46 protein-coding genes, 1 rRNA gene and 2 riboswitches (1 of these 49 running past the window's edge) are annotated in these 48,925 nt (G+C 38.1%); of the genes, 2 read left to right on the top strand and 45 right to left on the bottom strand.

The annotated features are described in order from the left end of the window. The 3 genes from AC4G3O_RS16955 to AC4G3O_RS16945 form a co-directional block, all read right to left on the bottom strand. Positions 1-328: ribosomal RNA gene (locus tag AC4G3O_RS16955) — 16S ribosomal RNA — on the bottom strand; the annotation flags it as partial. A 1,005-nt stretch (positions 329-1,333) separates the two neighbouring features. Continuing rightward, the gene (ptsG, locus tag AC4G3O_RS16950) at positions 1,334-3,400 is read right to left on the bottom strand and encodes a glucose-specific PTS transporter subunit IIBC (RefSeq protein ID WP_066109793.1); all 2,067 of its coding nucleotides are present in this window, start codon (positions 3,398-3,400) and stop codon (positions 1,334-1,336) included. 223 nt (positions 3,401-3,623) lie between these two features. Beyond that, on the bottom strand, positions 3,624-4,961 hold the full coding sequence (locus tag AC4G3O_RS16945; RefSeq protein WP_066109795.1) for an NCS2 family permease: 1,338 nt from the start codon (positions 4,959-4,961) through the stop codon (positions 3,624-3,626). A gap of 111 nt (positions 4,962-5,072) precedes the next feature. Then, positions 5,073-5,174: riboswitch (purine riboswitch) on the bottom strand. A 476-nt stretch (positions 5,175-5,650) separates the two neighbouring features. Between AC4G3O_RS16945 and AC4G3O_RS16940 the strand changes: the two genes are divergently transcribed. Next, complete coding sequence (locus AC4G3O_RS16940) at positions 5,651-5,944, top strand: hypothetical protein (RefSeq protein WP_066109798.1); 294 nt, start codon at positions 5,651-5,653, stop codon at positions 5,942-5,944. Between the two features lie 177 nt (positions 5,945-6,121). On the opposite strand, the gene AC4G3O_RS16935 is transcribed toward AC4G3O_RS16940, so the two are convergent. The 34 genes from AC4G3O_RS16935 to AC4G3O_RS16770 form a co-directional block, all read right to left on the bottom strand. Continuing rightward, positions 6,122-6,691 (bottom strand): DUF2812 domain-containing protein, encoded by a 570-nt coding sequence (locus AC4G3O_RS16935; protein ID WP_066109802.1) that lies wholly within the window; start codon positions 6,689-6,691, stop codon positions 6,122-6,124. After that, the gene (locus AC4G3O_RS16930) at positions 6,681-7,007 is read right to left on the bottom strand and encodes a PadR family transcriptional regulator (RefSeq protein ID WP_066109805.1); all 327 of its coding nucleotides are present in this window, start codon (positions 7,005-7,007) and stop codon (positions 6,681-6,683) included. Before AC4G3O_RS16930 ends, AC4G3O_RS16935 begins: the two co-directional genes overlap by 11 nt. A gap of 325 nt (positions 7,008-7,332) precedes the next feature. Then, positions 7,333-8,217 (bottom strand): proline iminopeptidase, encoded by an 885-nt coding sequence (pepI, locus tag AC4G3O_RS16925; RefSeq protein WP_066109808.1) that lies wholly within the window; start codon positions 8,215-8,217, stop codon positions 7,333-7,335. Between the two features lie 64 nt (positions 8,218-8,281). Then, positions 8,282-8,953: a methyltransferase family protein gene (locus tag AC4G3O_RS16920; protein ID WP_140462281.1), complete on the bottom strand. Its 672-nt coding sequence runs from the start codon at positions 8,951-8,953 to the stop codon at positions 8,282-8,284. 505 nt (positions 8,954-9,458) lie between these two features. After that, positions 9,459-11,012 carry a glutamine-hydrolyzing GMP synthase gene (gene guaA / locus AC4G3O_RS16915; RefSeq protein ID WP_066109814.1) on the bottom strand — a complete coding sequence of 518 codons (1,554 nt, stop codon included), beginning with the start codon at positions 11,010-11,012 and terminating at the stop codon, positions 9,459-9,461. Between the two features lie 209 nt (positions 11,013-11,221). After that, a riboswitch (purine riboswitch) is annotated at positions 11,222-11,324 on the bottom strand. Between the two features lie 35 nt (positions 11,325-11,359). Next, on the bottom strand, positions 11,360-13,591 hold the full coding sequence (locus tag AC4G3O_RS16910) for a transglutaminase domain-containing protein (protein ID WP_077248198.1): 2,232 nt from the start codon (positions 13,589-13,591) through the stop codon (positions 11,360-11,362). Then, entirely contained in the window at positions 13,588-14,826 is a 1,239-nt protein-coding gene (locus tag AC4G3O_RS16905) for a DUF58 domain-containing protein (protein WP_066109816.1), read from the bottom strand. Before AC4G3O_RS16905 ends, AC4G3O_RS16910 begins: the two co-directional genes overlap by 4 nt. Positions 14,827-14,828: 2 nt before the next feature. Further along, positions 14,829-15,761 carry an AAA family ATPase gene (locus AC4G3O_RS16900; RefSeq protein WP_066110019.1) on the bottom strand — a complete coding sequence of 311 codons (933 nt, stop codon included), beginning with the start codon at positions 15,759-15,761 and terminating at the stop codon, positions 14,829-14,831. 301 nt (positions 15,762-16,062) lie between these two features. After that, on the bottom strand, positions 16,063-16,233 hold the full coding sequence (locus tag AC4G3O_RS16895; RefSeq protein ID WP_175354328.1) for a hypothetical protein: 171 nt from the start codon (positions 16,231-16,233) through the stop codon (positions 16,063-16,065). A 184-nt stretch (positions 16,234-16,417) separates the two neighbouring features. Beyond that, on the bottom strand, positions 16,418-17,494 hold the full coding sequence (locus AC4G3O_RS16890; RefSeq protein WP_491136489.1) for a hypothetical protein: 1,077 nt from the start codon (positions 17,492-17,494) through the stop codon (positions 16,418-16,420). Between the two features lie 135 nt (positions 17,495-17,629). Next, the gene (locus tag AC4G3O_RS16885; RefSeq protein ID WP_066109823.1) at positions 17,630-17,824 is read right to left on the bottom strand and encodes a hypothetical protein; all 195 of its coding nucleotides are present in this window, start codon (positions 17,822-17,824) and stop codon (positions 17,630-17,632) included. Positions 17,825-17,901: 77 nt separating this feature from the next. After that, positions 17,902-18,729, bottom strand: coding sequence for a hypothetical protein (locus AC4G3O_RS16880; RefSeq protein ID WP_066109826.1), 828 nt, complete (start codon positions 18,727-18,729; stop codon positions 17,902-17,904). Positions 18,730-18,784: 55 nt separating this feature from the next. Further along, positions 18,785-20,170 carry a hypothetical protein gene (locus AC4G3O_RS16875; RefSeq protein WP_066109827.1) on the bottom strand — a complete coding sequence of 462 codons (1,386 nt, stop codon included), beginning with the start codon at positions 20,168-20,170 and terminating at the stop codon, positions 18,785-18,787. A gap of 181 nt (positions 20,171-20,351) precedes the next feature. Continuing rightward, on the bottom strand, positions 20,352-21,089 hold the full coding sequence (locus AC4G3O_RS16870; RefSeq protein ID WP_066109828.1) for a Tad domain-containing protein: 738 nt from the start codon (positions 21,087-21,089) through the stop codon (positions 20,352-20,354). Then, entirely contained in the window at positions 21,086-21,484 is a 399-nt protein-coding gene (locus AC4G3O_RS16865; RefSeq protein WP_066109831.1) for a TadE family protein, read from the bottom strand. The genes AC4G3O_RS16870 and AC4G3O_RS16865 overlap by 4 nt, the downstream gene beginning before the upstream one ends. Further along, positions 21,484-22,206, bottom strand: coding sequence for a hypothetical protein (locus AC4G3O_RS16860; RefSeq protein ID WP_066109834.1), 723 nt, complete (start codon positions 22,204-22,206; stop codon positions 21,484-21,486). The genes AC4G3O_RS16865 and AC4G3O_RS16860 overlap by 1 nt, the downstream gene beginning before the upstream one ends. Before the next feature lie 76 nt (positions 22,207-22,282). Then, positions 22,283-23,107 carry a hypothetical protein gene (locus AC4G3O_RS16855; protein ID WP_491136488.1) on the bottom strand — a complete coding sequence of 275 codons (825 nt, stop codon included), beginning with the start codon at positions 23,105-23,107 and terminating at the stop codon, positions 22,283-22,285. Positions 23,108-23,197: 90 nt separating this feature from the next. Further along, positions 23,198-24,463 carry a hypothetical protein gene (locus AC4G3O_RS16850; RefSeq protein WP_491136487.1) on the bottom strand — a complete coding sequence of 422 codons (1,266 nt, stop codon included), beginning with the start codon at positions 24,461-24,463 and terminating at the stop codon, positions 23,198-23,200. Next, the gene (locus AC4G3O_RS16845; protein WP_491136486.1) at positions 24,408-24,632 is read right to left on the bottom strand and encodes a hypothetical protein; all 225 of its coding nucleotides are present in this window, start codon (positions 24,630-24,632) and stop codon (positions 24,408-24,410) included. The genes AC4G3O_RS16850 and AC4G3O_RS16845 overlap by 56 nt, the downstream gene beginning before the upstream one ends. A gap of 59 nt (positions 24,633-24,691) precedes the next feature. Further along, positions 24,692-26,095, bottom strand: coding sequence for a VWA domain-containing protein (locus AC4G3O_RS16840; RefSeq protein ID WP_491136485.1), 1,404 nt, complete (start codon positions 26,093-26,095; stop codon positions 24,692-24,694). Positions 26,096-26,129: 34 nt separating this feature from the next. Then, positions 26,130-26,345, bottom strand: coding sequence for a hypothetical protein (locus AC4G3O_RS16835; protein ID WP_066109846.1), 216 nt, complete (start codon positions 26,343-26,345; stop codon positions 26,130-26,132). Between the two features lie 59 nt (positions 26,346-26,404). Beyond that, positions 26,405-27,340: a type II secretion system F family protein gene (locus tag AC4G3O_RS16830; protein ID WP_066109849.1), complete on the bottom strand. Its 936-nt coding sequence runs from the start codon at positions 27,338-27,340 to the stop codon at positions 26,405-26,407. Positions 27,341-27,343: 3 nt separating this feature from the next. After that, positions 27,344-28,279, bottom strand: a complete 936-nt coding sequence (locus AC4G3O_RS16825) for a type II secretion system F family protein (protein WP_077248199.1) — start codon at positions 28,277-28,279, stop codon at positions 27,344-27,346. Beyond that, a complete protein-coding gene (locus AC4G3O_RS16820; protein ID WP_066109852.1) occupies positions 28,272-29,624 on the bottom strand; it encodes a TadA family conjugal transfer-associated ATPase in 1,353 nt (450 codons plus the stop codon). The genes AC4G3O_RS16825 and AC4G3O_RS16820 overlap by 8 nt, the downstream gene beginning before the upstream one ends. Positions 29,625-29,654: 30 nt before the next feature. Then, entirely contained in the window at positions 29,655-30,812 is a 1,158-nt protein-coding gene (locus AC4G3O_RS16815; RefSeq protein ID WP_066109856.1) for a CpaE/TadZ family protein, read from the bottom strand. Positions 30,813-30,862: 50 nt separating this feature from the next. Next, on the bottom strand, positions 30,863-31,651 hold the full coding sequence (gene cpaB / locus AC4G3O_RS16810) for a Flp pilus assembly protein CpaB (RefSeq protein WP_066109859.1): 789 nt from the start codon (positions 31,649-31,651) through the stop codon (positions 30,863-30,865). 523 nt (positions 31,652-32,174) lie between these two features. Then, positions 32,175-33,053 (bottom strand): ROK family protein, encoded by an 879-nt coding sequence (locus AC4G3O_RS16805; RefSeq protein WP_140462275.1) that lies wholly within the window; start codon positions 33,051-33,053, stop codon positions 32,175-32,177. 17 nt (positions 33,054-33,070) lie between these two features. After that, a complete protein-coding gene (locus AC4G3O_RS16800) occupies positions 33,071-33,781 on the bottom strand; it encodes a GntR family transcriptional regulator (RefSeq protein ID WP_066109866.1) in 711 nt (236 codons plus the stop codon). A gap of 100 nt (positions 33,782-33,881) precedes the next feature. Then, a complete protein-coding gene (locus AC4G3O_RS16795; RefSeq protein WP_139063889.1) occupies positions 33,882-35,267 on the bottom strand; it encodes a glycoside hydrolase family 1 protein in 1,386 nt (461 codons plus the stop codon). A gap of 134 nt (positions 35,268-35,401) precedes the next feature. Continuing rightward, on the bottom strand, positions 35,402-36,712 hold the full coding sequence (gene celB / locus AC4G3O_RS16790) for a PTS cellobiose transporter subunit IIC (RefSeq protein WP_066109871.1): 1,311 nt from the start codon (positions 36,710-36,712) through the stop codon (positions 35,402-35,404). Positions 36,713-36,759: 47 nt separating this feature from the next. Beyond that, positions 36,760-37,089, bottom strand: a complete 330-nt coding sequence (locus AC4G3O_RS16785) for a PTS sugar transporter subunit IIA (RefSeq protein ID WP_066109874.1) — start codon at positions 37,087-37,089, stop codon at positions 36,760-36,762. Continuing rightward, the gene (locus tag AC4G3O_RS16780) at positions 37,089-37,400 is read right to left on the bottom strand and encodes a PTS sugar transporter subunit IIB (RefSeq protein ID WP_066109877.1); all 312 of its coding nucleotides are present in this window, start codon (positions 37,398-37,400) and stop codon (positions 37,089-37,091) included. Before AC4G3O_RS16780 ends, AC4G3O_RS16785 begins: the two co-directional genes overlap by 1 nt. Positions 37,401-37,733: 333 nt before the next feature. Next, positions 37,734-38,225 carry a pyridoxamine 5'-phosphate oxidase family protein gene (locus AC4G3O_RS16775; protein WP_140462274.1) on the bottom strand — a complete coding sequence of 164 codons (492 nt, stop codon included), beginning with the start codon at positions 38,223-38,225 and terminating at the stop codon, positions 37,734-37,736. 218 nt (positions 38,226-38,443) lie between these two features. Further along, positions 38,444-39,277 carry an MBL fold metallo-hydrolase gene (locus AC4G3O_RS16770; RefSeq protein ID WP_140462273.1) on the bottom strand — a complete coding sequence of 278 codons (834 nt, stop codon included), beginning with the start codon at positions 39,275-39,277 and terminating at the stop codon, positions 38,444-38,446. Between the two features lie 283 nt (positions 39,278-39,560). On the opposite strand from AC4G3O_RS16770, the gene AC4G3O_RS16765 reads away from it, so the two are divergent. Next, positions 39,561-40,598 (top strand): NAD(P)/FAD-dependent oxidoreductase, encoded by a 1,038-nt coding sequence (locus AC4G3O_RS16765; protein WP_140462272.1) that lies wholly within the window; start codon positions 39,561-39,563, stop codon positions 40,596-40,598. 515 nt (positions 40,599-41,113) lie between these two features. Here AC4G3O_RS16765 and AC4G3O_RS16760 read toward each other — a convergent pair. The 8 genes from AC4G3O_RS16760 to kdpB all read right to left on the bottom strand — a co-directional run. Next, positions 41,114-42,121: a FecCD family ABC transporter permease gene (locus AC4G3O_RS16760; RefSeq protein ID WP_491136484.1), complete on the bottom strand. Its 1,008-nt coding sequence runs from the start codon at positions 42,119-42,121 to the stop codon at positions 41,114-41,116. Beyond that, complete coding sequence (locus tag AC4G3O_RS16755; RefSeq protein WP_140462271.1) at positions 42,118-43,128, bottom strand: FecCD family ABC transporter permease; 1,011 nt, start codon at positions 43,126-43,128, stop codon at positions 42,118-42,120. Before AC4G3O_RS16755 ends, AC4G3O_RS16760 begins: the two co-directional genes overlap by 4 nt. 70 nt (positions 43,129-43,198) lie before the next feature. Then, positions 43,199-44,122, bottom strand: a complete 924-nt coding sequence (locus AC4G3O_RS16750) for an iron-hydroxamate ABC transporter substrate-binding protein (protein ID WP_066109895.1) — start codon at positions 44,120-44,122, stop codon at positions 43,199-43,201. Next, positions 44,073-44,918: an ABC transporter ATP-binding protein gene (locus tag AC4G3O_RS16745; protein WP_066109900.1), complete on the bottom strand. Its 846-nt coding sequence runs from the start codon at positions 44,916-44,918 to the stop codon at positions 44,073-44,075. The genes AC4G3O_RS16750 and AC4G3O_RS16745 overlap by 50 nt, the downstream gene beginning before the upstream one ends. Positions 44,919-45,361: 443 nt before the next feature. After that, the gene (locus AC4G3O_RS16740) at positions 45,362-45,775 is read right to left on the bottom strand and encodes a CBS domain-containing protein (RefSeq protein ID WP_066109903.1); all 414 of its coding nucleotides are present in this window, start codon (positions 45,773-45,775) and stop codon (positions 45,362-45,364) included. Between the two features lie 93 nt (positions 45,776-45,868). Next, positions 45,869-48,205 carry a universal stress protein gene (locus AC4G3O_RS16735; RefSeq protein ID WP_490553682.1) on the bottom strand — a complete coding sequence of 779 codons (2,337 nt, stop codon included), beginning with the start codon at positions 48,203-48,205 and terminating at the stop codon, positions 45,869-45,871. 73 nt (positions 48,206-48,278) lie between these two features. Then, positions 48,279-48,836 carry a potassium-transporting ATPase subunit KdpC gene (gene kdpC / locus AC4G3O_RS16730; protein WP_491136483.1) on the bottom strand — a complete coding sequence of 186 codons (558 nt, stop codon included), beginning with the start codon at positions 48,834-48,836 and terminating at the stop codon, positions 48,279-48,281. Positions 48,837-48,867: 31 nt separating this feature from the next. Next, on the bottom strand, positions 48,868-48,925 hold the 3' end of the coding sequence (gene kdpB, locus AC4G3O_RS16725) for a potassium-transporting ATPase subunit KdpB (RefSeq protein WP_490553679.1). It continues 1,982 nt past the right edge of the window; 58 of the gene's 2,040 nt are visible here — the last part of the coding sequence; the start codon falls outside the window, past its right edge; its stop codon occupies positions 48,868-48,870.

The raw sequence follows: 48,925 nt of genomic DNA, 5'->3' as shown, positions 1-48,925 counted from the left end.
GTCCCAGTGTGGCCGATCACCCTCTCAGGTCGGCTACGCATCGTTGCCTTGGTGAGCCGTTACCTCACCAACTAGCTAATGCGCCGCGGGCCCATCCCTAAGTGTTAGCCGAAGCCAACTTTCCTTCCAACACCATGAGGTGTTGGAAACTATTCGGTATTAGCACCGGTTTCCCGGAGTTATCCCAATCTTAGGGGCAGGTTGCCCACGTGTTACTCACCCGTCCGCCGCTAATCGTTGGGAGCAAGCTCCCTCAGATTCGCTCGACTTGCATGTATTAGGCACGCCGCCAGCGTTCGTCCTGAGCCAGGATCAAACTCTCCGAAAGATGTTTGATCTAGCTAAATTTTAAAGCAAATTGACGAGATTTTAAAAATCTCTTTTTTAGACTTGCTTGGCGTTTCGTTTTGTTTAGTTTTCAAAGAACAATCTGTCGTGTTAGCGACTCTTACATTATATCAAGATAACTTGTTGTTGTCAAGCGTTTCTTTTAATGTATTTAACTAACAATCTTTCATTTGGTTCGCGTTGCAAAAGCAACTTTATTATCATAGCACCTACATTTTCGAAAGTCAACATTTTTTTGATATTGTTTCGTTCCTGTCTGGTGCTTACTTATAGTAGCACGCTATTAAAGCATACGTCAACCATTAAATTAAAATAAAAATACTCAGACATTCAATTTCATTGTGCTAGATTAACAACAAGACGATTTTGTTATTAATTTTTATAGTATATTAATACTATTATCGAATACCATCAGTTCTCATCTATATTCAAAGATGACTCCTTCATATACGCTTTTCCTTCTATATAATAACTTCTAACCTTGATCGCTAAGTTTCAACTTAACGCTCCCTACGTGAATCAAGATTTATCCCATTGTCTAACAGCATACAATCGGGAATACCTTAATTATTTGCCATTCAACAGCGAAGCAAATACTTAATCTATAGAAGCTATTGCAAAAATAGGCTCCCGTTGTTCTTCCAGAGAAAGCTTGATCTGGTACGCAATAATTGAAACAAGTCACCCATATCGTCGTTTAACAATACCGTTTTCTTAATTCCTAAGGACTAATTCTCCAATTTGCTGCTGATTCTTTGCACCAATAACTACCGTCTTCGCCAAACCTAGAATATATTCATTTCAGGTTGAACGTTCTCATAATAAGCGTCGGAGATTGTTGAATTTCGTTACCAACTCCAAGATACTATGAGAAAATATTAAGAGTCCTCAAAAGAACATCTCTTATTAAACATTCTTTTCTTTCATATATATTAATGAAAAGCTCGCAACCCTTTCCAGTATAGATAGAGTTGCGAGTTATTATTTACATGATATCAACTATGTGTACTTCTCCTAATTTTACTTTGCCTTGTTTAACCAACTTAATTCCTTCTCCTGCCAGCAGGTTTGTAAAAACAATCGGTGTAATAATGGATGTCGCATTTGACTTAATGAAATTTAAATCAAATTCCATTAATATCTGGCCCTGCGTAATCTTATCGCCATCTTTAACCTTTGTTTCAAATCCTTTACCATTCAACTTTACCGTATCAATGCCAACATGAATTAATAGTTCATGACCACTGTCAGATTTTATAGCAAGAGCATGTTTAGTCGGGAAAATACTTATAATCTCTCCATCAACCGGAGAAGCAACGATTCCTTCACTTGGGATCATCGCAAATCCATCACCCATCATTTTCTCAGCGAACACTTGGTCAGGAACCTCCGAAATCGGAATCAGCTGACCCTCAAGTGGTGCAGCGAATTCTCCCTTTGAGAAATCTGTTTTTAACGCATCCGGATTTACCTCTTCTATTTGTTGTTGTATCTCAGCTTCAACATTATCTGAGGCTGCTTTGGTAGGACGCGGCTTATTCCCTGCCATTATATCCTTCATCTGAGATTTAATCGTTTCGGAACGCGGGCCAAAGATTGCCTGAATATTGTTCCCCACCTCTAGCACACCAGCAGCTCCGAGTGCTTTCAGTTTATCTTTATCAACTTTCGCAATATCGTTAACCTCAACACGCAAACGGGTAATACAAGCATCTAAATGTGCTATATTTTCTTTTTTCCCCATTGCCTCAAGAATATCATACGGAAGCTCATCGACTGAACCACCCTTACCCTGAGCACTTTCATCATCTTCATCTTCCCTTCCCGGCGTTCGAAGATTCCAAGTACGGATTGCAAATCTGAAACCGAAATAATAAATGACTGCGATTACCAAGCCGACCGGAATAACAAGCCACCAGGCTGTTCGATTTGGTACTATCCCAAATAAAATAAAATCTATAACTCCACCGGAAAAGGTCATCCCTATTTTGACGTTCAACAGTTGCATAGTCATAAAGGAGAGACCTGCAAAAATAGCATGGATTCCAAAAAGAACAGGCGCAACGAACAAAAACGAAAATTCCATTGGTTCTGTAATACCTGTTAAGAAGGAAGTTAGGGCTGCTGATCCCATGATCCCGGCTACCAATGTTTTTTTCTCAGGCTTCGCTTCGTGATAAATGGCCAAAGCAGCTGCAGGTAATCCAAACATCATAAACGGATATTTCCCTGTCATAAAAGTACCTGCTGTCAATTTAACCCCATCTTTAATCTGCGCAAAAAAGATTGCCTGATCACCACGAACAATTTCTCCAGCTTTATTTGTGTACTGTCCAAATTCATACCAAAATGGTGAATAGAATATGTGATGAAGACCAAATGGAATAAGCGATCGTTCAATCACTCCAAATATAAATGCCGCTAATGTTAAGTTTGTATCTATCATATTTTGAGATAATGTATTTAATCCGTGTTGAATTGGCGGCCATATCAGTGTCATTAATAGACCTAGAATCAATGCGGAAGCAGCTGTAATAATAGGGACAAATCGCTTACCCGCGAAAAAGCCTAAATAGGAGGGTAACTCAATTCGGAAAAACCGATTATACATATAAGCTGCCAGCAGTCCAACAATAATCCCCCCAAATACTCCGGTTTGCAAAGTGTTAATGCCTAAAACATTAGCATAGGATGGATCATTGGCAGCCATGTCAGCCGTCACATTCAAAACAACCCCCATGGTCACATTCATAATTAGATAACCAATGATAGCAGCCAGGCCGGCGACCCCTTCCCCTCCAGCAAGTCCAACTGCTACACCTACCGCAAATAATAATGAAAGATTGCTAAAGACAATTTGACCAGAATCCTCCATCACAGTTGCAACCTTTTGAATCCACCCAGCATCTAAAAATGGCATTAGGTCCAACAGATTCGGATTATGAATGGCATTTCCAAGAGCTAAAAGAATCCCAGCCGCAGGTAATATAGCGACGGGAAGCATTAAAGCTTTCCCAATTTTCTGCAGGACACCGAATACTTTCTTGAACATAGTACGTCCTCCTTAGACTTATTAACAAAATAAAAGCGACTGATTATTTTCTGCTATCCATAACCAATCTGAATAATTACTTGTTAATATGCCCAAAAGGCACTCAAATACCAAGAAAACATGAATATTATGGAGGCCCTATCCAAAGATGGGATTGCAAACATGTTTCCTATCCATAAAAAAATAGCTGCCGAACTCAGCCGGCAGCCTTTAGAGAACATATTTATGAAAGGAAAATAAAGTAACAAACAAATATAACAAACATTCCATACATGATTGGGTGGATCTCTTTAATACGTCCAGCCACAATCATCGTAATTGGATAGAAGATAAATCCACAGGCAATCCCAGCCGCAATGCTTCCGGATAATGGCATCATGATGATTGTAAGAAATGCAGGCACTGCAATTTCTAATTTTGACCAATTGATATCACCGAGTGAGGAGCACATTAACACCCCGACAATAATCAAGGCCGGTGCTGTAACCGGTGATGTAATAACAGATAAAAGCGGATATAAGAATAGTGATAATAGGAACAACAGTCCAGTTACAACTGCTGCGAATCCAGTTCTAGCCCCTGCTGCGACACCTGCTGTTGATTCAATGTATGATGTCGTTGTAGATGTCCCAAACAATGCCCCTGTCATCGTTGCCAGGGAGTCTGCAAATAAAGCCTTGCCTGCTCTTGGCAATTTATTATCTTTGGTTAATCCTGCCTGGTTGGCAACCGCCATTAGTGTACCGGCTGTATCGAAAAAATCGATAAATAAGAATGTCAGTACAACAACCAGAAATTGGATAGTGAATAAATCTGATTGAATTGGATTGAAATACGGTTCAATCGCAACACCAAAAGTAGGAGCCACACTTGGAATTGCACCGAATATACTGTCAGGAATCTCAATAAGGTTTGCTAACATCCCAATGATGGCAGTAATAATCATTCCATAGAAAATGCCACCTTTAACGCCTTTAACTAAAAAGATAACTGTAATTAATAAGCCTACGATTGCCAATAATGTATTTCCATCCGTGAAATCACCGATTCCAATAAGAGTAGCATCATTATTGACGATAATTCCTGCATTTTTCATACCAACAAAGGTAATAAACAACCCAATACCTGCACCAACAGCATATTTTAATTCTGCAGGAATCGCATTAATAATGGTCTCTCTTAATCCAGTCAACGTTAATATAGCAAAAATAAAACCGGAAGCTAAAACGCCTGCTAAAGCTGTTTGCCAAGGAATACCAAACGTTAGAATTACTGTATAAGCGAAGAAAGCATTCAGCCCCATACCCGGAGCAAGCGCAATCGGATACTTTGCAATTAGCCCCATAAAAATTGAACCAACTGCAGCAGCAAGTGCAGTAGCAACGAATACAGCACCATGATCCATTCTCATTGAATCCGGAAGGTCTGGTACATCTGCCAAAGATAATTGCAATGGATTAACAACTAAAATATACGCCATTGCCAGAAAAGTTGTAATCCCGCCAATAATCTCTCGTTTGTAATTGGTGCCAAGTTCGTCAAACTGAAAGTACTTTTTCAACCTACTTCCTCTCCTTCTTTTCATACGCTTTCGTATAAGTTCCGGATAACCAAAAAACCTCGAACGAATCCGTTCGAGGCTGACTCAAATACAAAGAATAACCTATAAATAGGCAGTATCATTCATATCCGTAGTCAAGCTATTAACGGTAGCTCGGTAGAAACTTATGGGCCATATTCCCATGATTATACGAATTTATATATTTATTAAATTATTAGGTCTTTTGTATTGTATCAAGAGAATGATACTTGGTCAATAATAAAGCGAACATTATCTAGAGGTTGAGAAGGATTTGTTCGCATTTACTCCTGATGCTAGATTGGTGTAGTCAGTCCTAGAAACATTACCATACCTTTCAGGATTTATACTCATTTCCATTCATGATCTACACAAATAACATCCTTTCCATTTTATAGATTATGTTGTAAGTAACCATTAAAGCCTACACATTTGGTATATATTACAACCAGAAGCCTAAATATTGTTGTTGAATTCAGCAGATATTAAAGTATAATCATAATGGTATTTGAATATTCAGATTAGCACATTCACCAAGCTAGCCTTTCAACTCTATGATATTAATGCAGAAATACTGGTTTTATACTTTACTAAATGTGAATTAAGAAATGGACGCACTTTGAATACACTGACATATTCACCAAAGATTTTGATAAACTGAGGAAATAACTATGGATACCCAAAATTTTATAAATGTGAAAATAGATAAAGAACAATTAGAGTATGCAAAGAATCTACAAAATTTATTATGTAAAAGATTAGATACCAAACAGCCTGTAGAATATGAAATCCCTGATATTATTGCTGAACAGGCGTTGTTTCTGTATATAGATACAATGGAACGATATTATCGTTTAGAGGGTAAAGATTGGGAGGATTTTTACAACAACTTTAGCGGTGTCACAAACGTACCAAGAAAAATAGAAGATTTCAGAGAACAAAATATCAAACCATACAAAAAATAAGGGGATAACCAGTTGGCTATCCTCTTATTTTGGATTTATAACCTACTTCATAATGGAATAAGGACTTTTCGACCTTGGAAGAATTAACAAAAAGCCCTATATGCTCGGTCAATCAAAACAAGGACTTATACAAAATAGGAAAAATAAAGATAGGTCGCCTTCCACCTATACTACAGGCTACTCTACCCTATGTGAGTAATTCTTTCTCAGTTTATAAAATCCTCTTCCGCAATACACAAAAATCACCAAATATATTAAAAACAAAATAGACCAAAATATAATAAATCCCCTATTCCATGAACTCTCAATCCCGCCTAAAGCGATACTCATGGCCGAACAAACTATAAATAATAGAAAAATCCCCAGAAGAGGTACTAATTTTTTCATAAAAATCCGCTTTAGCATGTCCAGTTTTGATTGATCATCACTGAAAATATTTGTATCTCCTTCATCTGTGTTACCTGCTGATTTTCTAAAATAGCTGTATTCATTTATATCCTGCATATATTCCCAGCCATAATCTGCATACATCTGCAAATAACTTTGCTTGTCTTCTGATGTCTGCGGATTGAAATCCAATTTGTAGACTACATCTTCTGGCTCACATAATTCAAAATAATAAAACCCTGGCAGTTTAACTTTCACCAATTTATACCCTTTATTATGCATCTCACGCAAAAATGTCTCTTCTTTCTCGTAATCTGTTAACATAAACCAGCGAAATTCTCTTTTCATATCATTTTCCATCATATAACCCTCCTCTACTATTTTGATATAGTCTCTCAATACGCCTTATTTCAATATTAAGAATTTGCTTGCCTAGTTCAGTGATCATATAGAACTTCCTTTTATTTTCTTCACGAACAAACATAATTAACCCGTCTTTCTCCATTTTTGACAGGCTCCCATACATAGTTCCCGGACTGATTATTATCTCGCCGCCTGTCATTTCCTTCACCTTTTTAGCAATGTTGTAACCATGCATTTCTTCCTGCATGCAAAATAGTATATAAAACCCTGTTTCTGTCATAGGTATGTAAATTCTTTTAATCCGCTCTTCCATACTTCCTCCAATTTATAGCTCTATTTCACATCTACTATATCGTGGTTCGATACATAAAGTATATCGCACTACAATATATTCATCAACCATCTCTTACCAAAAGTGGTTGGTTTTAATTATCCCTTTAGACTTATTTTTGACATAAAAAAAGATCCCCTTTCCCACCCAAATCTCAGGTAAAAAAGAGAGTCACATTTTATTTTTATTCTTATATGCGGGCAAGCTGATGAAAATACAAATCAACTCTGCTCCATCCAACGTTGTGGCTATAACTACAGAACTAAAAATGAAAAATAGAATCTATCTCACTTATAACCTGAAAGTTTTATTCGTTTGCATTGAGCCATTCCTTTAAAAGAGCGATGTATTTTTCTGTGTCTTCTACGAAACATGAATGTCTGCAGTCGCGGAAGAGTTCCCAACGAGAGTTTGGAATATGGTCATACATATATTTTGCGATGTAAGGAGTGCAAAGATCACTACCTCCATTAATTACAAGTGCTGGCTCTTGAATGTCTTTTAGTTGCGCTGTAACATCATAATCTTTTAATGTGCCGAGTGGAGTAAATTCATTTGGTCCCCAACCGACTACATATGCTTCATTTCCTATTTTTCTAGGACGCTTCATACATTCTGGTGAATCTTCTGTGACAGGTCCTCCAGCGTGGCGAATCATGTATTCTTCTTCTGCCGCCAAATAGGCTGGGGCATCGTAGTTACCAGTGCTTGTTGCAATGGCAATGGCTTCTTGCATATCTTTTGGCATGAATTTAATCATACGTTGCTGTTCTTCTCCCCACATCCAAGAAGCTGGAAGAGTGCTAGAAAGGATGATGCTTTTGATTCCGTTTGGTTTGTAATTGCAAACATAATTCAAAAGAAGCATGCCTCCCCATGATTGACCCAGAAGATGGCATTCTTCTAAGCCAAGGTGCTTGCGAAGTGCAATGAGTTCTTCTGTCCAAACTTCTGCGTTCCAGAGGTTAGGGCGATTTTCTACATAAGATTCCCCACAACCGATTTGATCGTACATAATTAATTGGCGTCCATCTTCCTCAACAAATTGATCGAGTACTTCAAAATAGTTGTGAGTGGAGCCTGGTCCGCCATGAAGTAAAATGAGTGGTTTTTTATTACCGGTATTTTCTCCAACGATGCGGTAATACGTTTTAAAATCTAAATATGGCATAAATCCTTCAGTAATTTTCATAGATATCCTCCTAGTGTTATATATCCAATAATTGATCCTTCACAAAATGGAATTTGCTTTACTATTACCAAATAAACGGTATCAAGCGATATTTGACTTTTTGCTTATACTCACGATAACCATCGAGTTCTTTTTCAAGAAGTTTTTCTTCATTTTTAATCCTTTTGGCAATTATAAAGGGATATACAAGAAAAATAAAAAACGAATATATTGAACCTAACACAATCGGCATCGACAAAAACAAAAGTAATGTCACACTATACATTGGATGTCTGACAATACCGTATAGCCCCGTATCGATAACTTTCTGATTTTCCTGTACCTCAATAGTACGACTAAGATATGTATTCTCCCTGAGTACCTCTGCATAAAGAATATATGCTACAAGAAATACCACCGCAGCACAAATTACAACACTCTTTGGTAAGGTGTACCAATCAAAACGAAAACCTAATCCCGCAACAATAAAACCTGCTAAAAACATAAGTCCGCTAAGCTTTACCACAAGACATTGTTCATCTTGCTTCTCTTTTACATTGAGTCGCTTTTTTAACAGTTCTGGGTTTTTGAACATCATCACAATTCCTGCAAGGAACATTGGCACAAATAAAATCCCCATAAATAACCAACCATACGCAAATAATAAAGTACCCGCAGGTAAGAATATCAATAGACCAACTAAAACAACCCCCAATAAAAATTTAGTTAGTGCTTGAATGAATAATTTTGTTGTCATAATAACTCTCCCACAATTCTAATTTACCTCTTCAGTGGAAACTATTGCATACATTGTAACGACTATTCAAAGTTATTTTAATATAATCCCCACAATCTACCAACTCATTTCACTTTCCTGCTTTCTCTCAAAATCGCTCATAGCTTCATTATCTTTTTCTCGAACACTTATAATTGCTTTTTCTACCTGGAAACAGATGTGCAAATCGATAGGTAATTTTTTCTGCTTCGTGGTTCTACACGGGCTCCGGTTGCAAGAGCTAAAAGCTCATGTTTACGAGGAGCTCTGATAAGATCTCGTAATGGAAAGTGTATTCGGGCAACCTATTTTCATTGTTTTTGAATATCTTTTTAGAAACCACGAAAAAAAGGTCTACCTGAAATGATTTATTCAGATAGACCTTTTCGTCTCGTTTATATATCTGCTATCAATTTTCTATCAATCAGCCCAGCCTAAAACCACTTCAAAAACTCAGTGTTTTCAATGGTTCTATCGATTTCCAATTCTATTCCCACTCAATCGTCGCAGGTGGCTTGGACGTGATGTCATACACAACACGGTTAATATGATTTACTTCATTGACAATTCGCACAGATATTTTTTCAAGTACATCCCATGGGATTCTTGCCCAGTCAGATGTCATTCCATCAATAGATGTTACCGCACGGATTCCTATTGTGTAATCATATGTGCGGGCATCCCCCATCACACCTACACTGCGGATATCAGGAAGGACAGTGAAGTATTGCCAAATATCACGATCAAGACCGGCATTTTTAATTTCTTCACGAAGAATCGCGTCTGATTCCCTTACGATTTCCAGTTTGTCTTCCGTTATTTCTCCCAATACACGGATTCCTAAACCAGGTCCTGGGAAAGGCTGTCTCCAAACGATTTCATCCGGAATACCCAGCTCTGAACCAAGTGCACGCACTTCATCCTTGAAGAGTGTATTTAAAGGCTCGATAAGTTGGAATTGCATATCTTCCGGTAATCCACCTACATTATGGTGAGATTTAATGGTTTGCGCAGTAGCCGTTCCACTTTCAATGATATCAGTATAAAGCGTACCTTGAGCGAGATAATCAATTCCTTCAAGCTTGGTCGCTTCATCATCAAATACGTAAATAAATTCATTTCCAATGATCTTACGTTTTTGCTCTGGGTCACTAACTCCAGCTAACTTCTTCATGAATCGCTCTTTAGCATCGACTTTAATTACATTCATATTGAAGCCTTCACGGAATGTTTTCATGACACCTTCCGCTTCGCCTTTTCTAAGTAAACCGTGATCCACGAAGATACATGTCAATTGATCACCGATGGCTTTATGAATCAATACCGCTACAACAGAGGAGTCTACTCCGCCGCTCAATGCACATAGTACTTGTTTGTCTCCAACGGTTTTGCGGATTTTATCCATTTCCATTTCAATGAAATTAGCCATGGACCAATCGCCTTTACATTTACATGCTCCAAATACGAAGTTTTTCAACAGGTCGTTACCATATACAGAATGCCTTACTTCTGGATGGAATTGTACAGCATATAATTGACGGCTGTGATCACTCATTGCCGCGATTGGGCATGATGGATTCGTCGCATCAACTTGGAAGCCCTCAGGAGCTGTAACAACATGGTCACCATGACTCATCCATACCGTTTGTTCAGTAGGGAGCCCATTAAATAATAAACTTTCATGATTCAGCTTAATTTCGGCTTTTCCATATTCGCGTTTGCTTGCACGTTCCACTTTTCCGCCAAAATGCTGAGTCATTAGCTGCATACCATAGCAAATTCCCATAACTGGAATGCCCATATCAAAAATCCGCTCATCACATGTAAAAGCTGTAGCATCATACACGCTGTTTGGTCCGCCGGAGAAAATAATTCCCTTTGGATTTAGCTTCTGAATTTCTTCCACCGTAATTGTATGGGGATGAAGTTCACTATAAACTCCAAATTCACGAATTCTCCTTGTGATTAATTGATTATATTGACTTCCAAAATCAAGAACGACAATCATTTCTTGAATCGGGAGATCAGTTGTTTCTATCATCACTTTCACCTCGTCTGATATTTTCGGTTAATTGAGCAACTTCATCCAAAGAGATATTTATCTCTCTTCCCCATATGCTTATAAAGAAATACCAGGTATCAACCTATTAGAATCCTTATCCTTTATGTACTAGCTATTCCACAATTTAGGATTATTCATTCGAATAAAGAAAAACTAGAATCCCTATTTACCATTCAGAGTTCTAGTTAACATTTATATAATTCCTCCATAGTCAAATCATTTTTCGGTGATTTGGTAGGAACTTCCGAACCTTATTTTCGAAATTATATGAAGGGTAGATTGCTTTTTATTAACCGCCATAATTGTAACTTGAGAGAAAAGTGTGGTCAAGCAATAGTTCTTAAAATCATCTTCTCCCATTGTTCTTGAAAATTTCGCCAATCCATTTCAGTTTTTTCTCCAGAATAAATGTGTTTTTCATATGCATGCGTTAGCCTATTCATATCTGATGATCCGAAGAAACGATCCACGTAAATCGCATACTCTCTCAGGGTCTGTCCAGGCTTTCTTTTTATTCCATACCGATTTAATTCTCGAAGCAATTGCATATAGGCATTTGAATAATTCGGCTTTTTCATAAGCCTCTTATAATAAAACACCCAAATGTGCGGCATCCATTTTCCTCTGATTCTATATAATAAAGCAGCAGCTCCACCTAATACCAAAATCACCACTAGAGCTTTCTTCCAATGTTCCGCTATTTTACCTTTGATTGTTCCGAACGTAAACTGGGAAGCTGTATCCTTTGTTTCGACCGGCTTTTCTGGCTCCTTATTTTCTGGTTGATTCGTTTCTGGCGTAACCTGCGTTTCCTCCTGGTCATTGCTGACCTCCTGAGAAGCTGTAAACCGTACTTCAGAACTAAAGCCCTTCGTTGGTTCAAAAGGAACCCATCCTACGCTGGGAAAATAAACTTCAGGCCATGAGTGCGCATTGTTATTTGTAATCACATACCGAGACTCACCCAGCTCCTGGTCATACACTAAATCACCTGCTGTATATCCCTTTACCCAACGCGCCGGGATTCCAAGAGAGCGGACCATTACAACCATGGCACTTGAAAAGTTATCACAATAGCCTATTTGTGTTTCAAATAAAAACTGGTCTACATAATCCTGGCTTTCCTCAGGGTATGGAACATCTTCTTTACTATAAGTAAATTTTTCACCTTTCAAATAATCCTCAATTGCTTTGACTTGGTCATACATACTGTTGGATCCCGTCTTTTCTGCAAGCTCTATTGCTAAGCTTGAGACACGCTCCGGAACATAATCAGGTATACCCATCGATTGTCTTAGTAGTAAATCCATTTCCATTTCATACAAATCATTTATTTCATCCTGTTGGAGTACATCCAGATAATAGGTGGGGCTTCTAAATTGCACGCCCACCTTTTTTAATTCGTTTTTATTCGTATCGTCCTCATATATCGGGGTAATCTCAGAGGAGTCACCTGAATACAATAAACTAGAAAAAACTGATTCATCCTCAGGATTCAGATTATAAATTTGCTCAATAGCCATAGGGCTTGGATAAGGAATATGGCCATGGTCTATCTCAAATTCCAGTTCAGCCGTTGACAATGTATTCGTAGTTTCCCCCCTGTAATCGTATAGCATAGCTGGTTCTGATTCTAATATCGTTTGACCCATGCCATAATCTGCACCAGTTTCCCATCCTTTACCCGTATAAACGTTTTTATTTTCAATTTTCCAATACGTACGGACAGATGAGGAAGCCCGAAACACTACCCCATCATCGCCAATAAAATCTCCGCCTAATTTGCTGTCATCCTTGTCATACCCTATCCTTTTTTGAGTAGATCCAAATTTCTCTGAGGTTGATTTAATGAAGGAAATAGGATCAGGCCATATCGCCTGTGGCTTTGGAGCAAAAAAACCAATGACTACCGCAAATGCAATCATGCTAGATAAAGGAATAAGCCAACGGATAGCAGTTCGATTCGTATAGTGGATGTTCTCCCCGATTAGCAAACGTACTAATGCGAGCATGCCAAGGATAGCAAATCCAATAACGACTACTCGTACAATTGCTTGATCACTATCATAGGTTGTAAAGGTATCTAGAACTGTTACATAGATAAATGTCATAAACAAAAACAGGAACAATCGCTGTTTCACTTGTACCCAATAATGAATTAAATAGGTAAACATCCATATTAAAATGAAGAAAAGAAACGTTCTGAATTCAGGACTTAACCCTTGCCAATCTGTTGAAAATACAGAGAACAATCCCTCTTTTATATCGATGAAGAAAGCGCGTATCCAACTGTCTTCTGTCAAATAGAATTCAGGACGATAAAAAATCAGATAAAGACTCATACCTATATAAACGGATAAAGCAGGAGTCATGATTTTCCAGGACACTCTGAATGCATACATCACCAATGAAACGGCTGCAAAAATAATAAAATACTTAATTTGGCTTGTGTTTGTCACTTCTCCAACTGGTCTCATCCACTCTATTAGCATAATAAAAGCAAACAGGAATAACAGAAGACGTATACCGGGATGCAGGTTATTCGTTTTCATTTTCATCTGCCGCCCCTCTCTTCAAAAACTCCCCAATCCTCTCGATTTCGAATAATAGACATTTTCGCTCCATGATTTATTCCAAAGGTATAGGCCTCTTGTTCAGCCTTATTGAGTACATGGGAAGATTCACAGAAAAATAGAATATACAAGGAATGGATTCCTCCAGCAAGGTTGGTATATGCTTTTACGAATGGTAAATGTAAAACAGAAGTAACAACAATAAGAGATGCATTTGGCGGTATAAATCTTGTCTGAGGTGTATAAAATCTTGGGGAACTTACATCAATTTTTGGCGAAGCTTTTATTTTAGCCATAAAATTCAAGGCTTTATGAACATATCCTTTTCCTTCCTTTACTTCTAATAGGTTATCCAGTCCACCTCCACCAGCCCAGAGACCCAATTTCATCCCCTTAGTCAAACCAATTTCAGCGATTGATGCACTAAAGGTCACCATTTCTTCAAAAACAGAGTGGTCACTCTCACAATTTATTAAAAGAAAGAAGTCACTGCTGTGTTTTTCTTCAAAGTTTTTAGTTTTGAGCCCGACGCCCCTTGCACTTGATTTCCAGTCAATGACGGTCATACGATCACCCGGAGCATAATCTCGAATACCAGAAACCATCGCTGTTTCATTTCTGATTTTATAGGAATTTGTGCGCTTGCCTTGTTCATAATCACCGAGAACCTGTCTTAATGGCAAAGGAACCGTTGCAGGAAGTACAAGGATTTTTTTATCGGAATCTATCATTCTACTCTTCTCAATTAACCCGAGAATATCTCCTGTTCTTATTTCAAGCTTATTAAAGGTATGCTCTCCTCTTGGCATACTCTTAATGTTATAGGACAATTCTATTCTTTTTCTGAATCCCGGAAAAACGATAGAACTGATTTTTTCCCTTCCGAGTAGGATTTCCAGCCTTTCCGGTAATAGTTCATGAATGAGCAGGTAGGCAATCGGAACCGGCATATTCCTTTTAATAATAATTTTCATAACTACTGGGTCACCGGCCGTTAATTCCTGATCACCTAAGACCCGCTCTACTGTAAAATCACTTAATGGATAGACAAAAATCATTAGAGCATACAAGGCGAACGGAAGAAAACTATAAAAAAGGAACCAGCTGACAAACCCTCCCTGGAACATGGCATATGTGAACGTCATAATTAGTAAAAGCAGGAGAATGACAAATTTCCACCACTTTTCCCATTTATTTAACGTCATTCTTATAAATTTCATTTTTAATTCACTTGCCTTTGTACCGGTACAGGCGTCCTTGCTAAAATTTCATCGAGAATAACTTGAGCATTGAATCCATCATAAACCGATTCAGCCTTCACGATCATACGATGATTAAATACATATGGAAGTAGAAATTGTACATCATCTGGTATACAGTAATCACGATTATGCATAAAAGCCCAAGCCTGCGAAGCCTTCATAAGAGCAACCGTTCCACGTGGGCTTACGCCTAAATAAACTCGATTATCGTTCCTCGTTTTCACAGCCAGTTCTACAATATACCGCGCAATCATATCATCCACATATACAGATTGGATTTCCTCCTGCAGCTTCACCATTTCATCAACAGTAATTACAGGATTTAAATCTTCAACAGAAGCAAGCATTTTTGCATTTGTCAAAATCGCCAATTCATCAGCCATCTCCGGATAACCCATTTTCATTTTAAGTAAAAATCGGTCCAGCTGCGCTTCTGGTAAAGAATAGGTACCTTCATATTCAATTGGGTTTTGGGTGGCCATAACAAAGAATGGATTGGCCAATTTGTGTGTCACGCCATCAACGGTAACTCTATGTTCCTCCATTGCTTCCAGCAAGGATGACTGTGTTTTGGGAGATGTTCGATTGATTTCATCAGCCAATATGATATTCCCCATAATAGGCCCGGGACGAAAGATAAATTCATGCTCTTTCGGATTATAGATGGAAATACCGGTTACATCAGATGGCAATAAATCCGGTGTAAACTGAATACGCTTATAATCAGCCTGAATTGATTTGGCAATAGACTTAACTAACATAGTCTTCCCAACACCGGGTACATCCTCAAGCAATACATGTCCTTTTGCCAAAAGGGCTGTAATGCTTAACTTAGCAACCTCTCTTTTACCGATAATCACTTTCTCTATATTTTGGATAATCTTATCTATCATAGGATTTAGTTTTTCATTCACGCCATATTCCCCCTCTACTTATAACCTTATTGTTATAATATTCTGTATTAACAGTCAATAACTTTATTGTAAATATTTTGTAGAAAAGGGGTTTAATCATTCAAGAAAGAGCGAAATAAGACCCAAAATAAAAAAAGGAGAGATTTTCCCCCCTTTTAATAAAGATAAGCTTTAGTTTTACTACTGATGAGTTTCTACTCAAGTTATGTTTTATGAAGTCTCTTGAATGTAAACCTACCAAATAACATCTTGATTTTTAAACATAAAAACGATTAACAGACTAATTCCGCAACATTTCTTTAGCTTGCAGAACCAGTTCCCTATCCCGCTCATAGTAGAGCTCCAACAAATCTTGATATAGTTCTCTATTATGAACGCTGTTCAAATCTGCTTTAATTGAATCCCACTGGTCTCCGAATGTCGATTTTGAAGCGATCAAGTTTTGGTACATATTCTCCTTCGTATATATGGAGAGGATCTTTTTTATTTTCCTATATTTAAAGAACGATAGCTTATTACGAGATTTCTTCAATTTGTCTAATAGAACCTTATTATTATTAAATTCATCCAATTGGTTTTTGATTTGAAGAAATAGGAGTAAATCCATCATAGCTCCAATAGAGTACATACTTTCTTTATCGTCGATTCTGTCCCCCCGGTATGGCGGAGGCAAACAGTCCAGCATTAAAAACCGTTTCACCAATTTTGGAAAAGGTATCAGCTCCTGCTGAAACTTTCACACTTGTCTCTGCATTACTATTAAATGTATCAGCTGTCTCAATTAGAGAATCTACTGCATTAACCGCTGAAAAAGCTGTACTTATCCCGGCTGTCGCGATATTCAACTTTGATAATATCCCCAATGTTGATGCACCAGTACTGCCCGTATTAAGAACGGTTGGAATAATATCGGTAGCTGCATCAGCAGCTGAGGTTGCTCTGGTAGCTAATGTGTATGCCTCAGCAGTATCATAAATCCCAAATCCCATATCAACAGCAGTATTCATATCTTCAACATAATCAAACCAAGTGCCATCTCCAACTCCTAATTTAATTCCATTTACCAGGATGTTTGTTAGATAGTTTGGTCTCCCAAATACACTGCTTGGTTTAAATTGATCATCTTGCTGCAGTACATCTACTGTAAAACTGACTTGCCCATTTATTATAGTATTCCCTACAAAGTCAATGGTTTTCCACGTATCTGGTTCATTACCCTCTATTCCTTCACTCCCACCACTAGGAGCATTGCTGTTTATTGGACCAGGAGAAAGCGAAGAGCCTGGTAATAGTCCGCCCGGATGAGTTGAATTGGAGTCACCACCTATCTTACTGCCAGGTAATATTACGCCTGGATAGGTAGGATTGCCATTTCCATCTGTTCTATTATGATTATGGCCAGGTAAATAATCCGGTACTTTATAAGGCGGTTGGACAGGGCCTATTCCTGGCAGGCCGTTTTCCATATCTGGGATATTTCCCGATTGGCCATTAGGAGAGCCGGACTGCGGCTCTCCACCCGTTCCTATATCTCCCTGCCAACTATCTCCATGCCAAGATTTATTCTCCCAAGATTCCCCCTCCCATGGTTCCCCTTTCCATGGTGTTCCGGACCATGCTGCTGAACTGAATGGGATAATGAAAGATTGAAAGAGTATAAAAGCAATCGCCATCAATATGAATACCTTTTGAATAAATAATGACTTATTCAATGATAAACCTCCTAGTTATGAGGAAGCTGATAAGTCCTTGATGTATACACATTCCCATTATTTCAGTTATAAATAAAACCTCCACTTGATGCAAAAGCGGAGGTTACAAGTCTAGTTGAATATTTGATGTAAGGATTATCCACCCTTTGCTCTAATAATATTTAGGTGATTTGTCCTCATCGCTGGAAGAGCAAGTCCAACAATTAGGATCTCATAAGGGAAACCTCCACCAGCAAAGAAGTCAAAAATCGCAATAGGTACAAGAAGGACATAAAAGAAAATCATAAAATATTTATAAAATTTACTCCATCGTTTTTCCTTCTTACTCACCTATAATCATCTCCCATACTTTTATTTGATAAATCAGTAGTTCCCTAAGATATAGATAAAGATGGAATAGAAATTCATTAGCTCCTGATTAAAACTTTACGTTCCTCTAACTCTTTCATTTCATGGTTTTTGTACCTTTGAATGGAGGAATCAAGAAGATTGTAAAATGTTTCTTTAGTTGCTGGATATTGACTCCAATTTAATTCACCTTCATCAAAGATTGATTGAAAGTCTTTTTCAGCATCAGGCCCACAATATTTATAAAGTTTTTCTTTTATATATAAATAATCCTTTGATTTAAATCTTGATTTTGTTTGTTTAACCGTTTTTAATAAATGTCTGTTGGCTTCTAATTGTTCATACTGACGTTTTACTTGCAGATACATAATCAAATCCATTTTAGGCAACAGGTCTAATAGCTGAACTCGATCCTCTACTGTAAATGAACGTTCCTTATCAACTCTCTTACCAAGATCAGTAAATGTCTCATAAAAGTTGTTCTTCATCTCCTGGCACCACAGAATGTATTCAGAAAACCCCTTAAAACTGGTTAATAGTTTCTTTTCCTCTTCATTTTCTGCCCAAATTTCCAATACATTGTTCATTTGTTCCAATGTATTATGAATGGCGTCTGTCGCATTAATCCTCGGCCTAACAATATCTTGGATTTTTAAAACTCCTCCAATAAAGGACAGGTAATGATCAAGCACAAACACCTTCTCATCATAGGAACTTTCCACGCTTGATATAATGACGTAGCCACTTCTTTTTTTACCCGGGAATTTTTTGTATTCTGCAAGCCACCAATTTTTAGATTGATAATTAAAACAATAATTAATAACGGTACATTTCTCTAATAACTTTTTATGTTTTTTTGCGATCTCTTCAGCTTCTGATTTAATCATTTGGATCCCCCTAATTTGTATACAAAAAGCGATGAGTATATAGAGCAAATTCTATCTAAGAAAATACACCTTTAATAGAATTAAACATTGATCCTATTTTTTCCCCGACCTTCTTAACTCCTTTTTTAATTGAGCCATCTGCTATACCTTTAACCAGCTTCGATGCTCCCCATAACACTGCACCACCTGCAACCATATATGCTCCTACTAACTGCCCCCCGGGGATAGCACCTGCCACGACGCCAGAGTTCATTAATACTTCTCCAATTGATGCCGTAGTATCTGCTCCAGCAGCCACCGTTTTAGCAGAACGCCAACCATTTTCCTTTACTGAATCATAGGTACTAATACCATTTTTAACGGTGTCTATCGTGGAAAAGACTGTACTTATTCCTGCAGCACCAACATTAAGTTTAGACAACATTCCAAAAGACGCGGATGGTGGTGGGTTAGTAGAAGAACCAAATATAGAATCAAATGTAGACAAATCTTGCCCGCTTTGAATTAAGTTCCTATATTTCCTTGCATCTGTAATACCATCTATGCCCGTATACACTTTATCAGCGATCTCATATCCACCATGTAAATAATTGTAACCCGATGAATCTCCAACCCCTAATTTTATGCCATTGAGCATAATGCCAGCAAAACTATTGGGTTTCAATAAACTAAACTTACCGCTTTCTATTTCATATGCTCCTTTTACTTGACCACCAATAACATCATTCATTATAAATTTTGTCGCTTCATAGGGGTCTATGTCAATTTTATCCTGTCCATTCCCTTCAATCGCAGGTGAACTCCCTTGAATTCCTTTATTCGACCAAGGCTTGCCCGTTTCTGGGTTAATTCCATTGGTTTCACCATTAGTCCATGGCTTGCCTGTCGCCGGATTGATTCCACTAATATCATCACCAGTCCATGGCTTGCCCGTCGCTGGATTAATTCCACTAATATCGTCACCAGTCCATGGCTTACCTGTCGCAGGGTTGATTCCACTAATATCATCACCGGTCCATGGCTTTCCCGTTGCCGGATTAATTCCACTGATGTCGTCACCAGTCCACGGTTTGCCTGTGGCTGGATTTATTCCGTTTATCTTATCACCGGTCCACGGCTTGCCCGTCGCCGGGTCTATCGGACTGACACCATCACCTGTCCATCCATCCTGGTTCCAATTATCCTGATCCCAGCCCTCTTGAGTCCATCCATCACGCTCCCAGCCATCCTGCACCCAGCCTTTTTGCTTCCATGAATCTCCTTTCCAAGTTTCTCCTTCCCATTGCAAATCGTTGCCATTCCATGCGTCGCCTTTCCAAGCATCACCCTTCCATGCATCACCTGTCCAACTGGCTGCTGCTAACGGAATAGAAATTGATTGGAGCAGGACAAAAAATATAGCAAATACAACAAAGAGCTTTTTTACTAACTTATTCCGCATCACCTTATCCCCCTCATTCAATCAGGAAGTGTTGTTTGTTTACGCAAGGTGACTGTTCTTTTCCTATTACTGTGTATTTTGATTGTATTTTTCTAGTCTCTACTTCTTAAAAACCTCAAAAGTTTCCTTATTGCAAGCTGTTTCCCCCATCTGAAGGGAGTTAAGAACTGTACAACCACTGTCACTGACCCCATATCACTCCATTATCGACTTCATTCGATAGCTGGATCGTTTCATCATTTATCCCATCAAGGTAGGATAAAAAACCGATTTCCGGACCTGCTCCGGTTTGAAATAGCTTTTCTTTAAAGCCATCAAACAACTTCCCTTGTCCTTCAAATTCATTTGCCGCTCTGACATAAATACGATTATCTTTAAAAAGCCGTATTTGTGCCTTTTCCAATTTCCCATCATTAGCGAGAATAACTTCCTTAGCCTTTGCTACTGTACCGGCCTTTATGGAGTGTTCATAGTTATCAATTAGTATCTCTTTCAGCCTTTTTTTGCCCAAGCCACTACTAAGCTCTTCGCTCAGAACTTCATCAATCGCCATTATATGAACTTCATTTGTGCTTTTTTCTGGATAGCTGTTAGCCAGTTCAGTTTTTTTTCGTTCAACCATCTCTTTGATCTTTAGTTTAGTAATCGGATTTACCTCAAGAGCATCTTCCGAATCCGGGTCAGGCTGCGGAAGATTTTCTTCATCAGTTCCATCAAACTCTGCCACAAGATTCCACACTCTATCGTAAAACTCTGCTGTTGCCGCCAAACTTGCCTGTTGTGAACTTGTAAACGCTTGTTCTTTGACAGCATAAACTTTGGCATAGTTATACAGAACAATGAACATAATCATCATTACGCTTAACATACCGAGAATAAAAAGTGTCGTACTTCCATCCTCATTCAATCGTTTCCTCATTCAATCACCTTACCGCTCGCTTCACTGGAGAATGCCAGGGAAGGAGCGCCATTTGGAAATAATTTATCCGGGAAGAAGATTAGTTCTATATTTACTGAAACTTTAGCTGTAAATATATCTGAACTTGTCACTGATGTTTGCGCACTATTAAAGGTAAGATATTTAGCCCCCGTCTGGACTGTTTTCTCCGCTGCAGCTCTTGCCTGATCCCATTCACCTGTTATGGAGTATACCTTAGCAGCCTCATTGACAGCTGACTGTGTGACAATGACTCCATGGACTCCGACAACGAATTGCCAAATAATCAGCATTAGCATAAAAACAAGAGGTACCATACCCAAAAATTCGAGAGTAGCAGAACCATTCTCACGCTGGATTAGAGCCTTCCATTTCATTAAGCCCACTCCTCCTTAGCTGATCGATTTGCCTCCAATGTATAGATTTCTTCTCTCCATTTGATAATAAAACCTGTGATGATAAGTGTGATGATTGGGAAGAAGACCAAATTTAATAGAATATGAGAAAGAATTTGTGCAGCAAAAGAAGTAGTTAATGAGAGAATTAATAGTGTAATTCCTCCAGAAATCATCAATTCAATTAAAGACATCCCTAGAATTAAGAGAAAAAGTTTAAAGAAATGCTTTTTACCTAGCCTAATTCCTGATTTCCAACTCTTCCATATACTTTTATTATCCATTGCAGCTACAAAAGGAATCGGATATAAAAGAGTTAAAATAATCAACCCCGGTAAAAGAAATAGAATAATTCCAACGGTCGTTAAAAAACTAGCAAGAATAGCAAAAACAAAAAATTGAAATCCATTAGCAAAAAAAACAAAATAAGCATTTTTCAAGCTTCCTTCATGTCCCTGGTATTCATTAAACATATATCTTATTAACGGAACTTGAGCGAAGAGCATTAAGAGAACAGTTAGAAATGTGTAGTAAATATCAGATATTATTGTCGTTCCCAACACAGTCGGTGTAACCGCATATATATAGTTTGATAACAAAGCGTGGCCTAGTAGCAGGGGAAGTATAATTGTTACTCCCAACAAGAGTATATGTTCAAATCTGCTGGTGAAAAGAGCAAATGCTTCACGAAAAGGCTTGTCCATTAATCTCCATCCCATCATATTCATTATTTATAATTCCATAATAGAAATTCTTATCTATTAAAATTTTCAATCATAACTAATTCCTTAATAAACGCACCATTTCTTGCAACTTACGCTTATCAATATTTTTATATTTTTGATGTGATGATTCCTTCAATCTTTCAAAACTGTCTATGGTAGCTATTACATCTTTCCAAATCAGCTCATCTTCATTAAACAAGGACTTTTCAAAGTCTTTTTGTGCATTTGAATCACAATATTTTTTTAAATTGGTAACAATATAATAGTAATCTTTTTTATCAAGATTATTTCTATGATTTTTCAAATGGCTCAACAATTCCCGATTCTTATGCAGTTGATCATATTGAGACTTAACTTGCAGATAAATAATTAAGTCCAGCTTACTTCCTATTAGAACTAATTGCTCCCTTTGTTCAACTGTAAACAGATGATTTTCATCAATTTTTTTTGCTATTTTGGAAAATTCATTGTTATATTCATTGGTCTTTTCATGGCACCATAATATAAAATCAGTAAACTCATTAAACTGATCTTTCAACTTAATTTCTTCTTCACTCTTCACCCACAAATTTAAGATATCGTTCATTTTATTAAGCGTATTATTTATCTCCTCTGTCACTGCAATTCGAGGATGAACGATGGATTGTATTCCTATACAAGTACGGATAAAAGAACCGATATGATCAAGGGCAATTTCCTTTTCGTTGACACTTGAATCGCCTTCTGTAAACACTGCATATCCTTTAGGGGTATTATTAAAGCTATACTCCGCTAACCACCACTTTCTTTTATTATAAGAAAGAACAAAATGAATAATGGTAACTTTCTCAAGAAGCTTTTTATACTTTTTGGCGTATTTCTCCACTGTGGTTCTTTCCATACTTGGAACCTCTCTCTTAGCTATTTTCATATTATGTCTAAAAAAGAATGGGAGGAGGGGTAAAAGTTTTCCTCCCATTTTGAAGATGGTTTATGAAAACGCACCCCTTAATGATTTAAACCAACCTCCGACTTTCTTCTTAGCATTATTAACCCCGCTTTTTATAGAATTCCAATGCTTTGCAGCATATTTAACACCTTTTGAAACTCCCCAAATGCCTGCCCCAACAAGGACCATTGTTGCTCCAACTGCTTGTACACCTGGAAGAGCACTCGCCACAGCACCACTAGACATTAACAAAGAACCAAAGCTTTCTGTTGCACTGGCTACTGCAGTTGTTTTCTCTGTTCCTGATGCTGAACTTTTTAATACATTGATTGCTTTCGAAGTATTTTTAGCAGTATCAATCGTTGAAAAAACTGTTCCTACTACTCCTGCCGCTGCATTAAATTTTGCCAATGTACCAAATTTTGCAGCTGAATTCGCAAGAGAGGCATTCCTGTAGGCTGAGGTAAGTCCCCCCAACCCGGAATTAGCAGCATTCTGAATGGGAGAATAGGTTCTCAGCGTAGTAATTGCATCGTTAACGCTGTTTATATTATCAGCCCATAAATATGATTCATATGCCATATTAAAGGATGAGTTCGATTCACCAAGCCCCAGCCTGAATCCATTCATCATAAGTCCATATATACTATTTGGCTTAGTCAAACTAAACTTCCCATTTTCAATTACATTTACAAATTTGACTTGCCCCGCAATTACATCTTTAGCAATATATTTAGTAAGACCATAAAGGTCAATGTTACCTTCTGAATCTGTACCATTTACCTCATCAACTGAAATACGTCCTGGAGCGTATAAATAAGGAAATCCGGTCTGTGGATTTATAAAACCATTATTTCCACCTGTGATTGAGTTAGCGCCATTGGAAGCATCCGATGACCAAGGCTTTCCTGTTGCCGGATTGATTCCACTGATATCATCGCTACTCCATGGCTTTCCGGTAGCCGGATTAATTCCGTTAATCTCATCACCAGTCCATGGTTTTCCCGTAGCCGGAATAATTCCGTTAATCTCCTCGCCGGTCCACGGCTTTCCGGTAGCTGGATTAATTCCGTTGATCTCATCGCCAATCCACGGCTTTCCGGTAGCTGGATTGATTCCGTTGATCTCATCACCGGTCCATGGTTTTCCGGTGGCCGGATTAATTTCGCTGATTTTATCCCCCGTCCATGGTTCTCCTGTCGCAGGGTCTATCGGGCTGACGCCATCACCAGCCCAACCATCTTGACTCCACTTATCCTGATTCCATCCCTCTTGGGTCCAACCATCTCGCTCCCAGCCATCCTGCACCCAGCCTTTTATCCCCTTTCCACTTCAAATCGGAGCCATTCCAAGCATCACCCTTCCAGGCATCCCCGGTCCAGCTGGCCGCCGCAAGAGGAATAGAGATGGAATGGAACAGGACAAATAATATGGCAAACATGACAAGGAGCTTTCTTACCAACCTATTTCGCTTCACCTTAACCTCCTTACTCATATCAGGAAGTAGTGTTTAATCAAGGTGTATGACTTTTCCTATTATTGCGTATTTTGATTGTATTTCTCTTCGATTTGTTTTTTGGTATCTTCGAGAGTTTTCGCATTTAAATTCTCGAGATCTTCTCTTAATGTCTTTCTGGCTTCATCCATTTCTTTTGCTAATTCGGATTTTCTTGAAGTTAAGTATTCTTTCTGTTCAGATGTTATAAGGTCTTTGTTTCTCAATCCATTAATAATAAAAACCATATTATTCTGTTGCTTTTGGATATTATTAGAATACTCATTATTCAAACTGTTAGTATCCAAATATCTTTTATTACGGTCTACCTTGGCATCATAATTAGCATTTTCCTTCCATTGTTTCCATTTCTCTAAAGCATTTTTAGCCTTATCAAATTCCGACTTTAGTTGATTACTGTTATGAACATTTGTATAAGTTCCATTCGATGCAGTTGCCATTTCTTTCAATTGTTTCTGTCCTTCTGAATCGACACCAAAACCAATAATATTAATGACAGGTTGCAAATCAGACTCTCCAAGTTTTTTAGCAGCTTCTACAGGGTTCCCATCACAGGTTTCAATTCCATCACTAACCACGTATATCATGTTCGTATTTTTATCACTCTTAAACTCTTTTAAATCATTCTGAGCATCCATCAACGACTGAGCCAAAGGAGTCCAACCAGCAGGTTCAAAGGAACTCAATGCTTGGTTAAACTCTTTTTCCTTGTAGGATCCAAACTTATAAACTAACTCACTGCTATCACAAGATAATTTTTTATCACTGTCCTTACTTGTTCCTTTATGACCATATACTCGAAGGGCAACATTGGCTTTTTCAGGCGCACTCATTAAGAATTGCTGAATCGCTTCCTTCGCTACAACCATTCTTGTTTTACCATTAGTTATATTAGCCATACTCCCACTAGAATCTAAGATAACCTCAATATTGTAATTTTCCTTAAATTGATATCGACTATCTTCTATTTCAGGATCACCAAAGGAACTCACCTTCCAACTATCTATAACCGTTTGTGGGTCTGTAACATCTACAGAAACCTGACTTACTATATAGTTAAACACTTTGTCTAATTCCTCTTCCGTAGCATTCTCTGGAATACCTTCCATCACCTTCAAAAATTCTTGATAGGATTCTGGATTCGAATCGTAGCTGATATCTGCATAAGGTCCTTGAGGTTGGTTAGCTAAATATTCCGGACTCATCTTTACTTCTGGAGCAGCTTCAAATTTTTCAATCCATGAAGTTTCTTCAACTGAGACATTTTCTTTTGGTATAGCATTCTCCGGATCTGTTTCTTCTACACTGTTCACTTCTTCAGTACTATTTTCTTTAGGCTTCTCATTTACTTCTGTTTCTTTTTCTTGATCAGTGCATCCTGATATAAACAAAGCAGCAACTGCTATTAGCACCCATTTTTTCAAGACCCCATACCTCCTAGTTTTTGTTGTATAATTATCAATCAGCAACCATTTTATCTAGAAGGCTAGTAAACTTAGTTTTAACAGTTTCACCAAGGTCTCCCCCAGCAAACGCTGTCGAAATAACCCCAACCAAAATAACAATAACCGCTGCAATCCCAATCCATTCCAAAGTCTGAGATCCTCTTTCGTTTTTCACCAATCCACCTAGCTTAGTTGTTGCCTTTACGTACATTCCTGTTAAATAATTCATTTCCATTCCTCCTATTATTCTTATAATTTTTATTATTTTAAACTCCCTTTGGGAGGGGGTTACTTAAATAAACTTCCAATGCTGTTTTCACCATAAATCATATTTAAGACCATTAATCCTGCAATGATCATAAGTGATACAGGTGCTACTACAAAGGTGGTTACCATTGTTACTTTTGGAGAAGCCTTGGCTGCGAGTTCTTTAATTTTCTCTTCGCGGAATTGCCTCATGTCCTCGGCTTGTACTTTAAATGTCGTTGCGATTGGCACTCCCAGCTTTAATCCTTGTATCAGAGATTTTATTAATCCCTGGAATTCCTTATTATCATTTCTCTCCAACAGACCTCTGTATGCCATCTCACGAGGAACACCTAAATCAATCTCATGGTTAAAACGGGAGAATTCCTCGTGTAGCGGTCCTTCAAAATAACGGATAACCTCACGTAAGGTTTGATCCAGACTGACACCAGCCTGCAAACTGGTACTCACTGTATCTAGGAAGTCAGGTAAATCATGTCTTAATGCTTCCTGACGTTTTCTAGCTGCCTGCTTCAACAGAATAATAGGAGCCATATACCCAATTAGCGGCATAAAGATCGGACCAAATTGAGCCAACGGAAATCCTAGAATTAAAAAGATCAAAGAACCAAAGAAAAGCGTAACAGCCAACCAAATTTTCAGACCCTGGAATCTGTCCAGTGTTAAATTATAGGGACGTCCTGATTTTCTGAGCAAGTCTTCAATATCTTTATTTTCACTAAAGAAGTTTATCCGTTTCCCTAGTTCAGCAAAATCATCCGAATAACTGAGAAGTTTATCAGTAAGTTTTGAGTTCTTTTTCTTCTTTTTAGGAACACCCAAATACCCTTCATGGACCGTTTCTGCAATATGGCCAATGAGTCCCCTTTTCTCATTTAAATAGCGGGAATAATGACGGATCGTTAATGTAAAAAACAACCAAAATAACAGCACACATAAAATAATTAGAGCATCCATAATTTACACCTTTATATTCGTGATTTTTCGAATCAAGAAAAACGAAAGTACAACACCCGCTGCAAACAAAACAAGTAATACAATTCCCGGTCCAGTCCATAGCGGATCTACAAAGCCATCCACTGAAGCGTTCATAATCAAGACGAGAAACACAGGCATTGCCGGAACAATAAATGAAATATATTTTTGCTCGGCTGTCATGGTTTTAATAGATTGATTAAGGATTTTGCGATCCTCAAGTGTGTTGGACATGGATTCTAGGATCGCTGCCAAGTTACCACCAGTTTTCTTCTGAATGAGCAACGTCGCTATAAACAGTTGGAAATCCCGTGATTTATTTTGTTTTTGAATAGAACGCAGGGCGTATTCCAATGGGACCCCCAATTTCAACTCCTGCGAAATTCTTTTAAATTCTTTTCCTGCCGGTGCGGGTGTTTCTTTCGCCACCAAATCGATTCCCTGAGTTAGTGTCATACCCGATCTGGCCGCATTTCCGAGCAAACGACAGATATCTGCCAGTTGGTCATTAAAGCGTTCTTCATATTTATTTTTCCGGACCATGAATAAACCGGAATGGGCACCTAGTAAAATCAATATAGGTATGATTACACTAAGAGGGAAGGGGATTTTAAACATATTTGTAAAGACCAAAACTAGTCCCAGGAATCCAAGCAGATGAAAGCCAAGATATTCAGATGGGGTTAATATAAGATTTGCATTATGTAATTTCTCTGCTAAAACTTTAGCCCGATCTGTTTTGTCGTATTTATCACCCAAACCGACAATAAAGCTTTTACGTTTTTCTTCTGGATACCAGGTTGCCAGCTTCTGTTTCCATTCACGTTTTTGGGCACGGTAGCCAAGATAAAAATAAATGCCAACTATAAAAGCCAACATAGCCACACCAGCAGTGAGAGGGATGTAAAGCATTTCATTCATACACCAATTCCTCCTCCTTTGGCCTAAAGATTACTTCATCCAAGTGAATACCGAATATACGAAGTCTCTCGAGTGCTTTAGGAACTAAGCCTGTTGCAGTATGGTATCCCAATACCTCTCCATTCGCTCCCATACCTGTACGTTTAAAATGAAAGATATCTCTGATTTGAACTTTATTTTGTTCATCAACGCTTACTTCAGATATATGGGTGATTTTCCTTTTCCCATCTGATAAACGCTCAGCTTGAATGATATAATCCAAAGCCCCTACAATATACTCCCTTACAATATGTGACGGTAAATCCATTCCCGCCATAATTACCATTCCTTCAACCCTGCTCAGTGCATCTGATGGGGAATTGGCATGCACAGTCGTCAACGATCCTTCATGACCGGTATTCATAGCCTGCAGCATATCAAATGCTTCCGATCCCCGTACCTCTCCGACAATAATCCTGTCAGGACGCATCCGTAGGGCATTTTTTACTAATTGTCGGATCGTAATTTCCCCACGTCCCTCAACATTTGCAGGTCTTGCCTCCAGTCCGACTACAGATCCCCGATTTAATCGTAGTTCAGCTGAATCTTCTATTGTAATAACTCGTTCATGAATCGGTATGGACTTTGCAACAGCATTCAGAAAAGTAGTTTTCCCACTTCCTGTTCCTCCAGAAATCAGCACATTCATTTTTGCTTCAACTATGGCCTGAAGGAAGGTCGCCATAGTTTCATCTAGAGAATCAAAATTCAATAAATCCTGCATCTCAAATGGTGTTTTACGAAATTTACGGATAGAAACCAATGTCCCGTTTAAACTGATTGGCGGGATAACAGCGTTTACACGGCTGCCATCCGGAAGACGAGCATCGACCATTGGAGAACTTTCATCTATCCTTCTCCCAAGAGGAGCAACCACTCGGTCAATAATATGTCTAACATGGGCTTCGTCTCTAAAATTGACATCTGATCGTTGCAATCTTCCCTGTTTTTCAATAAAAACTTCAGCGGGGCCATTAATGAGTATTTCTGTAATTGAATCATCATTGAGCAACGGCTCTAATGGACCAAAACCCACTGATTCGTCGATAAGCCTAGCTAACATCGTCTCTTTATCGTACCGCGGGATCACAACTTTTTCTTCAGACATAAATGCGCTGATTAAGCGTTCGATTGTGAGCCGCTTTTCGCCTTCAGATAATGCTGTTAGCGTATCTAAATTGGTTTCAGTTAGAAGTCTGGTTTTGTAATGTTCAACCAATTCATCGATATAGGGATTTGATTGCAAGGAATTATACGTAACCTCTTTTTCAATTGTTACGTCCCTTTTTTTATTAAAAAGTGCCATAATCTGCTCTCCTTCCAAATCGCCATTCGATTATTTCAATAAGCCGGCAACCCATTTTTGAACATCCTTCGCTACTGCAGGGAGCCGCTTTTCCTTAGCTTCTTTTCGAATAGGTTCACCTTTATTAATGGAATGAAGAACACCCTTTATATCCTTTTTAATTTCTGCGGCAATCGGATATTGAATGAATCTACTTAAATCTTTGCCATTTAATTCGCTATCTTTTCCTGTTTTATTGATAATGATTTCCATACGTTCATCTAAATGAATTCCCAGGCGTTTGAAGAGTTCCTCTACACTTTTAAACACACGTATGGAAGGAGTATCAGGTGTAATAACATAGAAGATTTTATCTGCTTCTTCAATTGCAGCAAATGAGGCAATATCAATGTAGCTAGGTATGTCAATAATGACAAAATCAAAACTTCTCTTGCAAGCTCTGATTAGACGTTGAACATAGTCTTCATCTATGGACTCTGCAACTTCTGTGTCTCTTGGACTCAATAAGACTTCAAGTCTCGAAAACTTCTCTTTCTCCGTCACGTTTCGAATATGGCTGTCATTAATCTCTTGTATGACAGGTTTCAAATCGGCAAGTGAACGGTTCGTTTCAATCCCAAGATAAGTTTCAATTCCTCCGTACTGCAAATTTAAATCCAGTAAGATTACTTCCGCAGTTGAATCGAGCTTCAAGGTTTGAGCAAAGGCGGAACTAATGAAGGTCGTACCGCTTCCCCCTTTTCCACTATAAAAAGCCAAAACTTCTCCTCGTCCCCTTGAAAAGATAGACGAATTTACAGCCCCGCTCGCTTTGTTAGTTTTGGTCATTTCTTTTAACGTTTGAAGCCTTTCTGATAATAAATTAATTTCATCGGGGATAACTAAATAATCCAATGCGCCCGCACGCAAAACTTCTCTCACTAATTGAAAATCCTGAATGGAATTCAAAAACATAACCAGCGTTTCAGGACTTGTCCTTTTAATCTTTTGTATGACCTCTATTACTGGCGCTTCCTGTCGATTGAGAACTAAAGCAATATCTATGTGCTCGCCATCTTCTAACTGCTGGATAACACGGCTGGTTGATACCAGTGTAAATTTGGGATACTCAGACAAAATATCCTTTATAGCTGTATAAATACTATTATCTTCATCTCCTATTACCAGCAATGATAATTCTTCATTCATAAAACCTTCCCCCGCCATCTCTAGAAAATAGGTACAAACTAATTTGTTTTTTATTCTTTCTCTTTATCCTTAGATGTATCTTTTCCAGGATCTGCTTCCTTATTTTTTTCATCTTCTTCAGTCTTTTTTACCTCTGGCTCCTTCTTTTCTACCGGTTTTTGCTCAACTACTGCCTCTTCTGTTACCACCGGTTCATTTTTCTTTGCGGCTTCAGGAGTCTCCGTAGCCTGACCTACATTTGATTTAATAATCCGGACACTGTCTGCGTAATTCTGCATATGTATTAATTCCGGAGCCTTGTCCAATGGAATCTCCAGTTGAACACCCTGAAACTTATTATCTTTTTTGGCTATACGGGCTACTTTTACGTCTTTCATAAATATTTTAGTTTGAGCCTTATTCCCTTCCAATTTATCTGAAACGATAATATCTACACGATCCAATGCTTCCAATGCCTCATCGAATAGGACTCTTTCATCCGACATCATCGAAATCAATCGATTATTTTCTTCTAATACTACAGAGGCTTGTTTAAGAATATTCTTAGAGATGACGTCCCCTTTACTTAGCGGAACGACTAATACCTTATTTTCTAAATCACTGACATTTGTAATATGGTATTCCTCCAAATACTTCTTTGGAATATCTTTTGTCGTAATCATAGTAGGCTTTAATTCCTGTCTTGAAGAAATATCTTCATTAGCTGCATAAACGGATACAACTGTCCCTAAATCATTGTTTAAAGCCTTTACCTTCTGCAATACAAAGAATCCGGCCAAAATAGCTAAAAATAAAGATAATAGCATGAATATAATAGCTTTCCTTTTTGACTCTAACATCGGTTCCCCTCAACCCCTCTTTCCTTTACATAAAATCACAAAATATTCACTTTAATAGAAATTATTATAACTTTTTACATAAATTGCAAATAATTTAATAGAATAAGATGTTAATTGGTAAAAAAGTAATATATGACCCCCTCTTTCATATACTTAAACCTAAATTTGATAATTTTGTGACATTTTTCGTTAAGATATTTTTAAATACCCTTACATTAATTGGATAAACTAGTGCATTTTTACTATTTATTAAAAATAGCATTTGTTTTTTATAGTTATTAAAGTCTAAAAAATTAGGGATTGAATTGTAAATATATTGGGGATTTAATAGCAATCACTTGAAGAGGAGAGCAGAGATATAAAGGTCGTTTACTAATAAAAATAAACAATTTTACCCTTTAATTTTTATATTCGAAAAATAAAACTAGATATGTTGACTCAATAATTTTAACTCAAACTTATTTTCAGCCAGGACTATAGAAGAATCAAAAAAAAGACGTGTCCAACCTGGACACATCTTCCTTTATTTACCTTGAATAGCTTGATCAGCAAGAAGGAGTGAGCCAACTACGCCTGCATTGTCACCCAATCCGGGAGAAACGATATAAGAATCGATGGCTGTATCCAGTTCAGGTAATACAACATATTGATTAAGTAATTTTTTTAAATGGTTATAGATAATCGGGAATACATGCTTTTGCTTCATAACCCCGCCGCCTAAAATAATCTTCTTTGGAGATAGGATTAAAATATATTGCATAAGGGCTTGAGCGATATAAAACCCTTCCATCTCCCAAACTTCTTCCCGCCCTTCCAGGTTAACCGCTTTTTGGCCCCAGCGTGCTTCAATCGCGGGTCCCGCTGCTAATCCTTCAAGGCAGTCTTGATGGTATGGACATTTCCCTTCGTAGGTGTCCATTTCATGGCGTCGAACTAGGATATGCCCCATCTCCGGATGAGATAACCCCTGTAGTAACTTTCCGTGCACAACTGCTCCTGCACCAATTCCGGTACCCACCGTAATATACAAACAGCTGTCCAGTCCTTTGGCAGCACCTAAGGTGGCCTCCGCCAGTGCAGCAGCATTTACATCCGTATTAAAACCAATTGGAACAGATAACCGCTGCCTTAATTCCTTAACAATCGGATAATCTCTCCAGGCAAGTTTCGGTGTTGCGGTAATGGAGCCGTATGTAGGACTATCGATATTTACATCAATTGGACCAAAAGAACCTACACCAATTGCATTTAGCTCATACTTTTCAAAAAAAGCGAATACCCGAGGCATTGTTTCCTCAGGTGTAGTGGTAGGAATCGTTATACGTTCCAGAATAGTTCCTGCCGAGTCTCCTACAGCACAAACAAATTTTGTACCACCCGCTTCAATCCCACCTAATAACATGTGAGCACCTCCCATAATTATCTTACTGCTACTGATATGAATGTAAAACGGTCATAGCGATGCCTGGAAAACGAATACTCGAATGGAATACCAATATCTAGATGACCAATTTGTTCTACTTCTAGTATTGGATCATGTTCACCACAATGGAGATATTTTTGATCCAACTCATTAGATTTAGAGGCTCTTATCTTCCTGTGAGCTCCACCTATCTTTAAATTCAACTTATTTTCAATGTGATGATAAATAGAATCATGCAGTACTTCTTCATTGATATCAGGAATCAAGTTGGAGGGCATATACGTTTCTTCAAGCACATACGGCTCATCCTCCACTATTCGTAAACGGATAATATGATAAACAGGTGTATTCATGCTGACTGAAAGGTTTTTGGCGATTTCTTCAGAGGGGAACTGGATATTAAACTCAATTACTTTGCTGACTATTTTTCGATCCTTCATTAAATTGGATAACCCAACAGTCTCATCACTGAGGACATTTACATTGTGATTCTGCATAGAAGATTGGATGATAAATGTACCGTGGCCACGTTTCCGATAAATCATCCCTCCCTGTGCCAAGATATCTAATGCTCTTTTCATTGTCATTCTGCTGCAATTAAATTCGCGGCATAAACTATGCTCATCCGGCATCATTTTATCAACCGGATAATATCCACTTTTAATTCGCTCTCTAATTTCATCTGATATAGTAATATACTTGGACATGCTACACCCTTCTTTTTCTAAACTTGTCTTTTTATAACATTCTCTCTTTCATTATAAAAAGAAGAAGATAGCCAAACAAGACTATCTTCAACTATCTTACTTAAAAACCATTATTTTTAGCTACCTCTTTATACCAATATCCACTTTTCTTAATGGTTCTTTCACCATCTTTATCTAAGTTTACGGAAACAAAACCATAACGATTTTTATAGGCATTTGACCAGGACCAGTTATCCATGAACGTCCATAAATGATATCCTTTTACATTGGAGCCTTCCTGGATTGCAGCATGAACCCATTGAAGATGGCCCTTGATAAAATCAATTCGGTAATCATCCTCAATCATTCCGTCAGCATTACGGAATTTTTCTTCTCCCTCTACACCCATTCCATTTTCAGAAATGAAGCATTCGATATTACCGTAGTTATCTTTCAAATTAATTAGAATATCGTATATTCCTTTTTCATAGATTTCCCATCCACGATGAGGATTCATTTTACGTCCAGGCATAACATAATTATCAAAATAGTGATCCGGCATAAATGGACCATCAGGATTCGGCATATGTTCTTTTGCCTTCACACGGCGCGGCTGATAGTAATTGACTCCAAGCAAGGATACTGTATTATTCTTAATTAACTCCAAATCCCCTTCTTCAATGACTGGCATGAAATCTTTTTCCTTCAGAATTTCAACCAACTCTGCAGGGAATTCACCTTTAACTGTTGGATCAAGGAATGACCGGTTAAAGAATGCGTCACAAATAACAGAAGCTTTTACATCTGCTGGATGCTGACTTCTCGGATAGGATGGGGTCAAATTCAAAACGATCCCAACTTTTCCATCCAGACCAAGCTTCTTATAGGCTGCAATTGCTTTGGCATTTGAAAGAATGGTATGATATGCGACTTGTACAGCATTTCGAAAATTCACTTCATTAGGATAGTGGAAATCATACAGGTATCCGCCTTCTACAGGTACGATCGGCTCGTTATGCGTAAACCATTTCTTAACGCGATCACCAAATGTTTCGAAACAAGTAATTGCATATTGTTCATAAGCATCAACTACTTTCCGATTTGTCCATCCGCCAATCTCCTGCATAGCCATTGGCATATCAAAATGGAATAGCCCAACAAATGGCTCAATATCATTTGCAATCAGTTCATTAATAACATTGTTATAAAATTCTACTGCTTTTTCATTTACTTGGCCTGTCCCATTCGGAAACATTCGTGACCAGGAAATAGACATCCGGAAGGAGTTGTGCCCAATTTCTTTCATTAATGCGATATCTTCCTTATATTTATAATAAAATTGGGATGTCTTTTCAGGTCCAACTCCATTAAAGAAGCGATTTGGCTCAACTTCATACCAATGGTCCCAAATATTTTTACCTTTTCCATCTACATCAGCCGCACCTTCAGTTTGAGTAGCAGAAGCAGCTGACCCCCACCAGAATCCTTCAGGAAATTGATAGTCTATTTGATCGTTAGTAGTTTTCAAAAAAATCCATCCTCTCGTCTCAAAGTTGATTCGTCTGTGTAGCTTAATGAGTAAGGAGACTAGCAGTAAAAGATATCTCCCTTCACTACTAGTCTTCTATTCAATGATATTTTTTATTTTTGTGCAGATGCTGCCGCTTCCGCTTCTGCCTCTTGTTCTTTTTTCACGTTAACGCGGTCAATGACTTTCAGGAATGGAAGCCATATCGCAAATACAATAGCGAAGTTTACTAGCTGTAAAATAGAACCCGCAATCGAGTTAGTTGCTAAATATCCGCTGAATCCAATTGGTACAGTCCATGGAACCGTTACGCCTGTCGGCGGTGGTACAAGACCAGTACTCATGGCAAAATAGGTAACAGCTGTCACAATCATTGGTGCAAGAACCCAAGGGATTAAGATCAATGGATTCATAACAATTGGAAGACCGAAGATAATTGGTTCATTGACATTGAATACACCAGGCAAACCGCCTAATTTAGCTACCTGTTTCATTTGTTTGGATTTAACAAAGACGAGAATGGCCAATACTACTGCCAAGGTCATACCTGTTCCGCCCATCCCTACTGTAAACGTATCCATAAATGGCTTCGAAATAATATGTGGTAACTCTTTACCTGCATTAAATGCAGCTACATTCTCTAAAGCCAATGTATTCCAGATAGGATCCATGACGGAGTTCATGATAATTTGACCGTGGAGCCCAAAGAACCAAAGGATTTGAATAAAGAATACAACAACTAGGGTTGGAATAATGCCACTGCCTAAGCCAGTAAGTGGTTCTTGAATAATCTTATAAATAACATCATGAAGATTTGTATTAAATGCTAAAGTTACGATTCCTTGTATCGCTAGGAAGAAAGTTAATGTAATAAGTGCTGGAATCAATGCCGCAAAAGATTTGGCTACTGCCGGTGGTACACCTGCTGGCATTTTAATCGTAATATCTTTTTGAACAGCTTTTCGGTAAATTTCACCTGCTACAAAAGCAGAAATCATACCAAGGAACATTCCTTTTGCTCCAAGACGATCTAGTGAGAGAACGCCTGTAATTGTTTCTCCCCCTTGTGTTTCAACCACAAACGGAGTCAGGAATAAAAAGGATGCAAGAGCAACTACTCCTCCAAATACAGCCTCAACATCATAGCTTTTTGATAGATAATATCCGATACCGAATACAACAAACACAGACATAATATTCATGGTTGCACTGCTTGCCACACCAAAAGTATCGCGGAGTGTTGTAATCGTGCCGTCACTTAAAAATGAATCCAAGAATGGTAGGTTTAATAGAACGACTACGATGGAACCGAACACGGTCAGTGGAAACGCTAACATAAAAGCGTCACGTAGGACACCTAAGTACCGGTTGTTATTCAGTTTACCTGCGATTGGCATAAGAAATTGACTAATTTTTTCAAACACGGGTCTTCCCCCTCAATTTAGGAATAATAGTAATAACCTAAAACTTTTTAGCCTTTAGCCTTAAAAATTTCCAGTATTTCTTTTACTAACTCTTTCATCGTTAAAGTAGACATCAAATGATCTTCCGCATGCATTAACAGCATAGAGAATTTCGTTTTTTCTCCTGATGCTTCCTTTTGGACCATTTGGAAATGAATATCATGAGAGATACTAAGATCTGCCTCAGCCTGCTTTAATAAGTCATCCGCTTCTTCAACATTACCTTCCCGGTAAACCCTTAACGACTGAATAATCTTACTCCTTGCATTACCGCTGTGTAAGATAAGCTGAAAGCTAACCTGTTCTTCTGTTAGTTGTTCAATTTGCAATTTTTCCATTACTTATCACCTATAAGGGAAATCGCTTGTTCATATGCTTTTTTACCATCTGCCATTCCATACGCCATCATATCGATTACATCCACTCTAATGCCATGTTTGTCTGCTTCTTTTTGCAGGTCAGCTTTAAGGAAACTCATTTGAGGGCCAATTAATACGACGTCTGCATCTGCCATTTCAGCTTTTGCCTTATCCTGACCTACTGCCCAAATTTTTGCATCCTCACCAATTGATTTGGCATGCTGCTCCATTTTAGTAACCAGTAAACTAGTTGACATACCTGAACTGCAAGCTAATAAAATTTTTCTCATATTTAAAACTCCCTTTATAGTAATATGGTAAAACCGCTTACATTTACTATTATAGACAGTTAGATTTAAATGTCTAGTCATTTGATAAAAAATGAATAAATTTTATGAAATTTCTATACTACTAAATTCACAGAATGTTCACTCTGAATGATATAAGATGAGCTATTAATGAGTGAAAGTACCTGAATTAAAGTGCATATTGTTGAACAGCAATCTAATAAAATAACGAACATCGCCTTTAAGATTCCTTTACAATTATCCAAGAAAAAAGGTATAGAAAAAGGGCATACCTACTTTAGGCATGCCCTTTTTCTATGCAATATTTAGTATTTTCTATTTTAATTCAATTGTTTCATTTATATTCTCTGTATCTGATTCATTCTTTGTTAGCTTCTTATATAAATTAACAATGTTTTTAGTGAGATTTCCGGTTTCCCAATATTCTGCTGCTTCTGCTTCTACCTTAATTAAAATGATATTTGGGTCATCCACACTTGTTTCCAGTAGCTTTTCATAGGCTGCATTCCAGAGTTCTTTTTTCTTGTTAATGTCATTTACAATTTCAGCTTTACCTCGAATAGAAACATAGGATCTACCGGCATACGCTACATTGACTTCCGGACGTTCCAGCACCTCTTTATATTTATCTGTTTCTTTCTTTGTAAAAAACCATAGATCCCCATCAAATTCGACTTCCTGAGTTTTCATTGGACGAGAAATCAATCCTTCACTAGTCTGTGTGGTGAGCATTGCAGTATCTACATCTTTAATTAACTCTCTTAATTTCTCCAACTCTTGTTTGTTCTCATTTTGAACATTTGACATGAAATCACCTCTTTGGATTTTATAGGTATTTTACCCTTCCACTAACCTTTTAATCGTGATATTGGTATTTAACCTGTAATTTACCACCTATTAATGACTCTGGGTTTCAAATAGTTGATGGCAGGGCAATACATCATATCCTATAGAGGACTTACATTAAAAAATCCGAATCTGTGGAACTATGCTCAAGACCCAAGATTTATCTATGTTAAATTACTTTATTTTAAAGCGATATTTTCTTCATCATACTTTAAAAGAACCGAATTTATAATATGAATGGAATCCCATTCTCCTTGTGAAAATTTCGTAATAGGATAGTTTCTTGGGAACAGGGATTCTTTGATTTGATATGGTGTTTTCCCCTCTTTATACTGTGTAATCACTTTTTCCTGAATCTCCAACAAATAATCCAGTTTTCTTTGTAATGCGATACGCCCTTTCTTTAAAAAGCCTGAGTGACAGCAATACACCTCTTCAAAATCATAGGTTAAGACATGCTTTAATGAATGAATGATAGCCGGTACACTTTCCTCCCGTAACACAACCTTTGTCCGAGGCTGACAATATAAATCCCCTGTAAACAACTGTCCGGTTTGCCGATTTAAAAAAGATAGGTGATCCTTTGAATGGCCTGGAGTCTCAATCACGTCCCATATAGCATGACGAGAGGCAAATGTTTTACCGATTTCCGTACCCTCAAATGGTTTTCGTCTACCCCAAAAAAGTTTGCGATACAATGGATAATCTGCTTTTTTGCGGCAATAATCAATCATCATCTTATTCATAAGAATGGGTACTTGATACTTCTGCTGTAAAAAAGCTGCACAACCTGTATGGTCTTCATGATAATGTGTTACAACAACCTGATCTATCTCCAAATCATTAAAAAATGGCCAAAATTCCTTTTCAATTGATTGAGCACCCGTATCAATTAAAACTCCATCCACACAAAAAACATACACATTCATATGTACATTAAGTAACGAAATGGTTCCATTCCCCGTCTGCACTCCATTTACCATCTCTGTTGTAAAGCTCTTTTTAGCTATCATCCCACTCCTCCTTACCGCGATTATTCGTTAAATATTATCACATAATGAATCATTATTCATTATGTGATTTACATGTGAGGAAAAATGTTTATTAATTTTAGGATTCTATCTTCTGGCATAGGTGTAGGACAGCCATTGAATAGCTGCTTTCCTACTCCTCTAACTTCCCTGTCGTACATCTATGGCTTGATCAAATTATAAATTCTCATTGATAATGAGAATTATTATCAATATAATGTACTTAACTACTAGTTCCATCTTTTGTAATAAAGGAGGGTTTTTAATGCCGGATATTTATGATGTAACGATTGTTGGCGGAGGACCAGCGGGTTTGTACAGTGCGTTTTACAGCGGTTTACGAACCATGAAAACAAAGATTATTGAATCTCAGACAATGCTGGGAGGAAAAGTTAATATCTATCCTGAAAAGATGATTTGGGATGTCGGGGGATTGCGTCCTATGCGTGGGGAGGAATTCGTTAAGGATTTGATATCACAAGGATTAACCTTTGAACCTACCGTATGTTTGAATACTAAAGTTGAATATATTACTAAAGAAAATGGATTATTTACTCTTATAACAGATAATGGCGAGAAGCATATATCAAAAACCGTTATTATGGCAAATGGCGGAGGAATTATCTCTCCACAAAAGCTGGATATAGAAGGTGCATCAAAGTACGAGCTTACTAATTTACACTACACCGTTCAGCGAATAGAGCGTTTTAAGGATAAGCATGTCTTAATTTCCGGTGGAGGAAATGCTGCTATTGATTGGGCTGCAGAATTACTGCATGTCGCAGAGAGTGTGACGGTTATTTACCGTAAAGATGAACTGACTGCACACGAGGCTCAAATCAAAAACTTGCAGGAGAACCATGTAGAAATCATCCTCAATGCTACCATTACTTCTTTAGTAGCAAATAAGGAAAACCATGCGATTGATCAAGTGATTTTAGAGATTAATGGTGATAATAGAGCGATTGCTGTTGATGAAGTTTTAATTAATCATGGCTATAATCGCGAAGCTTCTCTCGAATTTGAAGATGGCTTGCAGCCGGAGATGAAGGATGATTACTATTATATCGGTACACCCAAAGGCGTTCTTTCCACAGAAGGAATCTTTGCAGCCGGGGATATTATATCTTACGAAGGAAAAGTAAATTTATTGGTCGGTGCCTTCCAGGATGCTCTCAATGCTGTCAACAGTGCCAAAGTTTTTATTGAACCTTCAGCATACGATACTGCAATGGTCTCATCACATAATGAAGTATTCAAAGAACGGAACGAATTATTATTAAAAGAAGAGCTTGGAATTTAATACAGAATCTATTCTGGAATTTAACATTTAACCATACATAAAGCTGGTAAATACGTAATTTTATCGGCTTTATTTAGACTTTTATCAATATCCCCACCTAAAATGAGGATGACAATAGCCATCCCTTTTTTGAAACTAAATCATTGTATCAATTTTACATATATTCACTAAAGGCACAACAACACATCTATTTTTAGACATCATAATGATCGTTTCTGAATCAACTTCCGTAATTAAAACAGTAATGAGAGTAAATGTTCATTTGCTTTACATCCTACCAGTTCTTCTGACGAGTTAAACATCCAGTTAGTAGAGGAAAAGGGCATTTGGAATAACCAAATAAAAAGAAGCAAGAATGCCGTTAATTAGCATTCTTGATTCTTTTTGCTACAGGGAACAGTAGCTTTATTTTCTGAATTAATATTTACACACAGTTAATGAACGCTATCATTTCCATCCCGATAACAAAACAGTAGAAACCTTTGATAATAAGCAGATTCCCAAGGGATATTCGCTTATTTTTTCAATAATAAATACATAAAATAAGGGGCACCGATAAGGGCAACCATAATACCTGCCGGGAGTCCGTTAGGCTCAATTAGATTTCGGCCGATTGTATCAGCGAATAATAATAACCATCCCCCAATCAAAATGGCAAGTGGGATAAATAATTGGTTTCGTGGTCCTACTAGAGTTTTGGCTATATGCGGTGCCATTAAACCGATGAAGGAGATCCCCCCTGTAACCGAGACAGCGGAGGCAGCCAGGGCAACAGCTGTGATCAGTAAAATGATTCTTTCCTTCTCAATCGACACACCTACACTAATAGCTGCAGGTTCACTAATCCCGAGAAGGTTTAAACGATTGGCTTTGAATAAAGTAAACGGAATAAGGATGACTAACCAAGGGAGCAACGCCCAAATAAAAGGCCAATCTGTTCCCCATATATTCCCTGCTAACCATTGAGCAATAAAATCTACTTTTTCTCGTTCTGCCGATGAAATAAGGACAATCATGGCACCGGAGAGGGCCATCGAAAAACCTATGCCTACTAACACGAGCCTTACCGGCTCCAACCCTGAGTTTTTCGTATATGAAAATAAATAGATGAAACATACGGTGAGGATCGCACCGAAAAACGCGACAAGAGGCAGCATATAAACAAATGAACCTGGTTCAATCGAAAAAAATAGAAAGAAGATAGCTACAGCCACACCCGCTCCAGAATTAATCCCAATAATGCCAGGATCCGCTAAATCATTCCGTGTAATACCTTGTAAAATAGCACCCGATAATGCAAGCGCCATTCCAGCCAACACTGTAATCAGTATTCTTGGTAAACGAATCGAAAATAAAACAAACTCTTCTTTAAACGTGCCCTCTCCAAGTAGTGTTGGAATGAGCCGGTCATAAGATAAAGCAGCTGCTCCCATCCCCATGCTGACAACCGCTGTAGCAATAATGAGAGTCAATAAAACAACAAGAAATAGTCGTTGTTTTTTTAGTAAAGAAGGATGAATCATGAGAATGCTTTCCCTCCTTTACGAACAATTATCAAGAAAAATGGCAACCCTATTGTAGCTACAATAGCTGCTACCGGAGTTTCAAATGGTGCATTTATGGTCCGTCCAAGCGTATCCGCAAAAAGCATAAAAACAGCTCCTGCAATGGCAGACATTGGGATAATAAATCGGTAATCCGTTCCGACGATGGCCCGTACAATATGCGGGATCATTAAGCCAATAAAGGTCATATTCCCGACAAGGGCAACAGATGCACCCGCCAGAAGGATAATGACAACATAAAGGATGAATTTTACTTGTGCCGTGTTTTGCCCCAAGCCAACAGCAACTTCTTCATTTAAACTAAGAATCGTCAGCTGTCTTGCTAAAATGAGCGCCACTAGAATGCCAACTATAATAAAAGGAACAATGATCTGGAGCTGGTCCCAACTAGTTCCAACTAACCCTCCTGAAGTCCATGCTGAAACATTTTTAGATACCTTAAAGTAAATACTTACCCCATCCGCAACCGCATAAAGGAAAGCAGATACAGCAGCACCTGCTAATACGATTCGAAGCGGAGAAAACCCTCCTTTTTTCATAAACCCCATACTAAATACCATGATTGTACCAACAGCTGCTCCAATAAAACAGCCAATCATCAACCCAAAATAATTAATAGATGGGAAAACAACCAGCGTAATTGCCAGCGCCGCATTTGCGCCGGCAGTCAATCCTAGTAAACCTGGATCAGCAAGCGGATTTCTCGTCAACCCTTGCATAATAGCGCCGGCAACAGCTAAAGCTGCTCCTACAAAAATGGCTGCAACTTCTCTTGGAAAACGAATCTCTCGCAGAACAAGAGTTTCATCCGTTTTCACGTTAGAGGTAAGAGCGAGCCATACATCTTTGACAGTCGTATCTGCAGCACCAAAAACCATGGCCGCCACAAACATCCCAGCAAGAACAAGCAAACTGGCAATCATTTTATAGACAAAGGGGACAGAACGTTTCATTTCTTTTGTCATCAGTTACTCATCTTCTCTTTCGTCAGAATAGGGGAAAAGGGATTCCAATTAGAATCCCTCCACCCGAAAATTATTCACCAAGAAATGATTTCTTGAAAAAAGCTAAATGCTTCTCTAATGTAACTGGGTCACTAAAGGAAGCACCGTCTCCTTCCATTTCATATACATGTCCATTTTTAACGGCAGGTATATTTTTATAGGTTTCAGTTTCCTGGAATGATACATCAGCAGCTGCGTATTTACTTAAAATCACATAATCTCCTGCGTATTCAGAGAGTACTTCCGTAGAAAGAGTATAGTATCCATCCTTAGATGTCATCTCTTTTACTTTATCAGGCATTTTCAATTTCATAGCTTGGTAAAGGATTTCTGTTCCGCGTGCCCAATTATCACCGTATACATATAAATTTTTATCAAAAGCTTCTATTACAGATACTGTAGCATCCTCACCGATTTTGGCGCGAATCTCTTCTCCGGCTTCCGCAGCACGTGTTTGGAAGTCATCAACCCAGTCCTCTGCTTCTTTCTCTTTACCTAATAGTTTTCCAATTTCCACATGCTGAGCTAAGTAATCCAATTTGCCCCAAGTATAGGTTACAGTAGGAGCAATCTCCTTTAATTTATCAACGTTTTTAACAGTAGATAACGCAATAATGAGATCAGGATTCAATTCAATGATTTTTTCTAGATTATCCTCTGAAACTTCGGCAACATCCTTTAATTCCTTTTCAAAGGTAGGGTTTGTTTTAGACCAAACGTCAACACCAACTAAATTCACATCCAGTTCAATCACGTTCCCAGTGAATCCTGATAGCATGACAACACGCTGCGGATCTGTTGGTACTTCGACTGGCCCTGTTTCTGATTCATATGTAAATGTTTTTGGCGCTTCTTCTTTTTTTGTATCATTTTCCTTCTCTGTAGATGAACTATTGCTGCATGCACTAATAATTAACACTGAGAGCAGCATAAACGGGAATATCCATTTTTTCATGTTTGGGTTCTCCTTTTAATAAGTTATAAGTAAGGCACATTGGTTTATTTGTTCGTGGATCTCTCCCTATTTGGGCATCAATATGGAATACTTTTCTGAGTACAGCGGGAGTAATCACTTCCTCGCAGGACCCGGCTTTTACAACTCGGCCATCTTTTAAGGCAATCATATAATCAGCAAAACGTGCTGCCTGGTTTAAATCATGCAAGACCATCACAATGGTACGTGCTTGTTCTTGATTCAGTTTTTGTAAAAGCTCTAAGACCTCTAACTGATGAGCCATGTCTAAATAGGTGGTTGGCTCGTCGAGAAAGATGATTTCTGTCTCCTGGGCTAGTGCCATGGCAATCCAAACACGTTGGCGCTGACCGCCTGATAGGGCATCTACCGGACGAAACTTGTAATCTATCGTTCCAGTAACCTCAAGTGCCCAGTCAATTACCTCATAATCTTTTTTAGTTAAACGACCAAATCCCTTTTGATAAGGAAACCTTCCATAGGAAACTAGTTCACCTACTGTAAGTCCGCTTGCACTTTCTGGTGACTGAGGAAGGATGGCCATTTTTTGTGCAAGAATCTTTGTATTATTACTTAAGATACTTTTCCCATCCAAAACGACGTCGCCTGATTGATGAGATATAATGCGTGTAATGGCTTTCAATAAAGTTGATTTCCCACACCCATTAGAGCCAATGATTGTCGTTATTTTCCGGTCAGGTATTTCTACACTGAGATCCTTTACAATTAATTCTTCCCCGTACCCAATGTTCAAACGATCTGTATAGAGGCGATTCATAGTAAACCTCCTTAAAAGGATATATAGCCCAATTTAATTGATAATGATTATCAATACGTAGTTAAATATAATTTCTTTTCCTACTTTTGTCAATCTATTTTTTCAGAAATTACCGAATTATTATTTACCTCGAGAAACACCGACTACATCTTATTGATAAAAAAAGACTGCTCCCTTTTTTACAGGAAACAATCTTTTAAATTCACCTTTTTATGTATGTATGAACTTTTTATAGAATATAGGGCTGTTAAACCGTCAATTCTAAAAGATTACCTTATAATCAAGGCAGTCGTGTTAGAAAGCTTATGTGACTGCTGATTATACTGAACATTAACTTTTGACTCTCTTATTGTATGGTAATAAAATAATTCCTTGCGAAAGGTAATAAAATAATTCCTTGCGAAAGGTAATAAAAGTTAAACAGTACACTATTACTATTAATTTTATGCTTTTTTCTCGAAAATCCCCTTAGCACAGTATTCTATGATTTCTCTTCTTCTAATAATTCCAATAAAAATGCCCGCGTCATCAATAACAGGGACAAAATTCTGCTCCATTGCCCTTAAAAGAATACTTTCCATATCAGCATCAATATGAATCGGTTCATTATAACGCTTTGGTTTTATGTCTTTCAGTTTCGTTTTATGGGTGTTTTCGAATGATAAGTCAGGGGTGTTTTTCATTTTCCAGAGTAAGTCCCCCTCTGTTAAGGTGCCAACATATCTTCCATGGTTATCGATAATGGGAACTGCAGAGTACTTGTGAAACTCCATTTTTTCCAACGCTTGTCTCATCGTGGACTCATATTTAACGAAGGCTACTTCTCTTTTTGGGATTAGAAAAAAGGCTATATTCACCGCTTACCCCCTCATCAGTTATTCATCATATACTTCCTGCTCTGCTTTAGAATGCCCGACTGATTAGTTTATATGCTGTTCTAAATTTAGCGGTTAACTTAGTCCCTTCTTTTTATCAGGTTTTTGATCTGCAATAATTAATACATCTAAATGACGGACTAAACGCAATAGCTTTTGGACAACCGAACCTCTTATGATCTCTTCCAATCGTGTCCGTGTCGATTGTCCGATAAACACTTGGGTTGCCTCTTTGTCATTTAATCGTTCTCCCAATTCTTCAACAACTTTTCTTCGGTGGGATGTTTCGTATATTTCAAAAATCCCACCCAGTCTTTCGGTTAAAAACTGCAAGTTCTTCATTTTGGACTGTTCTTCGTCTGTTAGAACAGAATGCTCCCTTACATAACCCACATACCAGTTAGCCTTCAACCGATAAGCAGTTCGAAAACCACGTCGAATTAAACGCTCACTGTTCCCGCGTAAATTTACACAAACAAAGATGACCTCTTGTTTTCGCCACGGTCCTCTTAGAGTACGGTTACGTTCCAATAATTCTAGTCTCTCATCAACATCATCAGCGACTTCACGAAGGGCGAGTTCTCTTAATGCGATTAAATTATACGTTTTAAAAAAATGATTCAGTGCCTGTTCTACTTTTTCCTTTGCGTATATATTCCCCTCCAGCATACGTTGCTGCAACTCCTTTGGAGAAATATCAATAAGCTCAATCTCATCTGCCATTCGGAGAACTTGATCGGGTACTGTTTCCCGTACCCGCACTCCTGTAATTTGTTCAATACTGTCATTTAAACTTTCTAAATGCTGAATGTTCATGGTTGAGATGACCGAAATCCCTGATTTTATAATCTCTTCAACATCTTCATAACGTTTTTTATGATTGCTGCCTGGTACGTTGGTATGAGCCAATTCATCAACTAGTACCACCTCGGGATTTCTCTTTATAATGGCATCTACATCCATTTCTTCAATCACAACATTTTTATAGTTAATTTTCATTCGTGGCATCATTTCCAAGCTTCCGACTTGATCAAGTGTTTCTTTCCTACCATGTGTTTCAAGCAAACCAATTACGACATCTATTCCGTTTTTCTTCAACTCGTTAGCCTCACGCAGCATCGTATACGTCTTCCCGACACCTGGAGCTGCCCCAATATATACCTTTAATTGTCCACGCTTCATTTTTCCAATCCGCTCTTCCACTTCTCGATTTGATAAGCGACGGTATGGATTGATTTTATTGTCGTCTCCCAACTTAGCAGGTATTACTCTTTTTCCACTTTTATCTGTTCGGTCAGCTACAACCAAGATATCTATGTTTTGCGTACTTCGCAGAATTTTATTAATGACCGAGCCGTTTATGATTTCTTCCAGGCGGCTTCTTTTAGAATGGCCTATTACAATTTTGGTGATTTTCTTGTCAGTTGCATAGGTGACGATTTCCTCGGCTGCATCCGTTCGAGTAATAGAAAATTCTTCAAATTTACCTCCAACTTTATGAACTAACTTTTTAATGGACCTTCTAAAAGTTTGCTCTTCCTTTGAAAGCTTTCTATCCGGTGAAAGGAAACATACGACTAATAGCTCACCACCCAAACGTTTTGCAACTTGTTGTCCTCTACGTACTAAAATTGAGCCATTCCAGTGATATTGAACGGTAACAAGAATTCTCTCCGATGCTCCGGATGGTCCTATCAGCCCTTGCTGTTCTCGATATTCATCCAGTTCGTCATTTACTTCACCTGCTAAATGGCGTAAGGCAAGCTCGCGTAATACTGCCAAATTTGCTCGTTTAAACAATTTCTCTTCTAATACCCGGTCTATGTTGCCATCCTGTAAACGATTAAGAATTTGGTCAGGTGTTACATCCAAAAGCTTAACCTCATCTGCCATCGCAAGGGTGTCATTCGGTACACAATGATCCACCTGTACTTTAATGCCTAACAGTTTTTCAACAATCTCTCTAACTCCATTTAATTCGTAAATGTTCATCGTTGTAATTACACTAATATTGTGGTTCATTAGCTCTATTACATCTTCAAGTCTTGTCTTATGCGGTGCATCTAAGCGATTGCGATGTGACAAGATATCAACAAGAACAACTTCTGGATTCCTTTCTTTAATGGCTTCAATATCTAAATCCTGTTTAACTATTCCGTTCTCCACCCATTCAATTGGTCGAATCGTCTCCAAATCCCCGATTTGTTCATTTGTTTTAGGACGATTGGATGGACTGATTATTCCAATCACAACATCAATCGATCTCTTCTTCAATACATTCCCATCCAATAACATATGATAGGTCTTTCCCGATCCAGAAACCGCCCCGAGAATAATTTTCAGCCTTCCTCGTTTCACTTCATAAATCGATTGTAAAAATTCTTCGGGAGTTTTTCTGCGAAATTCGACCATGCTTTCACCCCTATCTTTCTACAGACAAGAAAAGGAGAGCTGGTATACGATACTCTTCCTTTCTCCTTCTTCCTTATTTCAATCTATCAAGCTCCATATTTAGCTGTAATACATTTACCCGCGGTTCTCCTAATATCCCATATTGCCTTCCATCCGTATTTTTTATAATAAGGGACTCTAATTGCTCTTCATCCATGTCCCTGACATCAGCAATTCTCGGTACTTGAATCTTCGCTGCCATCGGTGAAATATGCGGATCCAAACCTGAACCTGAATTTGTTAAAAGATCTGCCGGAATATCTTCTTTTTGCACATCAGGGTTATTTTCTAAAAATGCCTTTATATCGTTTTTAGTCCGCTCAATCATATCCTCATTAGATGGTGCATAATTTCCTGACCCTGATCCAGAAGCATTATATTCAATAGAAGATACACGGCTCATGAAGTATTTCGCATCCTTAAAACTCTGCCCAATCAATTCAGAACCTACCACATCCCCGTCTTTAGCTTCGATCACACTGCCATCGGCTTTAGCTGGGAAAATCAGCTGTAATACCCCTGTCATCGCCAAAGGATACATGATCCCGCATATAAGAAGTAGTACCAGACTTACCCTCAAATTTTTCAACATGTATACGTCACCTTTACTTTATTAGTTATTTTTAAACAAAATTCATGACCATAAGCAGAGAATCGATTACCTTAATACCGATAAACGGA

The organism is Bacillus sp. z14 (2026), assembly GCF_058313575.1.
Note: the sequence above shows the minus strand (reverse complement) of the source record. Positions and strands in the feature narration are given on the sequence as shown.

What these genes read in the sequence shown, in the direction of transcription:
- ptsG (WP_066109793.1), bottom strand. Translation starts at nt 3,400, where the DNA reads ATGTTCAAGAAAGTATTCGGTGTCCTGCAGAAAATTGGGAAAGCTTTA.
- AC4G3O_RS16940 (WP_066109798.1), top strand. Translation starts at nt 5,651, where the DNA reads ATGGATACCCAAAATTTTATAAATGTGAAAATAGATAAAGAACAATTA.
- AC4G3O_RS16935 (WP_066109802.1), bottom strand. Translation starts at nt 6,691, where the DNA reads ATGGAAAATGATATGAAAAGAGAATTTCGCTGGTTTATGTTAACAGAT.
- AC4G3O_RS16930 (WP_066109805.1), bottom strand. Translation starts at nt 7,007, where the DNA reads ATGGAAGAGCGGATTAAAAGAATTTACATACCTATGACAGAAACAGGG.
- pepI (WP_066109808.1), bottom strand. Translation starts at nt 8,217, where the DNA reads ATGAAAATTACTGAAGGATTTATGCCATATTTAGATTTTAAAACGTAT.
- AC4G3O_RS16920 (WP_140462281.1), bottom strand. Translation starts at nt 8,953, where the DNA reads ATGACAACAAAATTATTCATTCAAGCACTAACTAAATTTTTATTGGGG.
- guaA (WP_066109814.1), bottom strand. Translation starts at nt 11,012, where the DNA reads ATGATAGAAACAACTGATCTCCCGATTCAAGAAATGATTGTCGTTCTT.
- AC4G3O_RS16910 (WP_077248198.1), bottom strand. Translation starts at nt 13,591, where the DNA reads ATGAAAATGAAAACGAATAACCTGCATCCCGGTATACGTCTTCTGTTA.
- AC4G3O_RS16905 (WP_066109816.1), bottom strand. Translation starts at nt 14,826, where the DNA reads ATGAAATTTATAAGAATGACGTTAAATAAATGGGAAAAGTGGTGGAAA.
- AC4G3O_RS16900 (WP_066110019.1), bottom strand. Translation starts at nt 15,761, where the DNA reads ATGATAGATAAGATTATCCAAAATATAGAGAAAGTGATTATCGGTAAA.
- AC4G3O_RS16895 (WP_175354328.1), bottom strand. Translation starts at nt 16,233, where the DNA reads ATGTACCAAAACTTGATCGCTTCAAAATCGACATTCGGAGACCAGTGG.
- AC4G3O_RS16880 (WP_066109826.1), bottom strand. Translation starts at nt 18,729, where the DNA reads ATGATTAAATCAGAAGCTGAAGAGATCGCAAAAAAACATAAAAAGTTA.
- AC4G3O_RS16875 (WP_066109827.1), bottom strand. Translation starts at nt 20,170, where the DNA reads ATGCGGAATAAGTTAGTAAAAAAGCTCTTTGTTGTATTTGCTATATTT.
- AC4G3O_RS16870 (WP_066109828.1), bottom strand. Translation starts at nt 21,089, where the DNA reads ATGAGGAAACGATTGAATGAGGATGGAAGTACGACACTTTTTATTCTC.
- AC4G3O_RS16865 (WP_066109831.1), bottom strand. Translation starts at nt 21,484, where the DNA reads ATGAAATGGAAGGCTCTAATCCAGCGTGAGAATGGTTCTGCTACTCTC.
- AC4G3O_RS16860 (WP_066109834.1), bottom strand. Translation starts at nt 22,206, where the DNA reads ATGGACAAGCCTTTTCGTGAAGCATTTGCTCTTTTCACCAGCAGATTT.
- AC4G3O_RS16855 (WP_491136488.1), bottom strand. Translation starts at nt 23,107, where the DNA reads ATGGAAAGAACCACAGTGGAGAAATACGCCAAAAAGTATAAAAAGCTT.
- AC4G3O_RS16835 (WP_066109846.1), bottom strand. Translation starts at nt 26,345, where the DNA reads ATGAATTATTTAACAGGAATGTACGTAAAGGCAACAACTAAGCTAGGT.
- AC4G3O_RS16830 (WP_066109849.1), bottom strand. Translation starts at nt 27,340, where the DNA reads ATGGATGCTCTAATTATTTTATGTGTGCTGTTATTTTGGTTGTTTTTT.
- AC4G3O_RS16825 (WP_077248199.1), bottom strand. Translation starts at nt 28,279, where the DNA reads ATGAATGAAATGCTTTACATCCCTCTCACTGCTGGTGTGGCTATGTTG.
- AC4G3O_RS16820 (WP_066109852.1), bottom strand. Translation starts at nt 29,624, where the DNA reads ATGGCACTTTTTAATAAAAAAAGGGACGTAACAATTGAAAAAGAGGTT.
- AC4G3O_RS16815 (WP_066109856.1), bottom strand. Translation starts at nt 30,812, where the DNA reads ATGAATGAAGAATTATCATTGCTGGTAATAGGAGATGAAGATAATAGT.
- cpaB (WP_066109859.1), bottom strand. Translation starts at nt 31,651, where the DNA reads ATGTTAGAGTCAAAAAGGAAAGCTATTATATTCATGCTATTATCTTTA.
- AC4G3O_RS16805 (WP_140462275.1), bottom strand. Translation starts at nt 33,053, where the DNA reads ATGTTATTAGGTGGGATTGAAGCGGGTGGTACAAAATTTGTTTGTGCT.
- AC4G3O_RS16800 (WP_066109866.1), bottom strand. Translation starts at nt 33,781, where the DNA reads ATGTCCAAGTATATTACTATATCAGATGAAATTAGAGAGCGAATTAAA.
- AC4G3O_RS16785 (WP_066109874.1), bottom strand. Translation starts at nt 37,089, where the DNA reads ATGGAAAAATTGCAAATTGAACAACTAACAGAAGAACAGGTTAGCTTT.
- AC4G3O_RS16780 (WP_066109877.1), bottom strand. Translation starts at nt 37,400, where the DNA reads ATGAGAAAAATTTTATTAGCTTGCAGTTCAGGTATGTCAACTAGTTTA.
- AC4G3O_RS16775 (WP_140462274.1), bottom strand. Translation starts at nt 38,225, where the DNA reads ATGTCAAATGTTCAAAATGAGAACAAACAAGAGTTGGAGAAATTAAGA.
- AC4G3O_RS16770 (WP_140462273.1), bottom strand. Translation starts at nt 39,277, where the DNA reads ATGATAGCTAAAAAGAGCTTTACAACAGAGATGGTAAATGGAGTGCAG.
- AC4G3O_RS16765 (WP_140462272.1), top strand. Translation starts at nt 39,561, where the DNA reads ATGCCGGATATTTATGATGTAACGATTGTTGGCGGAGGACCAGCGGGT.
- AC4G3O_RS16760 (WP_491136484.1), bottom strand. Translation starts at nt 42,121, where the DNA reads ATGATTCATCCTTCTTTACTAAAAAAACAACGACTATTTCTTGTTGTT.
- AC4G3O_RS16755 (WP_140462271.1), bottom strand. Translation starts at nt 43,128, where the DNA reads ATGACAAAAGAAATGAAACGTTCTGTCCCCTTTGTCTATAAAATGATT.
- AC4G3O_RS16750 (WP_066109895.1), bottom strand. Translation starts at nt 44,122, where the DNA reads ATGAAAAAATGGATATTCCCGTTTATGCTGCTCTCAGTGTTAATTATT.
- AC4G3O_RS16745 (WP_066109900.1), bottom strand. Translation starts at nt 44,918, where the DNA reads ATGAATCGCCTCTATACAGATCGTTTGAACATTGGGTACGGGGAAGAA.
- AC4G3O_RS16735 (WP_490553682.1), bottom strand. Translation starts at nt 48,205, where the DNA reads ATGGTCGAATTTCGCAGAAAAACTCCCGAAGAATTTTTACAATCGATT.
- kdpC (WP_491136483.1), bottom strand. Translation starts at nt 48,836, where the DNA reads ATGTTGAAAAATTTGAGGGTAAGTCTGGTACTACTTCTTATATGCGGG.